The 56,644-nt window shown below is 60.1% G+C and carries 54 protein-coding genes (1 of these 54 cut by a window edge); 26 read left to right on the forward strand and 28 right to left on the reverse strand.

What is annotated here, in order from left to right; all coding sequences use genetic code 11:
- The 9 genes from ABLU96_RS07270 to ABLU96_RS07310 form a co-directional block, all read right to left on the reverse strand.
- Positions 1-850: metal ABC transporter permease (locus tag ABLU96_RS07270; protein WP_348862409.1), on the reverse strand; the 850-nt coding region annotated here is incomplete at its 3' end.
- Entirely contained in the window at positions 844-1,692 is an 849-nt protein-coding gene (gene sitC, locus ABLU96_RS07275) for an iron/manganese ABC transporter permease subunit SitC (RefSeq protein WP_014226546.1), read from the reverse strand. The genes ABLU96_RS07270 and sitC, both read right to left, overlap by 7 nt.
- The gene (locus ABLU96_RS07280) at positions 1,689-2,510 is read right to left on the reverse strand and encodes a manganese/iron ABC transporter ATP-binding protein (protein ID WP_014226545.1); all 822 of its coding nucleotides are present in this window, start codon (positions 2,508-2,510) and stop codon (positions 1,689-1,691) included. Before ABLU96_RS07280 ends, sitC begins: the two co-directional genes overlap by 4 nt.
- Entirely contained in the window at positions 2,507-3,424 is a 918-nt protein-coding gene (locus tag ABLU96_RS07285) for a metal ABC transporter substrate-binding protein (RefSeq protein WP_014226544.1), read from the reverse strand. Before ABLU96_RS07285 ends, ABLU96_RS07280 begins: the two co-directional genes overlap by 4 nt.
- 178 nt (positions 3,425-3,602) lie before the next feature.
- The gene (locus tag ABLU96_RS07290) at positions 3,603-4,565 is read right to left on the reverse strand and encodes a LacI family DNA-binding transcriptional regulator (RefSeq protein WP_004124158.1); all 963 of its coding nucleotides are present in this window, start codon (positions 4,563-4,565) and stop codon (positions 3,603-3,605) included.
- A 56-nt stretch (positions 4,566-4,621) separates the two neighbouring features.
- The gene (locus ABLU96_RS07295) at positions 4,622-5,536 is read right to left on the reverse strand and encodes an ROK family protein (protein ID WP_064406058.1); all 915 of its coding nucleotides are present in this window, start codon (positions 5,534-5,536) and stop codon (positions 4,622-4,624) included.
- 187 nt (positions 5,537-5,723) lie between these two features.
- On the reverse strand, positions 5,724-6,038 hold the full coding sequence (locus tag ABLU96_RS07300; RefSeq protein WP_014226542.1) for a PTS lactose/cellobiose transporter subunit IIA: 315 nt from the start codon (positions 6,036-6,038) through the stop codon (positions 5,724-5,726).
- A 23-nt stretch (positions 6,039-6,061) separates the two neighbouring features.
- Entirely contained in the window at positions 6,062-7,384 is a 1,323-nt protein-coding gene (locus tag ABLU96_RS07305; protein ID WP_004134311.1) for a PTS cellobiose transporter subunit IIC, read from the reverse strand.
- A 9-nt stretch (positions 7,385-7,393) separates the two neighbouring features.
- Entirely contained in the window at positions 7,394-7,708 is a 315-nt protein-coding gene (locus ABLU96_RS07310; RefSeq protein WP_004104871.1) for a PTS sugar transporter subunit IIB, read from the reverse strand.
- A gap of 174 nt (positions 7,709-7,882) precedes the next feature.
- On the opposite strand from ABLU96_RS07310, the gene ABLU96_RS07315 reads away from it, so the two are divergent.
- From ABLU96_RS07315 to ABLU96_RS07330, 4 genes are all read left to right on the forward strand, one after another.
- Entirely contained in the window at positions 7,883-9,154 is a 1,272-nt protein-coding gene (locus tag ABLU96_RS07315) for a PTS transporter subunit EIIC (protein ID WP_025106460.1), read from the forward strand.
- 223 nt (positions 9,155-9,377) lie between these two features.
- Complete coding sequence (locus tag ABLU96_RS07320) at positions 9,378-10,715, forward strand: carbohydrate porin (RefSeq protein ID WP_004853540.1); 1,338 nt, start codon at positions 9,378-9,380, stop codon at positions 10,713-10,715.
- Positions 10,716-10,730: 15 nt separating this feature from the next.
- Positions 10,731-12,923 (forward strand): CBM35 domain-containing protein, encoded by a 2,193-nt coding sequence (locus ABLU96_RS07325; protein WP_163556882.1) that lies wholly within the window; start codon positions 10,731-10,733, stop codon positions 12,921-12,923.
- A gap of 54 nt (positions 12,924-12,977) precedes the next feature.
- Complete coding sequence (locus tag ABLU96_RS07330) at positions 12,978-14,378, forward strand: glycoside hydrolase family 1 protein (protein WP_038424882.1); 1,401 nt, start codon at positions 12,978-12,980, stop codon at positions 14,376-14,378.
- Between the two features lie 189 nt (positions 14,379-14,567).
- Here the strand turns inward: ABLU96_RS07330 and ABLU96_RS07335 are convergent, their stop codons facing one another.
- The 7 genes from ABLU96_RS07335 to hypA form a co-directional block, all read right to left on the reverse strand.
- Positions 14,568-15,515 carry an alpha/beta hydrolase gene (locus ABLU96_RS07335; RefSeq protein ID WP_048260212.1) on the reverse strand — a complete coding sequence of 316 codons (948 nt, stop codon included), beginning with the start codon at positions 15,513-15,515 and terminating at the stop codon, positions 14,568-14,570.
- 117 nt (positions 15,516-15,632) lie between these two features.
- On the reverse strand, positions 15,633-17,705 hold the full coding sequence (flhA, locus tag ABLU96_RS07340) for a formate hydrogenlyase transcriptional activator FlhA (RefSeq protein ID WP_064406063.1): 2,073 nt from the start codon (positions 17,703-17,705) through the stop codon (positions 15,633-15,635).
- A 231-nt stretch (positions 17,706-17,936) separates the two neighbouring features.
- Positions 17,937-18,947 (reverse strand): hydrogenase expression/formation protein HypE, encoded by a 1,011-nt coding sequence (gene hypE / locus ABLU96_RS07345; protein WP_064406066.1) that lies wholly within the window; start codon positions 18,945-18,947, stop codon positions 17,937-17,939.
- On the reverse strand, positions 18,944-20,065 hold the full coding sequence (gene hypD, locus ABLU96_RS07350) for a hydrogenase formation protein HypD (RefSeq protein ID WP_025107274.1): 1,122 nt from the start codon (positions 20,063-20,065) through the stop codon (positions 18,944-18,946). Before hypD ends, hypE begins: the two co-directional genes overlap by 4 nt.
- Positions 20,066-20,338 (reverse strand): HypC/HybG/HupF family hydrogenase formation chaperone, encoded by a 273-nt coding sequence (locus ABLU96_RS07355; protein ID WP_004104861.1) that lies wholly within the window; start codon positions 20,336-20,338, stop codon positions 20,066-20,068.
- Positions 20,329-21,201, reverse strand: a complete 873-nt coding sequence (gene hypB, locus ABLU96_RS07360; protein ID WP_049083798.1) for a hydrogenase nickel incorporation protein HypB — start codon at positions 21,199-21,201, stop codon at positions 20,329-20,331. Before hypB ends, ABLU96_RS07355 begins: the two co-directional genes overlap by 10 nt.
- 7 nt (positions 21,202-21,208) lie before the next feature.
- The gene (gene hypA, locus ABLU96_RS07365) at positions 21,209-21,553 is read right to left on the reverse strand and encodes a hydrogenase maturation nickel metallochaperone HypA (RefSeq protein ID WP_004114752.1); all 345 of its coding nucleotides are present in this window, start codon (positions 21,551-21,553) and stop codon (positions 21,209-21,211) included.
- A gap of 208 nt (positions 21,554-21,761) precedes the next feature.
- Here hypA and hycA point away from each other — a divergent pair, with 208 nt between their 5' ends.
- From hycA to hycI, 9 genes are all read left to right on the forward strand, one after another.
- Positions 21,762-22,211, forward strand: a complete 450-nt coding sequence (gene hycA / locus ABLU96_RS07370; protein ID WP_004134329.1) for a formate hydrogenlyase regulator HycA — start codon at positions 21,762-21,764, stop codon at positions 22,209-22,211.
- A gap of 82 nt (positions 22,212-22,293) precedes the next feature.
- Positions 22,294-22,902, forward strand: a complete 609-nt coding sequence (locus ABLU96_RS07375; RefSeq protein WP_049068949.1) for a 4Fe-4S dicluster domain-containing protein — start codon at positions 22,294-22,296, stop codon at positions 22,900-22,902.
- Positions 22,899-24,725 (forward strand): formate hydrogenlyase subunit 3, encoded by a 1,827-nt coding sequence (gene hycC, locus ABLU96_RS07380; RefSeq protein ID WP_025107276.1) that lies wholly within the window; start codon positions 22,899-22,901, stop codon positions 24,723-24,725. The genes ABLU96_RS07375 and hycC overlap by 4 nt, the downstream gene beginning before the upstream one ends.
- Positions 24,726-24,727: 2 nt before the next feature.
- Entirely contained in the window at positions 24,728-25,651 is a 924-nt protein-coding gene (locus tag ABLU96_RS07385) for a respiratory chain complex I subunit 1 family protein (protein ID WP_004104852.1), read from the forward strand.
- A 17-nt stretch (positions 25,652-25,668) separates the two neighbouring features.
- Complete coding sequence (gene hycE, locus ABLU96_RS07390) at positions 25,669-27,378, forward strand: formate hydrogenlyase subunit HycE (RefSeq protein WP_014839316.1); 1,710 nt, start codon at positions 25,669-25,671, stop codon at positions 27,376-27,378.
- A 9-nt stretch (positions 27,379-27,387) separates the two neighbouring features.
- The gene (locus ABLU96_RS07395) at positions 27,388-27,930 is read left to right on the forward strand and encodes a formate hydrogenlyase complex iron-sulfur subunit (protein ID WP_025107277.1); all 543 of its coding nucleotides are present in this window, start codon (positions 27,388-27,390) and stop codon (positions 27,928-27,930) included.
- Entirely contained in the window at positions 27,930-28,697 is a 768-nt protein-coding gene (locus ABLU96_RS07400) for an NADH-quinone oxidoreductase subunit B family protein (RefSeq protein WP_032750980.1), read from the forward strand. Before ABLU96_RS07395 ends, ABLU96_RS07400 begins: the two co-directional genes overlap by 1 nt.
- Positions 28,694-29,104, forward strand: a complete 411-nt coding sequence (locus ABLU96_RS07405; RefSeq protein WP_014226530.1) for a formate hydrogenlyase maturation HycH family protein — start codon at positions 28,694-28,696, stop codon at positions 29,102-29,104. The genes ABLU96_RS07400 and ABLU96_RS07405 overlap by 4 nt, the downstream gene beginning before the upstream one ends.
- A complete protein-coding gene (gene hycI, locus ABLU96_RS07410; protein ID WP_032694626.1) occupies positions 29,097-29,582 on the forward strand; it encodes a hydrogenase maturation peptidase HycI in 486 nt (161 codons plus the stop codon). The genes ABLU96_RS07405 and hycI overlap by 8 nt, the downstream gene beginning before the upstream one ends.
- 295 nt (positions 29,583-29,877) lie before the next feature.
- Here hycI and ABLU96_RS07415 read toward each other — a convergent pair whose 3' ends face one another.
- Positions 29,878-31,302, reverse strand: a complete 1,425-nt coding sequence (locus ABLU96_RS07415) for a 6-phospho-beta-glucosidase (RefSeq protein ID WP_032694625.1) — start codon at positions 31,300-31,302, stop codon at positions 29,878-29,880.
- A 26-nt stretch (positions 31,303-31,328) separates the two neighbouring features.
- Positions 31,329-32,771 carry a PTS cellobiose/arbutin/salicin transporter subunit IIBC gene (gene ascF, locus ABLU96_RS07420; RefSeq protein ID WP_064375640.1) on the reverse strand — a complete coding sequence of 481 codons (1,443 nt, stop codon included), beginning with the start codon at positions 32,769-32,771 and terminating at the stop codon, positions 31,329-31,331.
- A 256-nt stretch (positions 32,772-33,027) separates the two neighbouring features.
- On the opposite strand from ascF, the gene ABLU96_RS07425 reads away from it, so the two are divergent.
- The 4 genes from ABLU96_RS07425 to ABLU96_RS07440 all read left to right on the forward strand — a co-directional run bounded on the left by ABLU96_RS07425 (position 33,028) and on the right by ABLU96_RS07440 (position 37,960).
- Positions 33,028-34,041, forward strand: a complete 1,014-nt coding sequence (locus ABLU96_RS07425; protein ID WP_025107280.1) for a LacI family DNA-binding transcriptional regulator — start codon at positions 33,028-33,030, stop codon at positions 34,039-34,041.
- Positions 34,042-34,175: 134 nt separating this feature from the next.
- On the forward strand, positions 34,176-34,703 hold the full coding sequence (hydN, locus tag ABLU96_RS07430; RefSeq protein WP_048260191.1) for an electron transport protein HydN: 528 nt from the start codon (positions 34,176-34,178) through the stop codon (positions 34,701-34,703).
- Positions 34,704-34,715: 12 nt separating this feature from the next.
- On the forward strand, positions 34,716-36,935 hold the full coding sequence (gene hypF, locus ABLU96_RS07435; protein ID WP_064406069.1) for a carbamoyltransferase HypF: 2,220 nt from the start codon (positions 34,716-34,718) through the stop codon (positions 36,933-36,935).
- An 11-nt stretch (positions 36,936-36,946) separates the two neighbouring features.
- The gene (locus ABLU96_RS07440; protein ID WP_025107282.1) at positions 36,947-37,960 is read left to right on the forward strand and encodes a HoxN/HupN/NixA family nickel/cobalt transporter; all 1,014 of its coding nucleotides are present in this window, start codon (positions 36,947-36,949) and stop codon (positions 37,958-37,960) included.
- A gap of 123 nt (positions 37,961-38,083) precedes the next feature.
- Here ABLU96_RS07440 and norW read toward each other — a convergent pair whose 3' ends face one another.
- Both norW and norV read right to left on the reverse strand, forming a co-directional pair.
- A complete protein-coding gene (gene norW, locus ABLU96_RS07445) occupies positions 38,084-39,217 on the reverse strand; it encodes an NADH:flavorubredoxin reductase NorW (protein WP_064406071.1) in 1,134 nt (377 codons plus the stop codon).
- Positions 39,214-40,659: an anaerobic nitric oxide reductase flavorubredoxin gene (norV, locus tag ABLU96_RS07450; protein WP_047723032.1), complete on the reverse strand. Its 1,446-nt coding sequence runs from the start codon at positions 40,657-40,659 to the stop codon at positions 39,214-39,216. The genes norW and norV overlap by 4 nt, the downstream gene beginning before the upstream one ends.
- Before the next feature lie 187 nt (positions 40,660-40,846).
- Between norV and norR the strand changes: the two genes are divergently transcribed.
- Entirely contained in the window at positions 40,847-42,391 is a 1,545-nt protein-coding gene (gene norR / locus ABLU96_RS07455) for a nitric oxide reductase transcriptional regulator NorR (RefSeq protein ID WP_014226520.1), read from the forward strand.
- On the opposite strand, the gene gutQ is transcribed toward norR, so the two are convergent.
- The 7 genes from gutQ to srlA all read right to left on the reverse strand — a co-directional run bounded on the left by gutQ (position 42,354) and on the right by srlA (position 47,354).
- The gene (gene gutQ, locus ABLU96_RS07460; RefSeq protein WP_014226519.1) at positions 42,354-43,319 is read right to left on the reverse strand and encodes an arabinose-5-phosphate isomerase GutQ; all 966 of its coding nucleotides are present in this window, start codon (positions 43,317-43,319) and stop codon (positions 42,354-42,356) included. The genes norR and gutQ overlap by 38 nt on opposite strands.
- Entirely contained in the window at positions 43,312-44,085 is a 774-nt protein-coding gene (locus ABLU96_RS07465) for a DNA-binding transcriptional repressor (protein ID WP_004104826.1), read from the reverse strand. The genes gutQ and ABLU96_RS07465 overlap by 8 nt, the downstream gene beginning before the upstream one ends.
- A 68-nt stretch (positions 44,086-44,153) precedes the next feature.
- Positions 44,154-44,513 carry a transcriptional regulator GutM gene (gutM, locus tag ABLU96_RS07470; protein WP_048260179.1) on the reverse strand — a complete coding sequence of 120 codons (360 nt, stop codon included), beginning with the start codon at positions 44,511-44,513 and terminating at the stop codon, positions 44,154-44,156.
- A gap of 130 nt (positions 44,514-44,643) precedes the next feature.
- The gene (gene srlD / locus ABLU96_RS07475; RefSeq protein ID WP_049079501.1) at positions 44,644-45,423 is read right to left on the reverse strand and encodes a sorbitol-6-phosphate dehydrogenase; all 780 of its coding nucleotides are present in this window, start codon (positions 45,421-45,423) and stop codon (positions 44,644-44,646) included.
- Positions 45,424-45,440: 17 nt separating this feature from the next.
- Positions 45,441-45,803, reverse strand: a complete 363-nt coding sequence (gene srlB, locus ABLU96_RS07480) for a PTS glucitol/sorbitol transporter subunit IIA (protein ID WP_004132227.1) — start codon at positions 45,801-45,803, stop codon at positions 45,441-45,443.
- Positions 45,804-45,816: 13 nt separating this feature from the next.
- On the reverse strand, positions 45,817-46,794 hold the full coding sequence (locus ABLU96_RS07485) for a PTS glucitol/sorbitol transporter subunit IIB (RefSeq protein WP_014226517.1): 978 nt from the start codon (positions 46,792-46,794) through the stop codon (positions 45,817-45,819).
- Positions 46,791-47,354, reverse strand: a complete 564-nt coding sequence (gene srlA / locus ABLU96_RS07490; RefSeq protein ID WP_004104818.1) for a PTS glucitol/sorbitol transporter subunit IIC — start codon at positions 47,352-47,354, stop codon at positions 46,791-46,793. Before srlA ends, ABLU96_RS07485 begins: the two co-directional genes overlap by 4 nt.
- A gap of 262 nt (positions 47,355-47,616) precedes the next feature.
- On the opposite strand from srlA, the gene mltB reads away from it, so the two are divergent.
- From mltB to ABLU96_RS07510, 4 genes are all read left to right on the forward strand, one after another.
- Positions 47,617-48,693, forward strand: coding sequence for a lytic murein transglycosylase B (gene mltB, locus ABLU96_RS07495; protein ID WP_009651581.1), 1,077 nt, complete (start codon positions 47,617-47,619; stop codon positions 48,691-48,693).
- 203 nt (positions 48,694-48,896) lie between these two features.
- A complete protein-coding gene (locus tag ABLU96_RS07500; protein WP_161506263.1) occupies positions 48,897-49,607 on the forward strand; it encodes an ATP-binding cassette domain-containing protein in 711 nt (236 codons plus the stop codon).
- Positions 49,604-50,467 carry a metal ABC transporter permease gene (locus ABLU96_RS07505; protein WP_014226515.1) on the forward strand — a complete coding sequence of 288 codons (864 nt, stop codon included), beginning with the start codon at positions 49,604-49,606 and terminating at the stop codon, positions 50,465-50,467. Before ABLU96_RS07500 ends, ABLU96_RS07505 begins: the two co-directional genes overlap by 4 nt.
- An 8-nt stretch (positions 50,468-50,475) precedes the next feature.
- Positions 50,476-51,354 (forward strand): metal ABC transporter substrate-binding protein, encoded by an 879-nt coding sequence (locus tag ABLU96_RS07510; RefSeq protein ID WP_046877499.1) that lies wholly within the window; start codon positions 50,476-50,478, stop codon positions 51,352-51,354.
- Between the two features lie 36 nt (positions 51,355-51,390).
- Here the strand turns inward: ABLU96_RS07510 and ABLU96_RS07515 are convergent, their stop codons facing one another.
- Complete coding sequence (locus tag ABLU96_RS07515; RefSeq protein WP_233932968.1) at positions 51,391-51,618, reverse strand: hypothetical protein; 228 nt, start codon at positions 51,616-51,618, stop codon at positions 51,391-51,393.
- A gap of 204 nt (positions 51,619-51,822) precedes the next feature.
- Between ABLU96_RS07515 and pncC the strand changes: the two genes are divergently transcribed.
- The 4 genes from pncC to alaS form a co-directional block, all read left to right on the forward strand.
- Entirely contained in the window at positions 51,823-52,320 is a 498-nt protein-coding gene (gene pncC, locus ABLU96_RS07520) for a nicotinamide-nucleotide amidase (protein WP_014226512.1), read from the forward strand.
- A gap of 80 nt (positions 52,321-52,400) precedes the next feature.
- Positions 52,401-53,459: a recombinase RecA gene (gene recA / locus ABLU96_RS07525; protein ID WP_004104808.1), complete on the forward strand. Its 1,059-nt coding sequence runs from the start codon at positions 52,401-52,403 to the stop codon at positions 53,457-53,459.
- A gap of 71 nt (positions 53,460-53,530) precedes the next feature.
- Positions 53,531-54,031 carry a recombination regulator RecX gene (gene recX / locus ABLU96_RS07530; protein ID WP_009651620.1) on the forward strand — a complete coding sequence of 167 codons (501 nt, stop codon included), beginning with the start codon at positions 53,531-53,533 and terminating at the stop codon, positions 54,029-54,031.
- 130 nt (positions 54,032-54,161) lie between these two features.
- Positions 54,162-56,644, forward strand: the 5' portion of a protein-coding gene (alaS, locus tag ABLU96_RS07535) for an alanine--tRNA ligase (RefSeq protein ID WP_064406073.1). 145 nt of this gene lie beyond the right edge of the window; 2,483 of the gene's 2,628 nt are visible here — the first part of the coding sequence; its start codon is at positions 54,162-54,164; its stop codon lies off the right edge, out of view.

Genomic DNA, 56,644 nt, shown 5'->3' on the forward strand with positions numbered 1-56,644 from the left:
CGCGACCCGGGGCCTCGCCGGAACGGGCCGTGGTTTGACTATCGCGAACCGACGTCCAGACAAACGCAATAACGAACAGGACGGTAAACAGCACCACAATGGTCGGCGCCGGGGCGCTGTCGAGATAAAACGACAGCCACACGCCGCCCAGCGAACAGCTTAACGCTATCGCCACCGCCAGCAGCAGGGCGCTGACAAAACGCCGCGTCAGCAGCAGAGCGATCGCCCCCGGCGCTATCAGCAGCGAAATCGACAAAATGATCCCCACCGCTTTCAGCGTCGCCACGATGGTCAGCGCAATCATGCACAGCAGCCCATAATGCAGCAGCCCGCAGCGCAATCCGCTGGCCTTCGCCTGCTGTGGATCAAAGGCGTGCAGCAGAAAATCACGCCACTTAAGCCCGATTATCAGCGCAATCGCCAGCGCGATCAGCGACGTTTGCGCAATATCGCTGGCGGAAATACCCAGCATGTCGCCAAACAGAATATGATCGAGATGGACCTCCGACTGAATCGACACGTACAGCACCAGGCCCGCGCCAAACATCCCGGAAAATACGATGCCCATGATCGTATCGCGCTTAATGCGGCTGTTATCGTCGAGATAACCGGTGGCGATGGCGCAGAACAACCCGGCGATAAACGCGCCGATGGCGAAGGGGATACCGAGAATATACGCCACCACCACGCCCGGAAAAACCGCGTGGCTCATGGCATCGCCCATCAGCGCCCAGCCCTTGAGCACCAAAAACACCGACAGCAGCGCGCAGGGGACGGCAACGATCGCCGCCACCAGCATGGCGTTGACCATAAAGGAGAACTGGAAAGGTTCAATCAGCGCGCTCAGCATGAGGCCTCCCTGGCGCGGCGACGGCTGGCGAGCAGGCCGTGCTTCGGCGCGAAAACAAAAGCGGCTAAAAACAGCAGCGTCTGGGCGACGACGATAATCCCGCCGGTCGCCCCGTCCAGATAGTAGCTCAGCCACGCGCCGAAAAAGCTGGTCAGGCTGCCAATCGCGACGGCAATCGCCAGCAGGCGCGGGAAGCGGTCGGTCAACAGCCAGGCGGTGGCCCCGGGCGTCACCACCAGGCAAATCACCAGAAACGCGCCGACGGTCTGCAGCGCCGCCACGGTACAGGCCGCCAGCAGGGTAAAGAACAGCAGCTTCAGCGCGGTGGTATTCAGGCCAATGGAACGAGCGTGGTTTTCATCGAAAAAGGTCACCATCAGGTCTTTCCACTTCAGCAGCAGAATCGCCATCGAAATAGAGCCAATCGCCGCCAGCTGGATAATATCCTCCGGGGCGATGGCCAGAATATTGCCGAGAATAATGGTCTGGATATTCACCGAAGTGGGGTTCAGCGACACCATAAACAGGCCAATACCGAAAAAAGAGGAGAAGATCAGGCCGATAATCGCGTCTTCCTTCAGCTTCGAACGCTGGTTAAGAAACAGCATGCTGCCCGCCGCCAGGCCGCCGGAAAGAAACGCCCCCAGCGCGAAGGGCAGGCCGAGCATATAAGCGCCCGCCACGCCGGGCACGATGGAGTGGGAGAGGGCGTCGCCAATCAGCGACCAGCCTTTAAGCATCAGGTAGCAGGAGAGAAACGCGCACACCCCGCCCACCAGCGCCGAGACCCACATCGCGTTCAGCATATAGTGATAACCAAACGGCTCCAGTAGCCAGCTCATCTTTCGCCTCCCGCCGCCCGACGGCTGATAAATGGCCGCTCATCGTCGGTGATAATCCGCTCTTCCGCGCCGCTCAGCACCACGTGGCGCAGCACGCCGCTAAACGCCAGTTCGAGGTTTTCGGCGGTAAAGGTGCTTTCCGTCGGGCCGCTGGCCAGCACGGTGCCTTTGACCATCACCGTGTAGTCGCAGAACTCGCTTACCGAGCCGAGGTTATGGGTGGAAACCAGCATGGTGCAGCCTTCGTCGCGCAGTTCCCGCAGCAGCTCGATGATGCGCGCTTCGGTCTGCACGTCGACGCCGGTAAAGGGTTCATCCAGCAGAATGACTTTTCCCTGCTGAGCGATAGCGCGGGCCAGAAACACGCGCTTTTTCTGCCCGCCGGAGAGTTCGCCGATCTGGCGGTGGCGGTACTCGCTCATGCCGACCCGCGCCAGGGCGGCGTCGACAATCTCATGGTCGCGCGGTTTGGCCCGCCGTAGCCAGCCCATATGGCCATAGCGCCCCATCATCACCACATCTTCCACCAGCACCGGGAAGGACCAGTCCACCTCTTCCGCCTGCGGAACGTAGGCGACGAGGTTCTGCCGCAGGGCGCGATTAACCGGCTGACCGAGAATCGCAATATCGCCTTTTCCGACGCGCACAAAGCCCATCAGCGCTTTAAACAGCGTCGATTTTCCCGAGCCGTTCACCCCGACCAGCGCCGCGATGGCGCTGCGCGGGACGCTAAAAGAAGCATCGCGCAGCGCGGTATGACCGTTGCGGTAGGTGACGCTGACATTGTTGACCGCGAGGCCCGGCAGCTCGTGACTCATGCCTGTTTCCTTAGTCCGTCGTTGATGCCCTGGACGATGGTTTGGGTGGTGACGCGCAGCAGGTCGAGATAGGTCGGTACCGGGCCATCGGCGGCGCTCAGAGAGTCGACGTACAGGACGCCGCCGTAGTGGGCGCCGGCCTCCCGGGCCACCTGACGCGCCGGTTTATCAGAGATGGTGCTTTCGCTAAAGATAGTCGGGATCCGCTCTTTCTTCATGGTGTCGATGGTTTTGCGCACCTGCTGCGGGGTGCCCTGCTGGTCGGCGTTTATCGGCCACAGATAGCGCTCCTGGAGGCCGTTATCGCGGGCCAGATAGGAGAACGCGCCCTCGCTGGTCACCAGCCAGCGCTTATCCTGCGGCAGCTTCGCCAGCTCCGCCTTCAGCGGCGCCATGGTCTGGCGGATCTTCTCTTTGTAGGCTTCGGCGTTGTGGCGATAGGCGTCGGCGTTCGCAGGATCGTATTTCACCAGCGCGTCGCGAATATTATCGACGTAGATCAGCGCATTGTCCGCCGACATCCACGCGTGCGGGTTGGGTTTGCCGTTATACGGCCCTTCGCTGATGCCCATCGGCTGAATACCGTTGCTGACCACCACTTCCGGTACGCCGTTTAAGTGCTGATAAAAGCGGGCGAACCACAGTTCAAGATTCAGGCCGTTGGCGAGGATCAGCTGCGCGCCCTGCGCGCGTTTGATATCTCCGGGGGTCGGCTGATATTCATGGATCTCGGCCCCCGGTTTGGTGATGGAGCTGACGTCGGCGGCGTCGCCCGCGACGTTTTGCGCCATATCGGCGATCACCGTGAAGGTGGTAATCACTTTAAATTTCTCTTTTGCCTGGACGGGGGCGACGGCCAGCAGCGCCAGCGTGGCGGCAAACATCAGATGCTTCAGGGGTGGCAGGTGCAGCATAAGGTCCCTCACAACGTTGCGGTTAATTAATCATCATTTATAGCCATTGCTATGTTATATAGCACAAGCTATTTATAAATGAAAATAATTCTTATTTAGATGTGAGGCGAATGATTAGCGTGCGAACCCGCGGCGGGAGAGGAAAAGACCCGGCCACGCGGAAGGCCGGACGCTGAAATCAGGAGAGATCGGCCACCGACTGGCGGGGGATCAGGCGGCCCGCCAGCGTGCGCCCTTCGGGAGAGAAGGTGGGGCGCTCGTCAATCAGGTTGCGGATACGCTGCAGGCAGTTCTCCATCAGCTGCTCCAGCGGCCAGGAGATACAGGTCAGCGGCGGATTGAGCAGCGAGGCGAGGGGAGAATCTTCCAGGCTCAGCAGCGAGACCTCCTGCGGTACGGCAACGTTGAACTCGCGCAGCAGGCGCATCGCTTCGGCGGCGTAGCGGTCCCGTTTCACGATAATCACCGAGTATTTGCTGAAGCTATTAATCAGCGTCAGCAGCGCCTGTTCAACGTTATCGTTGGCCGCCAGCATCAGCTGCCGGTTAAAAGGGATGGAGTAGTTTTGCAGGACGTTGCGATAGCCTTCGAGCATCTGGCGGCTGGCGTCATCGCTGTCGTTATCAACGAGCAGCGCGATATTGCGATGGCCCTTGCCGATCACGTAGCGGCAGGCGCTTTCGGTGGCAAAAGCGTAGTCGTAGCCCTGATTATTGACCCCGGCAATGCTGAAGCGGTCAAAGGAGATCACGTTGCGCGGCGCATCCGCCGGGACGGCGCCGAGCACCACCACCGCCACGCACTGGCGCTGTAAATCGTCGACGACCGCCGCCTGTTCCGCCGCATCCGTGACGTACTGAACAATCAGGTTTTTATTCAGCCCCTTCAGCGCTAGCGAGAGCATCGGCAGCAGGCGCGCGCCGCTGCTGTCATCGTTCGCCGGGATCACCAGCCCCACGTGATTGGATGTCTGACTGGCGAGGTTTTGCGCGGCAAAGCTCGGGCGGTAGTTAAGTTCCTCTACCGCGCGCAGCACCGCTTCCCGGCTCTCTTCGCGCACGCCCCGCGTGCCGGTCAGCACGCGGGATACCGTCGCTCGGGAGACATTCGCTAATCTTGAAACATCATCAATGGTTGGCATGGCATTTTCTGTCTGAATATTTTCGCCTAGCTTAGCATACCTGCTGAAAAAAGTGTCTACCGCCGACCGGCTTCAGCGTTGGCCAGAACCGGCAGCCAGGCCGCGCCGCGCACGCCGCTGGCGTCGCCGAAGCGGGCCTGTTTGATCTGCGTTCGGCAGCTGTCGGAAAAGAGATACGGGACAATCGCCGACGGCAGCTGCTCATAGATTTGCCCGACGTTGGAGAGCCCGCCGCCCAGTACAATCACCTGCGGATCGAGGATATTGATTACCGACGCCAGGCTACGGCCGAAAGCGTCAATAAAATGCCGCCAGTGGGCCAGCGCCTGCGGTTCGCCGTTTTGCGCGGCGGCGATAATCGCTTCCGCAGGCGCCTGCTCGCCGTAGCGGCGGGCAAAGCCGGTACCGGAGATAAAGCTTTCGATGCAGTTCTCTTTGCCGCAGTAGCAGGGCTGCGCCGGGCCGTCGCGCTCGGGGCGGTACCCCGGCAGAGGATTGTGTCCCCATTCGCCAGCGATGGCGTTAGGCCCGCTGAGCAGCCGTTGGTTCACCGCGACGCCGCCGCCGCAGCCGGTACCGATGATAACGCCGAATACGGTCGGTGCCCCCGCGCCCGCGCCGTCTACCGCCTCAGAGAGGGTGAAGCAGTCGGCATCGTTTGCCATCCATACCGGTTGACCGAGCTCCCGCATCAGGTCATGACGCAGGTCGTGGCCGTTGAGCACCAGACAGTTACAGTTTTTAATCAGGCCGCTTTGCGGGTCGATAGCCCCCGGCAGGCCGATACCGAGAGTAAACGGCCGTTCGCTCCAGTCGCGGACGGTCGCAATCAGTCCGAGCAGCTGCTGCATAAACGCCTGATAGCTCTCTTTATGCGTCGGACGGCGCTGGCGATAGACGCATTCGCCCGCCGCGTTGAGCAGGACGGCTTCCATTTTGGTGCCGCCAATGTCTAAACCCAGATGTAGCATGGTTGTCCTTAATTGTGGCCGACGGTTTCCCGGGCCGCTACGCGTGTAGTTCAGGTAGCCCGGCTAAGCGCAGCGCGAGCCGGGAAGTCAGTCAGCCAGGTGACATGAGCATTTACCGTTTTCCCGGGTTGCGGCGTAAACGCCTTACCCGGGCTACGTCATCTCCTCTCCCCGGAGAGGGGGAACCCTACGCGTGCAGCGGTCGCGAGCGGTAAATGGCGATCAGTTCGCCGATCAGCTCTTTCGCCAGAATCGAGGTCATCAGATGATCCTGAGCGTGAACCATCACCAGAGTCATTTTGGTTTTACCCTCGCCTTCGTCGGCCTCAATCAGCTGGGTCTGTACCAAATGCGCCTCGCGGGCAAAATGCGCCGCTTCTTTCATTTTTTCGTCGGCGGCGGCGAAATCACCCGCTTTAGCGCAGCTCAGCGCTTCGTAACAGAGACTACGCGACTGCCCGGCGTTGATGATGATACCCATTACCTGTTCTTCTAATTCCATGACAAACCTCTGAATAGTATGAATTATGCGGACTGCGGCGCGCTTTCGGCCTGGGCCGCCGCGTTAGCGTGCTCCTGCTCCAGCAGCTGTTTTTCGTAGGCTTTGAGGAACGGCAGATACATCACCATCGCCGTCGCCATGCAAATCAGGCACATGATCACCGGGCTAAAGCTCCAGTTCGCCGCCCACGAGGCGCCGATAGGGGCCGGCGTCGTCCACGGCGTCATCGACACCACGCGGCTCACCAGGTCCAGCTTCAGCGCAAAGTAGGCCAGGGTTGCGTTGATCATCGGCACCAGCACGAACGGCAGGAAGAACAGCGGATTCATAATGATCGGCGCGCCGAACAGAATCGGTTCGTTGATGTTAAATACGCCCGGCACCACGCCCATCCGGCCAATCGTCCGCAGATGCACCGCCTTACTGCGCAGCAGCATCAAAGCCAGCGGCAGGGTGGAGCCGACGCCGCCGATCAGCAGATAGTGATCCCAGAAGCCCTGGACATAGATATGCGGGATCGCGGTGCCTGCGGCCATCGCCGCCTGGTTGATCGACAGGTTCGCCATCCAGAACGGATTCATAATCCCGGTGACGATCAGCGCCCCGTGAATGCCGGCAAACCACAGGACCTGGCACACCAGCACCGACAGCAGAATCGCCGGTAGAGTATCGGACGCCGCCACCAGCGGTTTCACCAGCGACATGATCGCTTCCGGTATGATCATGCCCAGCTGCGCTTCGATAAACAGGTTCAGCGGATGCAGCGTCAGCACGATCGCCAGCACCGGGATCAGGATCTCAAACGAGCGCGCCACGCCCGCCGGCACTTCAGGCGGCAGACGGATCGTAATATTGTGGCGCTTGAGGAAGGCGTACAGCTCGGTAGAGTAAATCGCCACCAGAATTGCGGTGAAGATCCCCTGGCCGGAGAAGTAGGCGGTGGAGATCTGGCCATCTTTCAGCGGCGCGGCCACCAGCAGGAACGACATCAGCGACAGCATCCCGGCGGTCAGCGAGTCCAGATTGTGGTGTTTTGCCAGGCTGGCGGCGATCCCGACGGCGATAAACAGCGTCATCACCCCCATGCTGAAGTTAAACGGCAGCATCAGCGCATCGCGATGATCGAGAGAAAATTGCAGCCAGGCGCGGGCAAAGCCCCACGTTGTATCCGGGGAAAACGGCGGGAAGATAAAGACCAGCAAAAACGAGCCGACGATCATAAAGGGCAGGGCGGTAATAAAACCGTCGCGGATGGAGGTGACGTATTTTTGTTGGCCGATCGCCCCCGCCATAGGCGTGATCTTCTGTTCAATCACGGCGATCAGCTTCGCGTACAGAGAGCTCATGATCTTTCCTTAGTTTTTGTTATCGATAAGGGAAAGCGCGAAATCCAGTACGGCGCCGCCTTTCTGCATGCCGTAATCCATCATGTTGATGGGTTCCACGCGGATACCGTATTTATCAGCCTGCTTTTGCAGATCTTTCTGCATGTATTTCACCTGCGGCCCCAGCAGGACCACCTGGTAATGGCCGACCTGTTGATCGAATTCCGCGACGCCAAAGGCGTTGATCTCCACCGGCAGACCGCGCTGCTCGGCTTCGGCGATCATTTTTTTCACCAGCAGGCTGGTGGACATGCCCGCGGAACAGCACAACATTATCTTTTTCATATATCGCTCCTGATGAGATGGATGCGCCGACTATAGTCATAACGGATATAAAACGGAAAGCGCTTTCCGTTTGTGGATTTATTTATTGTGACCACGATCACCTATGGCGGGCTTTTACTTTACCCGGGAGTGCGCGATCATCCTGGCGACACCTCTATTCTTAAAGGCAGGATTATGAACATTCAGTTGATGAATGTTGCCGTCGATATCATCGAGCAGCGGCTGGCGCCGCTGGCCAACGTTCTGACGCGCAATAACCACATTACGGCGATGCGCGACAGCTTTGCGCTGGCGATGCCGTTTGTGATTGTGGGAAGTTTGCTGGTGCCGATTTTGTTTCCGCCCGTTTCCATTAACGGCGCATCGGCTTTCGGCCAGTTCTATTTCCAGCTGCGGCCCATTCTGCTGCCAACCTTTGAATTGACTATCGGGCTGGTGGCGCTGATTGTGGCCTTCGGCGCCAGCGCCAGCCTTGCCAAGCAGTACCGGCTGCCGGAGCGGCTCTGCGGGCTGACCGGCTGCCTGGCGTTTTTGCTGTTTATCGGCTTTCGCGACAACGGCGCGACCAATATTTTCCTCGGCGGAATGGGGATTTTTACCGCACTGATTTCAAGCACTTACTCTATTGAAATCGTGCGCTTTTTCTATAAGAAAGGCTGGTGCATCCGCCTGCCGGAAGAGGTGCCGGTGATGACCCGCAACGGCTTTCAGCTGCTGATCCCGCTGCTGGTGGTGATGCTCTCTATTAGCGTCATCAACGCGCTGCTGCTGCAGAGCACCGGGCGCATTTTACCGGAGCTGATTAGCGAAGCGGTGCGGCCGCTGGTGGTGGCGTCCGATACCCTAACTGCGGTATTAATTTCTTTATTTATCTGCAACCTGCTTTGGTTTGTCGGCATTCACGGCGCGCTGATTATCACCGGGATTATGAACCCGTTCTGGATGACCTATCTGTTTGAAAACCAGCAGGCGCTGGCCGCCGGTTCCGCTACGCTGCCGCATATCTACCTGCAGGGATTCTGGGATTTCTACCTGCTGATCGGCGGCATCGGCTCGACGCTGCCGCTGGTTTTTATGGCGATGCGCAGCCGTTCGCGGCAGCTGAAAAGCGTGGGGAAAATTGGCCTGCTGCCCTCGCTGTTTAACATCAATGAGCCGATATTGTTCGGCTTTCCGATTATCATGAACCCGGTTTTCCTGCTGCCGTTTCTTTTTGTACCGTTGATAAACGCCTGTATCGCCTGGTATTTAACCCATCTTGGGGTTCTCGATCGGGCGGTGGCGATGCTGCCGTGGTCGATGCCGGCGCCGCTCGGCGCGGCGTGGTCAGCCAACGGCAGCTGGAAAAACCTCTGCATGTGCCTGTTCGCTATTTTTAATGCCTGGATGCTCTATCGTCCGTTCTTCAAGGTCTATGAACGGCAGCTCGCCGACGCCGAACGCTAAGCTTTTCGCCTGCCTGCCACAGCCCGCCGCGCGCGGGCTTTTTTATTTCCGCTTAAAGATGTGATCTAAATCACGAATATTTGCCCGCTATCGTTAAATTTGTGAACTCATCCGGCAATTACGGAAAGCGCTTTCCGTTAATGGATGTACATTTCCAATTTTGATCCGTAAATTTCCTCCCGTTCTCAGGCAGTGTTAATAAAAAAATAACCAAGGATAAAAAATGATCAGGCTAAATCATTCAATACCTCTGTCTTTACTCGCCCTCGCGGTGATGAGCGACTGCGCCATCGCCGATCCGAAGTACGATTTTATGCTCCACGGCTATATCCGTTCGGGGATCCTCGCCAACGCCGACGGTAACCGCGCCGACTCCGTTGGCCTGATGCCGGACGGCAAGTGGCGTCTGGGCAACGAAGAGGACACCAAGATCGAACTGATCCCGACGGTGACGTTAACCTCGGACAGCGGCGTGGTGGCTAAAGTCCAGGCCAACATTACCCATCAGTCGAAATGCACCTCAGACTGGAACTGTCAGGATGACGACGGGCATGATGTGCAGTTCCGTGAAGGTTTTGCCGAACTGTCAAATCTCGACTTCGCCCCGGAAATGACCTTCTGGGCCGGTAAGCGCTACAGCAGCTCCAACACCTCCAGCCACCAGTTCGACTGGGAGTACATTCAGTACAACGGTACCGGCGGCGGCTTCGACAACATGGATCTCGGCTTCGCGCGCTTCGATGCCGGGGTTTACGCCTTCTCGCCGACGGATGAAACCAAAGCCTACCCGGTCGACAAAGGCGATCAGGGCTATCCGGATGACTACTCGCTCAACCTGTGGCTGAAAAAGATCGGCGGCACCGGCTTCGATCTTGAGCTAATTGGCCACCACATGAACCGCAACGAGAAGCACCCGACCTCGGCGGAGAAGGGCTACGGCGTGACCGGCGTTTACAACTTTGACGGCTTTTACGGCCTGACCGGCGGCTACTCTCGCGTGGTCTTCCAGTACGGGCGTGGCCTGGCGGCGGGAGACTCGCTGGGTAAAAACGGCTGGGGCTGGGCAAACCTCGACGATACCCAGTCCTGGCGCGTGGTGCTGGATAACATGGCCTCGCTCGGCGACTGGGAAATCTCCACGTTCGCCTACTATCAGAAAGACAAAAACTACCGCTGGTGGACGGAAGACGCCGAAGGCTGGGGGCGCACCAGCTGGGTGGCGGGGATTCGCCCGTACCAGCAGATCACCAAAAACTTCGCCATGCAGTACGAGCTGGGCTACGAATATCTCGACGATAAAAACTACAAAGGCGTGGACGGCAAAGGCAAAGGCGGCCTGACCAAAGTGACCATCGCGCCGACCCTGACCTTTGATTCCGGCTTCTGGACTCGCCCGCAGCTGCGCTTCTTCGTCACTTACGCGAAGTGGGATAAGGGGGTGTCCGACGCGCTGGACGGCAACTACGACTGGAGCACCAATACCCTTTCCGCCGGTAGCTACTCGCGCAGCGGCGACACCGATACGCTGAATTTCGGCGTGCAGGCCGAAGTCTGGTTCTAAGGAGAGATAACGATGATTAAGCCGGTGAAAAAACTGATGCTCGTCGCGCTGCTTTCGGCGCTGGGAAGCGCAGGCGCGATGGCCGCGGAGCAGTCGCACTTTGAACACTTTATTACCCGCGACGGCGCAACGTTAAAAGATGGCGACAAGGTGTTCCGCTTTGCGGGCATTCATGCGCCGGAACTGCACCGTATCGAGGACGATGCGCGCGGTACCTGCAAGGCCGACTCGCGCGGCTGGGGGCAATACTTCCGCTGGCCGACGGCGGAGGAACAGGAAAACTGGATTAAAGCGCTCGTGCAAACTGGCGCCAGGGCGCAGCGGGTATACGTGCTCTCGGTGCAGCAGACGTTTGACGAGGCCTGCGGTCGCGAAACCCATATTCTGGCCCCGGAAACCGCCGACGGCATGCCGCGCCTGAACGAAAAGGCGATGCGGGTGTACGACAACATGATCGCCGAGGCGGACAAACAGGGGCTGCGCCTGATTCTGCCGTTTATCGATCACTGGTGGTGGTGGGGCGGTCGCGAGCAGCTGGCGGCGTTCTACCACGAAAAGCCGGAGGATTTTTACCGTACCGACAGTAAAACCTTCAAGGCCTATCTGGACGTGATTCGTCAGGTTATCACCCGTACCAACAGCGTGACCGGGCGCCCTTACTATGACGAAAAAGCGATTATGGCCTGGGAGACCGGCAACGAGCTGGAGGACACCAACGCGGCGTTCCTTCAGCAGACCGCCGCGTGGATCAAAAAGTGGGCGCCGCACCAGCTGGTGGTGGATGGTACCTATAAGAAAATTAATGCGTTTGCGCTTAACGATCCCCATGTCGATATCGTCAGCAACCATTACTACACCAATGCCGATAACAACCATCCCGAACAGGTGAAAAAAGACCTGACGGCGGCAGCGGGTAAGAAAGTCTACATGGTGGGCGAATTTGGCCTGCTGGACGCGCAGCAGCTTAACGCCATTATGCAGTCGATCGTCCATAGCGAAGTCAACGGCGCGCAGGCGGCGGGCGGTTTAATCTGGGGCTTCCGCGGTCATCGTCACGACGGCGGCTTCTACTGGCACAAAGAGTCCACCGGCCACTACAGCTACCATCTGCCGGGCTTCCCGGTCGAAGGTAAGGCCAACCAGGAGATGGAGGTGGTCGACCTGGTGCGCACCGCCGCCGCGCAGATGAACGGGCAGGAGAAAGCGCCGCCGCTGCCGAAACCTGACGCGCCGACGCTGCGGCCGACGGATTCACCGTTTGCGATCAACTGGCTGGGGGCGGCGGTAGGGCGCGCCTATGATGTTGAGCGCGCTGATTCGCCATCCGGGCCGTGGAAGGTCGTGGGGCGCGACATTTCCGACGGCGTTAACGAGTGGAACCCGCAGACGATGGATCTGTTCCGCGATGACTATCGCAGTCTGCGGCTGGGGAATACGTACTATTACCGCGTCATCGCTAAAAACGAGAGCGGCAGTTCATCGCCTTCGAACGTGATTAGCGTGAAGCATACTCAGGCGAATCAGGCGCCGGTAGTGGCGCTGGCGGAGACGCTCACCACCAGCCAGGACCAGGGCGTGCAGCTCAGCGCGAGCTGGCGCGATGACGCCCTCCCGGACCGCAACGTGACGGTGAGCTGGAGCAACGGCGGCAGCGCGCAGGCCCACTTCTGCGCGACGGATAAAGCCGAAACCCGCGCCTGGTTCAGCGCTCCCGGTGAATACGCGCTGACTTTTAGCGCCGATGACGGCCTGCTCAAAAGCAGCAAAACCGTTAAGGTCACGGTGACGGAAGCCGTCGGTAAAGTCCCCGCCGACTACTGCCGTTTTGGCGGCGGGGTATTGAACGTGACCGATGGCAAGATTGCGGCGGCGAAAAGCGAAAAAGACGCGCTGGCGATTGGCGGCGACGGCTTCCTCGGGCCGTTCGCCAACGACGGGGATAAGGTCAGCTGGCAGGTTTCCGCGCCGTGGGCCGGCAAGTATCAGCTGCGGGTGACGTTCAGCGGCAAATGGGGCGGTAAGAAAAATTCGTTTATCGTCAACGACGGCGCGCCAATCGCGGTTGAATTCCCGCAGACCGATGAGCAGGGCCAGCAGCTGCTGGTGCCGGTTGAGCTGAAGGCCGGCGATAACCGCATCGACTTCGGTAAATTCGCCGGCGACTGGGGCTACATGTTTATCAAATCGATTGAAGTGGTTGCAGAGTAGTGCTTATTGGCTGCGCCCGTTGGGTGCGGCCTTTTTTAACTTACAGGAGGGGTTATGACCCGGTATCAGTTTCCGGAAGGCTTTTTATGGGGCGCGGCGGCATCCGGTCCGCAAACGGAAGGGATAAGCAACAAGCCGCACCGTTCTATTTGGGATAGCTGGTTTGCCGAACAGCCGGAACGTTTTTATCAGCAGATTGGGCCGCAAACCGTTTGCGACACCTATCATCAGTATCCCCAGGACGTGGCGTTGATGAAGCGGACCGGGTTCAACTCCTTCCGCACGTCGATTCAGTGGTCGCGGCTGATTGACGACTTCGAAACCGGCGCGCCCAATGCGGACGCGGTGCGTTTCTATCATGCCTACCTTGATGAGATGATTGAAAACGGCATCGAGCCGATGATCAACCTCTATCATTTTGACATGCCGGAAGCGCTGCAAAAGCAGTACGGCGGCTTTGAGTCGGCGCACGTGACCGATCTTTTCGCGCGTTTTGCCCGTACCGCTTTTGAGCTATTCGGTCACAAGGTGAAATACTGGATTACCTTCAACGAGCCGATTGTGCCGGTTGAGGGCGGCTACCTGTACGACTTCCACTATCCCTGCAAGAAAGACGGCAGGCTGGCGGCGCAGGTGGCGTTTAACATTATGCTGGCCCACGCCAAAGCGGTGCGCGAGTTTCGCGCGCTGGCGCTGGAAAGCGAGATTGGCGTAGTGCTGAATCTGACGCCGTCCTATACCCGCAACGACAGCGCGGAAGATCAAAAAGCGGCGTGGTATGCGGATCTGTTCTTCAACCGCAGCTTCCTCGATCCGCTGGTGAAGCATCAGTTCCCGAAAGCGCTGTGCGAAATTCTGGCCGCACACCACTGCCTGCCGGAGGTGACAAAAGCCGACGTGGAGCTGATTACCGGATCGCGCGTCGATTTTCTCGGCGTTAACTATTACGTTCCGCGCCGGGTGAAGGCGCGCGAAAGCGACTATACGCTGGACTATTTCACCCCGGAGGTCTATTTCGAAAACTACGTGAATCCGCAAGGGCGCTTTAATCCTTATCGCGATAATAATGAGATTCTGCCGCAGGCGATTTATGACATTGCCGCCAATATTCGCGATAACTACGGCAATATAAAGTGGTTCCTCGCGGAAATCGGTATTGCGATGGATATTGAGTCGGAAGGCGAACCGGGCGCAGACGGGGTTATTGACGATTCGTTCCGCATCGGCCTGATGGAAGAGCATCTGGTGCAGCTGCATCGCGCCATTGCCGACGGCGCGAACTGCTTTGGCGTGCATCAGTGGACCTTTATCGATAACTGGTCGTGGATTAACTCGTTCAAGCGCCGCTACGGTTTCTGGCGGCTCGACCTGCAAACCGGAGAGCGGCAGATAAAGCGCAACGCGCTGTGGTTTGCCGAACTGGCGACCAGCAACGGCTTCAGTTCTGATAAATAGCTCGGCAAAATCCCCCGGAGGCGGCGCTTGACGCGCCTGTCCGGGCTACCAAACCGCACGAACTTGTAGCCCGGACAGATGCGCAGCATCGCCCCCGGGAAACCGTACCTACCGGGGCTTCGAGGTCCCCGCCGTCTGTGGACAGGTAGCCCGGCTAAGGCGTCAGCCGCGAGCCGGGGATTACCGGCGCTATTTTTTCATTTCCGCCAGCGAGGCTATCCAGTTCATCGCCAGCTGCGGCCACTCGGCGGCGGGCAGGCCCCGGGTCCCGCGAATGCCAAATCCGTGTTTCCCCTCGGCGAACAGATGCAGCTCGGTCGGCACCTGCTGCGCGCGCAGGGCGTTAAACATCACCAGCGCGTTATCCACCGGCACGGAAGGATCGTCCACCGCGTGAAAAATAAAGGTCGGCGGCGTTTGCGGCGTGACGTTCTGCTCCGGTGAATAGCGGTGCTGCCGCTCTGCCGTCGGCGTTTCGCCAATCAATGCCTTGCGCGATCCGGGATGGGCAATCGCCGGATCCATGGAAATAACCGGATAGCCGAGCACCGCGAAGTCCGGCCGCGCGCTCTGCTGGTCAACCGCGTCCACGGCGGCGTAAGCCGGTTCGCTATAGCGTGTCTCCAGGCTTGCCGCCACGTGTCCCCCGGCGGAAAAGCCCATAATGCCGATTTTTTGCGGGTCGATATGCCACTCGGCGGCCCGCGCACGCAGGGTACGCAGCGCGCGCTGCGCATCGGCCAACGGCGCCTCGCTGCCTTCCGCGTGACCGTCCGCCGGCATCCGGTAGGTCATCACAAACAGGGTATAGCCCCGGGCGTTAAATACCGGGGCGAGATCGCTGCCCTCTTTATCCAATACCACTCGCTGGTAAGAGCCGCCCGGCGTCACCAGCAGCGCGATACCGTTGGGCTTCTCCGGCGCGTAAACGGTAATTGTCGGAGCGCGAACGCCGGTGACCGCACGATCGGGCAGCGATGGATCTTTGCTGCGCTCCACCAGCGATTCGCTCGCCGGGCTGTTTTTCGCGCCGGGCGCTTCACCGCCGGGCCAGACGGAAAAGGTGGGAAGAGAGGAAAATGCCGCCTGAGAAGCCAAAAGCAAAGCGATGGCGGCGGCCAGAGGTAAACGCGTCATAAGCATCTCCATTAAGGAAAAGGCTTATTTATCATTCATCAGGAACGGGTAAAGCGAGTTGTCTCACAGAACGCTGTTTCATTAAATTCAAAATGAAACAGCGTTCTGAAGATGTGCCTACTGCAGCTGGTCTTTATTAATACCCAACCGTTTCATGCGCGAAAGCAGCGTCGTGCGCTTTAATCCCAGACGCTGGGCCGCGCCCTTCGGTCCGGCGACCACGCCGTTGCTCTCTTTCAGCACCCGGACAATCAGCTGGTATTCGTCTTCCCCTTCCTCCGGCAGCACTTCCGCCGCCAGCGGCTCCGTCTCGATACTCTTTTCCGGTAAGGAGAGCTGCAGCACGCTGCCGCGGGTCAGCAGCACCGCGCGCTCAATGACGTTTTCCAGTTCGCGCACGTTACCCGGCCACTCCATGCGGCTGAGCAGGCGCAGCGTTTCCGCCGGAATGCTGTCAATGTTGCGCCCGAGACGGCGGGCAATTTTAAAGGTGAAGGCCTTCACCAGCAGGGGAATATCCTCCGGCCGCTCGCGCAGGGGAGGCAGGTGGATCGGGAAGACGTTCAGCCGATAGTAGAGATCGCTGCGAAACTCGCGATCGGCGACCATCTGCTTAAGATCGCGGTTGGTGGCGGCGATCAGGCGCACGTCGGTGTGAATCAGCTTATTGCTGCCGAGACGCTCGAACTCCTGCTCCTGCAACACGCGCAGCAGTTTCGGCTGTAGTTCAATCGGCATATCGCCCACTTCATCGAGAAACAGCGAGCTTTTGTCCGCCAGTTCGAAACGGCCGATACGCTGGGCGCTGGCGCCGGTGAAGGCGCCGCGCTCGTGGCCAAACAGGTCGCTTTCCAGCAGCCCGGCGGGCATCGCCGCGCAGTTCATTTTGACCATCCGGCGGCTATTGCGGCCGCTCAGATTATGAATAGCGCGGGCAATCAGCTCCTTACCGGTGCCGGTTTCGCCGAGGATCAGCACCGTGCTGTCGCTCTGCGCCACCATCTCCACCTGCTTGAGCACGTTGTTCATGGCCTCGCTGCGGCCGATGATTTCGCCAAACTCGCTCTCGACGTTGTTAAGCTGTTCGGTCAGGGCGAGGTTCTCATCGACCAGCCGCTCTTTCAGCCGCTGAATCTCGCGGTAGGCGAGGGCGTTGTCGATGGCGATCGAGACGCGCTCGGCGATTTGCCGCAGCAGCTTGAGGTTGGTGGTGGTGAAGACTTTCTCATCGCACTGCGCCAGCTTCAGCACCCCAAGCAGGGTATTGCCGGACATCAACGGCAGCAGGCACAGGGTCTGAATTTTGTTATCCCACATCTCGAAAAGCATTTTTTCGTACGGCGCCAGCGGGTCGTGCTGATGCAGGTTGAGCAGCAGCATCTCTTTGCTTTTGAATACCCGTTCGGTCAGGGTACCGGCTTCGTCCACTTCGCTCTGGTCGTGCACCGGGTGGCTGGCGTCGAGGTAGTGGGTGGAGTAGATATTGAGCTTGCCTTTGCGGTTGCTGCGCAGTACCACGCTGATGGCGTCGATGCGGAAGTAGCGGTGGATCTCTTTGGCCACTTCGCTGACCAGTTCGTCGATATCCAGCCGCGAGAGTACCGCGTTGGTGATCGCCACCAGGATGCGGAAGTTGTCGCGTTCCCGGCACAGCAGGTCGTAATCAACGTTGTTGCTGACCCGGCTTTGGATCTGTTCGGTCACCACGGCAACGATTTGCGTAAAGGTGTGCAGCCGCTGGTACTCTTTTTCGGTCCACGGCCGGTTGTCGTCGCGAATAAATTCGCAGCCGCCGAAAATACGCCCTTCCGCCGCCAGCGGCAGCAGGCAGTAATAGCCAAAGCTGGGGTAGAGTCCGCTTACGGCGAGCTGCGGCCAGGTTTCGGCAAAGGTGGCGCTATCGCAATGCAGCGCATCCGGGCGCGAGAGCAGGCGTCGAACCGGGCCGTTGGCGAGGACGGTTTCATCCTCGTAGCTCACCGGCTGCCCCGCGTCGTCGCAGGCGTGCCGGACCGCGCGATGGTTGCCGGGATGCCACAGAATAATCGCCGCCCGGTCGGCGAGCGCGGACTGCTGCACCAGGCCGGTCAGCGTCTCGCTCAGCGCGGCCAGATCCGGCTGCTGTAATAAAATGCGGGTGATATCAAACAGACCCTGCTGCCCAAGATCGCCCATCGGTGTATACGACATTGCTTAAGTCCAAAAGCGCCGCAAAGCGGCGCAGAAGAAAGTGATGACACAAATAATAGTCTGTTAATAAAGCGGTTGTGACCGCCATTAACCCATCCGTGGGTGCCCGCTGGTTTGGGCTGGATAATCATGCTGGCTTTTCCCGGCTCGCGCTGCGCTTAGCCGGGCTACAGGTGCGCGCAGTGTTGTAGCCCGGATAAGGCGTTAGCCGCAATCCGGGGGCCCGCACCGTTAACAAATTCTCGGCAGCGGCTCGGCGTGAGGAAGATCCAGCGTGCGCTTCACGCCGTACAGACCAACAGAGCGCACGCCCGCGCGCGGCACAACCTCGCCGATTATCGCCGCATCGCGGCCTAATGGATGAGACCGTAAATGCGCAAGTACGCTTTCCGCCGCCTCGCGGGCGACGGCGATCAGCAGCTTGCCCTCGTTGGCAAAATTAAGCGCGTCCAGCCCCAGCAGCTCGCACACGCCGCGCACGGTATCGTTCACCGGCAGCTTATTCTCGTGCAGTTCAATCCCGCAGCCGCTGGCGGCGGCGAATTCATGGGCTACCGCGTTAACGCCGCCGCGGGTGGCATCGCGCAGGGCTTTCACGCCAGCAACGTCGCGCAGCGTCTGAATCAAGGGCGTCAGCACCGCGCAGTCGCTGGACAGCGCGCCGTCAAGCCCCATCTGTTCGCGCAGGTTGAGGATCGTTGCCCCGTGATCGCCAAGCGTGCCGCTGACCAGCAGCACGTCTCCCGCGCTAATCTGCTGCGCCACCCAGCGAATACCGGTGGGGATGACGCCGATCCCGGCGGTATTGATAAACAGCTTATCCGCCGCCCCGCGCGGCACCACTTTGGTATCGCCGGTGACAATGGCGATGCCGGCCTCCCGCGCGGTCTGCGCCATGCTGTTCACCACCGCTTCGAGGGTGGCCATCTCCAGCCCCTCTTCGAGAATAAACCCGCACGAGAGATAGCGCGGCAGCGCGCCGCTCACCGCCACATCGTTGGCCGTGCCGCAGACCGCCAGCTTGCCGATGTTGCCGCCTGGGAAAAACAGCGGATCGATGACGTAGCTGTCGGTGGAGAAGGCGAGCCTGTCGCCCTGCGCGCTAAGCTGGGCGAGATCGAGACGCGCCTGATCTTCCTGCTCCGCCAGCCAGGGGTTGGCGAAAGCCTGCATAAACAGATCGCCGATCAGCTGCTGCATCGCCTGACCGCCGCTACCGTGGGCTAACTGAACGCTTTTCATGCTTCGATTTCCTGACTGCGATATTGATACCAGGCGGCGCAGGCGCCTTCCGATGAGACCATCAGCGCGCCGAACGCGCTCTGCGGGTTGCAGGTATTGCCGAATAGCGGGCACTGGTGCGGTTTGCAGCGGCCGGTCAGCACCTCGCCGCAGCGGGCGCGCGGGTCGTCGCTGACCCGCTGCGGCGCCGGGCGGAAATGTGCTTCGGCGTCGAAACGCTGATACGCGGCCGTCAGATGCACGCCGGAGTCGTTAATCACCCCCAGACCGCGCCACTCGCTATCGCCGCTAAGGCAAAACACCTCGGCGATGGCCGACTGCGCCAGCGGGTTGCCCGCATCGGGCACCACCCGGCGATACTGGTTCTCCACGTCGCTGTGCCGCGCTATTGTCTGCTCAACCAGCATCACCGCGCCTTGCAGTAGATCAAGCGGTTCGAATCCTGCCACCACTAAAGGACGATGATAGTCGCTGGCGATAAATCCGTAGGCGTCGGTGCCAATCACCATGCTGACGTGACCGGGGGCGAGAAACGCGTCGATACCGTTATCCGGCTGGTCGAGCAGGCTGCGCAGGGTTGGCAGCAGGGTGATGTGCTGGCAGAAAAAATAGAAGTTGGCGACGCCGCGCTCGCGGGCCTGGCGCAGGGTCAGGGCGGTGGCGGGCATCGTCGTTTCAAAACCAAGGCCGAAGAACACCACTTCACGCTCGGGGTGCTGCTGCGCCAGCTTCAGGGCGTCCATCGGCGAATAGACGATGCGGACGTCTGCGCCGCGCGATTTAGCCTGCAGCAGTGAACCGTTTTTTCCCGGCACGCGCATGGCGTCGCCAAAGGTGCAGAAAATCACCCCCGGACGGCTGGCGATATCGATACAGGCGTCGATGCGCCCCATCGGCAGCACGCATACCGGGCAGCCGGGGCCGTGAATAAACTCGATATTTTCCGGCAGCAGCTGATCGAGGCCAAATTTAAAAATGGCGTGGGTATGACCGCCGCACACTTCCATAATGCGCAGCGGACGTTCGGCGGTATGCGGCAGCAGGCGCGCGCGCTGCCGGAGGAGTTCCACCAGCTGCATCACCTGTTCCGGGGCGCGGTATTCATCGACATAGCGCATTTACCGCTCCTCGCCGTACAGCAGCGCGCCGACGTCCGGCTCGACTTCAAACATATTTTGCAGCGCCTCGAGGGTGTCGCGGGCTTCGGCTTCGTTAATCACGCTCATGGCGAAACCCACGTGGACCAGCACCCACTGGCCGAGACGCGGCTGGCCGCGATCGTCAACCGCGCCCACCAGGGTCAGGTCGACTTCGCGCTGAATGCCGCACACTTCGACCTTCGCCAGATTGCCGTCAATGGCGCAGATTTGTCCGGGAATGCCTATGCACATTGTTGCGTCTCCAGCCAGCTAAGCCACTGGCCCATGCCTTCGCCGCTGGTGGCGGAAAGCAGGATGATGTCAATATCCGGGTTCACCTCGCGGGCGCAGGCCAGACACTTTTCTACGTCAAAGTTGAGATACGGCAGCAGGTCGACCTTGTTAAGCAGCATCAGGCTGGCGGCGGCGAACATATGCGGATACTTCAGCGGCTTGTCTTCGCCTTCGGTTACCGACAGCACCGCCACTTTATGACGTTCGCCGAGGTCAAAGCTCGCCGGACACACCAGGTTACCGACGTTTTCGATAAACAGAATGCCGTGGTCCGCCAGCGGCAGGCGCGGCGCGGCGTCGGCGATCATCTGCGCGTCGAGATGGCAGCCTTTGCCGGTGTTGACCTGAATCGCTGGGGTGCCGGTGGCGCGGATGCGCGCGGCGTCGTTCACCGTTTGCTGATCGCCTTCAATCACCGCGCAGGCGGTTTTCTCTTTCAGCCGCAGCAGGGTTTCCGTCAGCAGGGTGGTTTTGCCGGAGCCGGGGCTGGAGACCAGATTCAGCACCAGCTGGTTTTTAGCGGCGAAGCGCGCGCGGTTGCGGGCGGCCAGACGGTTGTTTTTATCCAGCACGTCGATTTCCACTTCCAGCATCCGCCGCTGGCTCTGGCCGGGCGCATGGGTACCCGCCTCGCCGTGACCGTAGTGCAGGTCGCCAGCCTCCGAGCGGGTGGGGGAAAAGTTATCGGTTTTCACGCCGGTAATGTTCATCATCTGGCGCGGGGCGGGCGCGAAGGGTGCGCTGCGAAACGCCGAATGCGGGTTATGCTCGTCGCCTTCTATATAAAGGTTGCCTTCACCGCAGCCGCAGGTTGTACACATAATCTTATTACTCCACTTCTAGTCGCTGAATCTGTAAGCCGTCATCCGCCACGATTTGCAGCCGGTCGCTCTGACACTGCGGGCAGCGGCGCACGTGCTGGGAGATGAGATGCACGTACTGCTGGCAGGATTCACACCAGCATTCAGCCTGTTGTTCGGCGATATGCAGCTCGCAGCCCTCCGCCAGCGTGCCGCGGCACACCAGCTCAAAGCAGAAGGTCAGCGCGCTGGCCTCCACGCAGGAAAACGCCCCGACCTTCAGCCACACGCCGGTCACCCGACGCGCGCCGGCCTGCAGCGCCTGCTGTTCGATAATTTCCAGCGCCCGCTGGCTAAGAGTGATTTCGTGCATGGTGCCTCCGTATCGCGATGGCCCTTTAATGCAATAACGATGCCAGGTCATAGGTAATGTCACGAAAATGTCGATGACACGCTGCAGACGTCGTCATCGACATGTCTTTCCGCCCCCCGGAATTTTATAAACATGTTTAAAATCAATTAATTAAATTTTGGCATGAAAAGTGCTTAACCGGTGCATCTCATACAACGGGGGATCCGGGATGACTATTTGGGAATTAAGTGAAAAGGCGGACTACATCGCCGATCGTCACCGTCAGCATCAGGAGCAGTGGCACACCTACTGCAACTCCTTGGTACAGGGGATAACCCTGTCGAAAGCGCGTCTGCATCACGCCATGAGCTGCGCGCCGGATAAAGAACTGTGCTTCGTACTGTTTGGCCATTTTCAGGTCTACGTTGCGCTGGCGGAAGGGTTTAACAGCCACACCATCGAGTATTACGTGGAAACTAAAAACGGCGACGACAGACGTCTGATTGCCCAGGCCACGCTGGGCTCAGACGGCACCATTGATGGCCGGATTAGCAACCGCGATCGCGAGCAGGTTCTGGAGCACTATCTGGCGACTATCGCCAGCGTTTACGACCGTCTCTACGAGGCTATCGAACAAGACCAGCCGGTGGATTTAAGCCACCTGACGCTGGCCCGTTAATCGTCAGGTGTCGACAAGTGTCGAAGCTGACACCTGCGCAACCTGTTTTCGTCAAAAATGACTTTCACCTGAGGATGACCCGGTGAACCGTTTTGTAATTGCTGACTCCACCGTCTGTATCGGCTGTCGCACCTGCGAAGCCGCCTGCGCTGAGACTCACCGCCAGCAGGGCCTGCAGGCCATGCCCCGGCTGCATTTAATGCGCAATGAAAAAGAATCTGCGCCGCAGATGTGCCACCACTGTGAAGATGCGCCCTGCGCCGCCGTCTGCCCGGTTAACGCCATTAATCGCGTCGATGGCGCGGTGCAGCTCAATGAGAGCCTGTGCGTAAGCTGCAAGCTGTGCGGCATCGCCTGTCCGTTCGGCGCCATTGAGTTTTCCGGCAGCCGTCCGCTGGATATGCCGGCTAACGCCAATACGCCCCTGGCCCCCGCCGCGCCGCCGGCGCCGGCCCGCGTCAGCTCGCTGCTCGACTGGGTGCCGGGCGTGCGCGCCATCGCCGTCAAATGCGACCTGTGCCACTTCGATGAGGAAGGCCCGGCGTGCGTACGCACCTGCCCGACCAAAGCGCTGCTGCTGGTGGATATCCGCGATATCGCCCAGGCCAGCAAGCGTAAGCGGCAGCTGACTTTTAATACCGATCTCGGCGATCTGTCGCTGTTCCAGGCGCAACAAGGGGACGTGAAATGAGTGTGATTTCCTTAGTGAATCAGGCGGTGGCCTGGTACGCCGCCAGCGCGGTGCTGGCGTTTCTGTTCGCCCTGCGCAAACCGCTGAGCGGGGCGATCGCCGGGATTGGCGGCGCGGTCGCCAGCGCGATGCTGGTGCTGGCGGGCGGAACGGCGCTGCTGATGCCGGAGCGCGTTAGCGGCGGCATGCTGCAGATGCTGCATTTGACCCTGCGCGTGGGCGGCGTCAACGCGCTGTGGCTGCTGGCGATCGGCCTGTCGGCGCTGCCGATTTCACTGTTCAATATCGCCTGGCATCGTCACCCGCAGGTGAAAGCCAACGGCCTGCTGGTGAATCTGCTGCTGGCCGCCGCCGTCTGCGCCGTGGTGGTGACAAACTTCGGCGCGCTGGTGGTGATGGCGGAGATTATGGCCCTTTGCGCCGCGTTTCTTACCGGCTGCGCGCAGTCCGGCAAGCTGTGGTTTGCGCTGGGTCGCCTCGGTACGTTGCTGATGGCGTGGAGCTGCTGGCTGGTCTGGTCGTCCTACGGCACCCTTGAGCTGGCGCAGATTACCCAGCTGGCGATGGCGGCGCCGCAGAACGCGCTGCTGTGGCTGCCGGGCCTGGTCGGCTTTGCGCTGCTGGCCGGAGTTATTCCGCTGCACGGCTGGGCGCCGCAGGCCCACGCCGGCGCCAGCGCGCCGGCCGCCGCGCTGTTTTCCACGGTGGTGATGAAGGTCGGTCTCTACGGCATCCTGACGGTCTCGCTGGCCGGCAGCGTACCGCCGCTGTGGTGGGGCGTGATGCTGCTGGTGTTGGGCATGATCACCGCCTTCGTCGGCGGGCTGTACGCCCTGATGGAGCACAATATTCAGCGCCTGCTGGCGTACCACACCCTGGAAAACATCGGCATTATCCTGCTCGGCCTCGGGGCGTTCGTCACCGGCGTGGCGACCCATAACCCGACCCTGATGGTACTGGGCTTTATTGGCGGCATGTATCACCTGATCAACCATAGCCTGTTTAAAACCACCCTGTTCCTCGGCGCGGGGGCGGTGTGGTTCCGCACCGGCCATCGCGATATCGAAAAGCTCGGCGGGATCGGCAAGAAAATGCCGCTGATTTCGCTCGCGATGCTGGTGGGCCTGATGGCGATGGCCGCGCTGCCGCCGCTGAACGGCTTTGCCGGGGAGTGGGTTATCTATCAGTCCTTCTTTAAGCTGAGCACCGGCGACGCGTTTGTTGGCCGCCTGCTCGGGCCACTGCTGGCGGTGGGCCTGGCGATTACCGGCGCGCTGGCGGTGATGTGTATGGCGAAAGTCTACGGCGTCACCTTCCTCGGCGCGCCGCGAAGCAAAGAGGCGGAAAACGCCACCTGCGCGCCGGGGCTGATGACCTTTAGCGTGGTGCTGGCCGCCGTCTGCTGCGTGATTGGCGGGGTTGCCGCACCGTGGCTGCTGCCGCTGGTGAGCGGGGCGTTTCCGGTGCAGGCGGAGGTCTCCAGCGCGGTGTCCCAGCCGATGATCGCCATTCTGCTGATTGCCTGCCCGCTCCTGCCGCTGCTGCTGATGATCTTCTTCAAGGGCGATCGCCTGCCGGCGCGCTCCCGCGGCGCGGCCTGGGTCTGCGGCTACGACCATGAAAAATCCATGGTGGTGACCGCCCACGGTTTCGCCATGCCGGTGAAAGAAGCCTTTGCGCCGATTCTGAAACTGCGCCACTGGCTGAACCCGGTGCGCCTGGTGCCCGGCTGGCAGAACGCTTCCGCGCCTGCGCTATTTCGCGGCGTGGCGCTGGTGGAGCTGGCGGTACTGGTGGTGATTGTGATTTCCCGAGGAGCCTGAGAATGAGCGTATTAATTGCATTGTTGCAGGCGCTGGTGCTGTTCGCCGTCGCGCCGCTGTTGTCCGGGGTGACCCGCGTCGCCCGCGCGCGTCTGCATAATCGCCGCGGTCCGGGCGTGCTGCAGGAGTACCGGGACATTCTGAAACTGCTGGGCCGCCAGAGCGTTGGCCCGGATGCCTCCGGCTGGGTCTTCCGCCTGACGCCGTACGTGATGGTCGGCGTGATGCTGACCATCGCCACCGCGCTGCCGGTGGTGACCGTTGATTCGCCGATGGCGGGGCTGGGCGACCTGATCACCCTGATCTACCTGTTCGCTATCGCCCGCTTCTTCTTTGCTATTTCCGGCCTTGATACCGGCAGCCCGTTTACCGCTATCGGGGCGAGCCGCGAAGCGATGCTCGGCGTGCTGGTGGAGCCCATCCTGCTGCTCGGCCTGTGGGTCGCGGCGCAGGTCGCGGGGTCCACCCATATCAGCAGTATCACCGACACCATTTATCACTGGCCTGTCGCCCGCACTCTTCCGCTGATTCTGGCGCTGTGCGCCTGCGCCTTCGCCACCTTTATCGAAATGGGCAAGCTGCCGTTCGACCTGGCGGAAGCGGAGCAGGAGCTGCAGGAAGGCCCGCTCTCGGAATACAGCGGCAGCGGCTTCGGCGTGCTGAAGTGGGGCATCAGCCTCAAGCAGCTGGTGGTCCTGCAGATGTTCGTCGGCGTATTTATCCCGTGGGGACAGATGACCAGCTTTAGCGTCGGCGGTCTGCTGCTGGCGCTGGTGGTTGCCGTCGTCAAGCTGGTGCTCGGCGTGCTGGTGATTGCGCTGTTCGAAAACAGCATGGCGCGTCTGCGCTTTTGCGCCACCTCCCGCGTCACCTGGGCCGGGTTTGGTTTTGCCTTTTTAGCCTTCGTCTCCTTGCTGGTGGCGTGATTTAAGAGAGTTTGAGCATGTCTGAAGAAAAAATCGGTCAACACTATCTCGCCGCGCTGCATCAGGCCTTTCCGGGCGTGGTGCTGGATGAAGCCTGGCAGACCAAAGACCAGTTGACGGTCACGGTGAAGGTCAACTATCTGCCGGAAGTGGTCGAGTTCCTGTACTACAAGCAGGGCGGCTGGCTGTCGGTGCTGTTCGGCAACGATGAACGCAAGCTGAACGGCCACTACGCCGTCTACTACGTGCTGTCGATGGAGCAGGGCACGAAGTGCTGGATCACTGTGCGCGTGGAAGTGGACGCCAATAAACCCGAGTATCCGTCGGTGACGCCGCGGGTGCCGGCGGCGGTATGGGGCGAGCGCGAAGTGCGCGACATGTACGGCCTGGTGCCGGTCGGCCTGCCGGACGAACGCCGGCTGGTGCTGCCGGACGACTGGCCGGATGAACTCTATCCGCTGCGTAAAGACAGCATGGACTACCGCCAGCGTCCGGCGCCGACCACCGACGCCGAAACCTACGAGTTTATCAACGAGCTGGGCAGCAAGAAAAACAACGTGGTGCCGATTGGCCCGCTGCACGTCACCTCCGACGAACCGGGCCACTTCCGCCTGTTCGTTGACGGCGAGAATATTATCGACGCCGACTACCGCCTGTTCTACGTTCATCGCGGGATGGAAAAGCTGGCGGAAACCCGGATGGGCTACAACGAAGTCACCTTCCTGTCGGACCGCGTGTGCGGTATCTGCGGTTTCGCCCACAGCACCGCCTACACCACTTCGGTGGAGAACGCGATGGGGATCGTGGTGCCGGAGCGCGCGCAGATGATCCGCGCCATTCTGCTGGAGGTGGAGCGCCTGCACTCGCACCTGCTGAACCTCGGCCTCGCCTGCCACTTTACCGGCTTCGACTCCGGGTTTATGCAGTTCTTCCGCGTGCGCGAAACCTCGATGAAGATGGCGGAAATTCTTACCGGGGCGCGTAAAACCTACGGTCTGAACCTGATTGGCGGCATTCGTCGCGATCTGCTGAAAGAGGACATGATCCAGACCCGCCAGCTGGCGCAGCAGATGCGCCGCGACGTGCAGGAGCTGGTGGATATGCTGCTCAGCACGCCGAATATGGAGCAGCGTACCGTGGGCATCGGTCGTCTCGACCCGCAAATCGCCCGCGACTTCAGCAACGTTGGCCCGATGGTGCGCGCCAGCGGCCACGCCCGCGATACCCGCGCCGATCACCCGTTTGTCGGCTACGGCCTGCTGCCGATGGAAGTGCACAGCGAACAGGGCTGCGACGTCATCTCGCGCCTGAAGGTGCGCATCAACGAGGTCTACACCGCGCTGAACATGATCGACTTTGGCCTCGATAACCTGCCGGGCGGCCCGCTGATGGTCGAAGGGTTCACTTATATTCCGCACCGCTTCGCGCTGGGCTTCTCGGAAGCGCCGCGCGGAGATGATATCCACTGGAGCATGACCGGCGACAACCAGAAGCTGTACCGCTGGCGCTGCCGGGCGGCGACCTACGCCAACTGGCCGACCCTGCGCTATATGCTGCGCGGCAATACCGTCTCCGACGCGCCGCTGATTATCGGCAGCCTCGACCCGTGCTACTCCTGCACCGACCGCATGACCGTGGTTGACGTGCGCAAGAAGAAAAGCAAAGTGGTGCCGTACAAAGAGCTGGAGCGCTACAGCATCGAGCGTAAGAACTCGCCGCTGAAATAAGGAATCGCCATGTTTACCTTTATTAAAAAAGTCATCAAAACCGGCACCGCGACGCACTCATACCCGCTGGAGCCGATGCCGGTGGATAAAAACTTCCGCGGCAAACCGGAGCATAACCCGCAGCAGTGCATCGGCTGCGCCGCCTGCGTTAACGCCTGTCCGTCGAACGCCCTGACGGTGGAGACCGATCTGGCCACCAACCAGCTGGCGTGGCAGTTCAACCTCGGACGCTGCATTTTCTGCGGACGCTGCGAAGAGGTTTGCCCGACGGCGGCGATTAGGCTCTCTCAGGAGTACGAGCTGGCGGTGTGGAAAAAAGAGGATTTCCTCCAGCAGTCGCGTTTTGCCATCTGCCACTGTCGGGTATGCGCACGGCCGTTCGCCGTACAGAAAGAGATCGACTACGCCATCGCGCTGCTCAAACACAACGGCGACAGCCGCGCCGAGCTGCATCGCGAAAGCTTTGAGACCTGCCCGGAGTGTAAACGCCAGAAGTGCCTGGTGCCGTCCGACCGTATTGAACTGACTCGCCATATGAGAGAGGCCAGCTGATGAGCAACTTATTAGGCCCGCGCGATGAAAACGGCATTCCGGTGCCGATGACGGTGGATGAGTCCATCGCCAGCATGAAGGCATCGCTGCTGAAGAAAATTAAGCGTTCCGCCTACGTCTACAGGGTGGACTGCGGCGGCTGCAACGGCTGCGAGATCGAGATTTTCGCTACCCTGTCGCCGCTGTTCGACGCCGAGCGTTTTGGGATCAAAGTGGTGCCGTCGCCGCGTCACGCCGATATTCTGCTGTTTACCGGGGCGGTAACCCGGGCGATGCGTTCTCCCGCGCTGCGCGCGTGGCAGTCCGCGCCGGACCCGAAAATCTGTATCTCCTACGGTGCCTGCGGCAACAGCGGCGGCATCTTCCACGACCTCTACTGCGTATGGGGCGGCACCGATAAAATCGTGCCGGTGGATGTCTATATTCCCGGCTGCCCGCCGACCCCCGCCGCGACGCTGTACGGCTTCGCGATGGCGCTGGGCCTGCTGGAACAGAAAATCCATGCTCGTCTGCCGGGCGAACAGGACGAACGGCCGACCGAGCTTCTGCACCCGGATATGGTACAGCCGCTGCGGGTGCGCATCGACCGCGAAGCGCGCCGGCTGGCGGGCTATCGCTACGGTCGCCAGATAGCCGACGACTATATGCGCCTGCTGGGGCAGGGCGATAGCCAGGTGGTGCGCTGGCTGGAGGCGGAAAAAGATCCGCGCCTGACCGAGATCGTCACCCATCTGAACCAGGTGGTCGAGGGAGCGCGTATCCGATGAGCGAGACGGTGGTGTTCAGTCAGCTGAGCCGTAAATTTATTGATGAGAACGATGCGACGCCCGACCAGGCGCAGCAGGTGGTCTATTACAGCCTGGCAATTGGCCACCACCTCGGCGTCATCGACTGCCTTGAGGCGGCTCTGAGCTGTCCGTGGCAGGCGTATCTGGCGTGGATTGCGACCCTCGAAGAGGGCAGCACCGCGCGGCGCAAAATGGAAGGCGTGCCGAAGTACGGCGAGATTGTTATTGACAGCAATCATGTGACGATGCTGGCCAACGCTTTTGATAAAGCGCAGGCCCGGCAGACCCCCGAGCAGCAGGCGTGGAGCAAAACGCTGCTCAGCATGCTGCATGATATTCACCAGGAAAGCGCCATCTACCTGATGGTGAGGAGACTCCGTGACTGACGTTTTACTCTGTGTCGGCAATAGTATGATGGGCGACGACGGCGCAGGTCCGCTGCTGGCGGAGATGTGCGCGGCTAATCCCGTCGGCGAATGGGTGGTGATTGACGGCGGCAGCGCGCCGGAGAACGATATCGTCGCCATTCGCGAGCTGCGCCCCGAGCGCCTGCTGATCGTCGATGCCACCGATATGGGCCTGAATCCCGGCGAGATCCGCATCGTCGATCCGGACGATATCGCCGAGATGTTTATGATGACCACCCACAATATGCCGCTCAACTATCTGATCGATCAGCTAAAAGAGGATATCGGCGAGGTGATTTTCTTAGGCATTCAGCCGGATATCGTCGGCTTTTATTACCCGATGACCCAGCCGATTAAGGACGCGGTCGAGGTGGTGTACGCGCGGCTTGATGGCTGGCAGGGGAATGGCGGTTTTGCGGCACTTGAAGCCGCAGAGGAGCCGGCGTTCCCCGGCTAAGCGCAGCGCGAGCCGGAAGTTCGGCCTGGGGGAGCAAGCGTACTTTTTTCCCGGGTCGCGGCGTAAACGCCTTACCCGGGCTACCGGTTCGCGGGCGTTGATGAACCTGTAGCCGGAAGTTCGGCCAGGGGGAGCAAGTGTGCTTTTTCCCGGGTCGCGGCGTAAACGCCTTACCCGGGCTACCGGTCTGCGGGCGTTGATGAACCTGTAGCCCGGCTAAGCGTAGCGCAAGCCGGGAAAATTTCCGTGTTGCAGGTGTTTGTTAAGCTGAAGCTCCCTCAGTCCGCGGGGCACACTACGCCAAATCTTCCCCATTGCTGGCAATCACCTTCTTATACCACCAGAACGACTTTTTGCGTTTTCGCGCCAGCGTGCCGCGTCCGGCATCGTCGCGGTCGACGTAGACAAAGCCGTAGCGCTTGCTCATCTCGCCGGTGGAGGCGGACACCAGATCGATACAGCCCCAGCTGGTGTAGCCCATCACCGGAATGCCGTCCTCGATGGCGTCACCCATCGCTTTAATATGCTCGCGCAGATAGCTGATGCGGTAGTCGTCGTTAATCTCGCCGTTAGCGTCAATCTCATCCCGCGCGCCGAGACCGTTTTCCACGAGGAACAGCGGTTTCTGGTAGCGGTCATACATCATATTCATGGTGATGCGCAGGCCGAGCGGGTCGATGCCCCAGCCCCATTCGCTGGCCTGAATATGCGGGTTCTTCAGCGATTTAACGATATTGGCGGCGCTGGTGTTGCCGGCGTTCATCTCCGCCGACGCGCAGCGTGAAGCGTAGTAGCTGAAGGAGACGAAATCGACGGTATGGCGCAGGATCTCATCATCGCCCGCTTCTTTGGCGATGGTCACGCCTTTCTCGCGGAATACCCGCGCCGCCCATACCGGATACGCGCCGCGCGCCTGGACATCGATAAAGAACAGGTTCTCGCGATCTTTCTCCAGCGCCATCCACACGTCTTCCGGCTTACAGGAGTAGGGGTAGAAGTTGCCGCCCGCCAGCATACAGCCGACCTGATTTTGCGGATTCACCTCGTGGGCGATTTTGGTCGCTAAGGCGCTGGCGACCAGTTCGTGATGGGCGGCCTGGTATTTCACCTGCTCCTGATTTTCCCCCTCTTCAAACACCAGACCGGCGCCGGAGAACGGGCTATGCAGCATGATGTTGATTTCATTGAAGGTAAGCCAGTATTTCACCAAGCCATCAAAGGCTTCAAAGCAGGTGCGGGCGTAGCGGGTGAAGAACTCCACCATTTTTCGATTGCGCCAGGAGCCGTACTCGGTGACCAGGTGCATCGGCACGTCGAAATGGCACAGCGTCACCAGCGGCTCGATGCGGTGCTTTTTGCACTCCTCGAACAGCGAGCGATAAAAGGCGATCCCTTCCGGGTTCGGTTCCAGCTCATCGCCCTCAGGAAACAGACGGCTCCAGGCGATAGAGGTGCGGAAGACGCTAAAGCCCATCTCCGCCATCAGGGCGATATCTTCTTTATAACGATGATAAAAATCGATCGCCTCGTGGCTCGGGTAGAACTCATCGTCGCGCAGCGCGAAGCGTTTCTCCTGCCCCAGCTTGACCGCCAGGCGGTGCGCGCCGTGGGGAATCATATCGACGGTGGTCAGCCCTTTGCCACCCTCCAGATATGCCCCTTCGGACTGGTTGGCGGCCAGTGCGCCGCCCCATAAAAATCCCTGTGGAAAAGTCGCCATGCGTTACCTCGTTAACAAAATGGTGTTCAGGCGTGAGAAGCCTGGGTGCCGGCCTGGCGCTGTCTGGCGTCGGCGGCGGCTTCTTCTTGCGGAATATCTTCAAAGCCAAGCATTAGCGTCAGGACAAACGACAGCACTACCGCCAGCGCCATGACGCCGAAGACCCAGACGATGGTCATCGGATTGGCCGGGTCGAAAAACTGGACGCTGGTAAACAACCCCGGCGCCGCCATTGAGTGGCTGGCGAGCCCGGCAATACCGGCCACCGCGCCGCAGATAAAGCCGCTGATCAGGCTGGCGATCAGCGGTCGCTTCAGCCGCACCGCCACGCCGTACAGCGCCGGTTCGGAAATCCCCGCCAGAATCGCGGAAGCCGCGGCCGCCAGCGCCGTCTGGCGCAGCTCCGGGTTTTTGGTTTTCCACGCCACCGCCAGCGACGAACCGCCCAGCGACAGATTAGCGCCGATTTCCGACGGCATTACCATGCCCTCTTTGCCGGTTTCGGCGATGGTCTGAATGATAGTCGGGGTAAAGACCCGGTGCATCCCGGTCATTACCAGCAGCGGCCACAGGGCGCCCATGATCGCCACCGACAGCCAGCCGAGATAGCTGTGGATCGTATAGACCAGCGCGGAAATGGCGCTACCGATCCAGATGCCGAGCGGGCCAATCAGCAGAATCGACAGCGGAGCGGCGATCAGCACGATCAGCATCGGTTTAAGGAAGTTTTTTGTCACCGCCGGGGTGATACGGTCGACCCAGCGTTCGATATAGGAGAGGCACCAGGTCATCACCAGCGCCGGGATCACGGTATAGGTGTATTTCACCGCCGTCACCGGAATAAAGGCGAACTCCACGTGCTCGCCCTGGGCGGCTTTGGCCATCAGCTCGATAAAGCTCGGGTGTACCAGCACCCCGGCAATCGCAATCGCCAGCGACATATTGGTTTTGAACTTCACCGCCGCGGAGGCCGCAACCATCAGCGGCAGGAAGAAGAACGCGCCGTCGCCGATAACCGTCAGAATAGTCAGCGTTGTCGCGCCTTTGGGCAGCACGCCGGTCATCTCGAGGATCATTGCCAGCAGCTTAACCATCGATCCGCCGATAATCGCCGGGATCAGCGGCGACATGGTGCCGATCAGCGCGTCGAGGATCCCGGCGCCGATGCGTTTCAGGGTAATGGGCGGTTTCCCCTGCGGTTCGGCGGGGCGTAGATCCCCCGGCAGCAGCGCGACCACTTCGCGATACGCCTGGGAGACGGTATTGCCCACGATCACCTGGCACTGGTTATCGCTACGCACGACGCCGAGCACGCCTTTCAGCCCTTTGAGGGTGGCGCTGTCGACCCGCTCGTTGTCTTTGACCACGAAACGCAGGCGGGTCATGCAGTGGGTGACGGCGGCAACGTTATCTGCGCCGCCAATTGCCGCGATAATCTGCTGCGCCAGAGCTGCATAATTTTTAGACATCGGATTTTATCCTGTTTATCAATGGGGTACTGGCTTGTCACCGCGCCGGAAAGCGGAGCGGCATCATGCATACATAGGAAACCGGTTCCACAAAATCATGATTAGTTTCATGAATGCATACAAGAAATAAAAAAATAAGATCTTGATTTTGTGATTTTGATCGCTGTGTGCGCATCAGCGCGGGCGACGCGCAAATGCTGAAAAAGCGCAGCGCGTGCAGTACACTGCGGGCAACATTGGCAACAGGAATAACCACATGGCAACGATGCTGGAGGTAGCGAAGCGCGCGGGGGTGTCAAAGGCCACCGTTTCGCGGGTGCTGTCGGGGAACGGCTATGTCAGCCAGGAGACCAAAGATCGCGTCTTCCAGGCGGTGGCCGAAAGCGGCTACCGGCCGAATCTGCTGGCGCGCAACCTGGCGACGAAAAAGACCCAGACCCTCGGGCTGGTGGTGACCAACACCCTTTATCACGGCGTCTATTTCAGCGAACTGCTTTACCACGTGGCGCGGATGACCGAAGACAAAGGGCGGCAGCTGATCCTCGCCGACGGCAAGCACAGCGCGGAGGAGGAGCGCGAGGCGATTCAGTATCTGCTCGATCTGCGCTGCGATGCGATTATTATCTATCCGCGCTTTCTCAGCGTTGATGAGATGGATGAGATTATCGAAAATCATGAGCGGCCGATCATGGTGCTCAACCGCCGCCTGCGCCGCAACGCCAGCCACTGCGTCTGGTCCGATCAAAAGGCCTCGGCGATGATGGCGGTGGAAAAGCTTATCGCGCTGGGCCATCGGGAAATCGCGTTTATTACCGGTTCGCTGGATTCGCCAACCGGCGTAGAGCGTCTCTCGGGCTATAAAGACGCGTTGGCCCGCGGCGGCATTGCCCTGAATGACTCTCTGATCGTCGAAGGCCGCTGGACGCCGGAAACCGGCGCGGCGGGAGTCGAGACGCTGCGCCAGCGCCGCGTCGGCTATAGCGCGCTGGTGGCGAGCAACGACGATATGGCGGTTGGCGCGATGAAGCAGTTGCACCAGCTCGGCGTCAAGGTTCCGGAGCAGGTTTCGGTGGTGGGCTTTGACGATATCGCGCTGGCGCCGTTTATGGTGCCGGCGCTCTCCAGCGTCAAAGTCCCGGTGACGGAGATGATCAAAGAGAGCATCAACCGGCTGATCTTTATGCTCGACGGCGGCGATTTTAAATTTCAGCAAACCTTTTCCGGCGAGCTGATTGAACGCGACTCGATGGTTCCCGGCCCGCACGCCTGACGTCGTCAGCTGTCATCGTCACAACTGACGATGACAGTATCTTCCGTATTTATCTTCTTTAATATCAGTAAGATAAAAGTTGGAACGCATTATGCATACTCCGGCGCGTAACCTTCTTACAGCTGGAGAAATGGATGAACCGTTTCATTATCGCCGACGCGAGCAAATGCATCGGCTGCCGCACCTGTGAAGTGGCCTGCGTGGTCTCTCATCAGGAAAATCAGGACTGCGCCGCGCTGACGCCAAAAAGCTTTTTACCGCGTATTCACGTGATCAAAGGCGTTAATGTGTCGACGGCCACCGCCTGCCGTCAGTGCGAGGACGCCCCGTGCGCCAACGTCTGTCCGAACGGCGCGATCGGCCGCGATCAGGGCTTCGTCCACGTGATGCAGGAGCGCTGCATCGGCTGCAAAACCTGCGTGGTGGCCTGTCCCTACGGCGCCATGGAAGTGGTGGTGCGCCCGGTTATCCGCCACAGCGGCGCGGGGCTGAACGTGATGGCGGAAAAAGCCGAAGCCAACAAATGCGACCTTTGCCACCACCGTGAGGAAGGCCCGGCCTGTATGGATGCCTGTCCGACCCACGCGCTGATTTGCGTCGACCGCAACAAGCTCGAACAGATGAATATCGAAAAACGCCGCCGCACCGCGCTGGCCTGGTAAGCCGGTCGCGCAATGAACGGGGTGCAAATCCGCATTCGCGGTAAAGTGCAGGGGGTGGGATTCCGCCCCTTCGTCTGGCAGCTGGCGCAGCAGCTGGGGCTGCGCGGCGACGTGTGCAACGACGGCGACGGCGTGCTGGTGCGCCTTGTCGGCGATGATGCGCCATTTCTCGCCGCGTTAACCCGGCGCTGCCCGCCGCTGGCGCGTATCGACAGCGCGGCAGCGGCGCCTTTTGTCTGGGCCGCGCCGCCGCCGGGCTTTACCATCCGCCAAAGCGGGGCCGGAAGCATGCGCACGCAGATTGTGCCCGATGCCGCTACCTGCCCGGCATGCCTGGCGGAGATGAACAACCCGCGGGAGCGCCGCTACCGCTATCCGTTTATCAACTGCACCCACTGCGGGCCGCGCTTTACCATTATTCGCGCTATGCCCTACGACCGCCCGCTGACCTCTATGTCGCCGTTTCCTCTTTGCCCCGCCTGCGCGACGGAATATGGCGATCCCGCCGATCGCCGCTTTCACGCGCAGCCGGTAGCCTGCGCCGAGTGCGGGCCGCAGCTGGAGTGGCGCGGCCCGCAGGAGCATTTATTTGGCGAGGCCGCCTTAGATGCGACGATTGCTCGCCTGCTGGCGGGCGATATTGTGGCGGTGAAGGGGCTGGGCGGTTTCCATCTGCTGTGCGACGCCGGAAACCGCGAGGCCGTGGCGAAGCTGCGGGCGCGCAAGCATCGCCCGGCGAAACCGCTGGCGGTGATGCTGGCGACAACGGCGGGGCTCGATGAACCGGCGCTGACGCTGCTGACCTCTCCCGCCGCGCCGATCGTGCTGCTGGAGAAAACGCAGGTGGCCGGCCTGTGCGACCAGATTGCGCCAGGGCTTGCGGAAGTAGGGGGGATGCTGCCGTCTAATCCACTGCAGCATTTACTTTCGCAGGCGCTGGCGCGCCCATTAGTGATGACCTCCGGCAACCTCAGCGGCCGCCCGCCGGCGTTAACCAACGCCGAGGCGCTGGCGGATTTAGCCGGAATTGCCGACGGATTTCTGCTGCATAATCGCGAGATTGTGCAGCGGATGGATGATTCCGTGGTGCGGCAAAGCGGCGAGATGCTGCGCCGTGCCCGTGGCTACGTGCCTGACGCGCTGGCGCTGCCGCCGGGTTTCCACGACGTACCGCCGCTGCTGGCTCTCGGCGCGGATATGAAAAATACGTTCTGCCTGCTGCGCGGCGATGAAGCGGTGCTCAGCCAGCATTTTGGCGATCTCGATGAGGAGGGCGTCGAGGCGCAGTGGCGGCAGGCGCTGCGTCTGATGCAGGAGATTTACGCTTTTACCCCCCAGCGGGTGGTTGCCGACGCCCATCCCGGCTACCGCGCTTCGCGGTGGGCGGCGTCGCTGGCGCTTCCGGTGGACCGCGTGTTGCATCATCATGCCCACGCGGCCGCCTGCCTGGCCGAGCACCGCTGGCCGCGGGAGGGCGGCGACGTGATTGCCCTGACCCTCGACGGTATCGGGATGGGGGAAAACGGCGAACTGTGGGGCGGCGAGTGCCTGCGGGTCAACTATCGCGAGTGCGAGCATCTCGGCGGTCTGCCGGCGGTGGCGCTGCCTGGCGGCGACCTCGCGGCGCGTCAGCCGTGGCGCAATCTGCTCGCCCACTGCCTGGCCTTCGTCCCCGAGTGGCAGAATTATGCCGACACCGCCGCGCTGCGCCAGCAAAGCTGGCCGCTGCTGGCGCGGGCAATCGAGCGCGGTATTAATGCGCCGCAGGCATCGTCGTGCGGCCGTCTGTTTGACGCCGTCGCCTGCGCGCTGGGCTGCGCTCCGCTAACCCTGAGCTATGAGGGGGAAGCGGCGTGCCGTCTGGAGGCGCTGGCGGCGACCTGCGAAGGAGTTGAGCATCCGGCGACGCTACCGTGGCGCGATGGAAAACTGGATCTGGCGACGTTCTGGCAGCAGTGGCTGAGCTGGCAGGCGAGCCCGGCGCAAAAAGCGTGGGCCTTTCATGATGCGCTGGCCCGCGGGCTGGCGGCCATGATGCGCGATTGCGCGAACGCGCGGAATATTCACACGCTGGCCTTCGGCGGCGGGGTACTGCACAACCGCCTGCTGACGGCGCGATTGACCTTTTATCTGGCCGATTTTACTCTGCTCTTTCCGCAGCAGCTGCCCGCAGGCGATGGCGCGATTGCCCTCGGCCAGGCGGTTATCGCTGCGGCCCGCCTACAGGCTTAAAGGACACCGATATGATAGTGACGATTTTGCGTCAGCAGCCGCGCGCAGCGGCGCTGGTGCTGGCATTGATTGCCGCCAATTTGCTGGCCTGGGGCTGGGCGTTTACGGCGTTCGGCGGCAGCGGCGCGCTGATGGCCGCCAGCCTGCTGGCCTGGGGTTATGGTCTGCGCCACGCGGTGGACGCCGACCATATCGCGGCCATCGACAACGTGACCCGCAAAATGATGCAGCAGGGGAAGCGGCCTTTTGCCGTTGGCGCGTGGTTCTCGCTGGGGCATTCGTCGATTGTGGTGCTGGCTTCGGCGGCGATTGCCGCGACCGCCACCGCGTTTGGCCAGCAGATGAGCTGGTTTCACGAGACCGGCAGCGTTATCGGCACCGCCGTGTCGGCGCTGTTCCTGCTGGTGATGGCCTTTATCAACCTGGTTATTTTGCGCAGCGTCTGGCGCAGCTTTCGGGCGTGGAAGCAGGGCGAAAAGGTGAGCGATGAGGTCATGACCGGCGGCGGCATGATGAGCTGGTTGTTCGGTAAAACCTTCCGCCTGATTAGCCGCAGCTGGCAGATGTATCTGGTGGGCTTTCTGTTTGGCCTCGGCTTTGATACGGCGACGGAAATCGGCGTGCTGGGGATCTCCGCCGCCAGCGCGTCGAGCGGGGTGTCAATTTGGTCGATTATGGTTTTTCCGGCGCTGTTCGCCAGCGGGATGGCGCTGGTGGATACGCTCGATAACGTGCTGATGGTCGGCGCCTACGGCTGGGCGTTCAGCAAGCCGCAGCGCAAGCTCTATTACAATATGACCATTACCGGCACCTCGGTGGTGGTGGCGCTGTTTATCGGCGGTCTGGAAGCGCTGGGGCTGTTGATGGATAAGTTCTCTCTGAGCGGCGGCCTCTGGCGCTGGGTTGGCGCATTGAACGACCATCTCGGCGACGCCGGTTTTGTGGTGGTCGGGCTGTTCGTGGCCTGCTGGGTGCTGTCGGTGCTCAACTACCGCTGGCGCGGGTACGATAACCTGGCGCGGTAGGTTGGGCATTTCCCCGGCTCGCGCTGCGCTTAGCCGGGCTACCAAACCCGAGCGCCTCGCAAGTTGGGTAGCCCGGGTAAGGCGTTTACGCCGCGACCCGGGAATAACATTATTTCATCGAGGTTAACTCACCAGCTGCTTGAGCAGGGCAAAAGCATCTTTCATGCGATCCTCGCTGACCACAAAAGCGCGCAGCTGGTTCTCGGCGTCAACGCCTTTCGCGACCAGGCCGTCTTTGGCGGCAACGATATTCCACGTCAGATCCTCGCGCCGGGTATCGCCCGCCAGGTGCAGCGGTAAATCCGGCGTTTTGACCTTCACCAGCATCGGCGGCAGCTTCAGTTCTCCCTGCTGGGCCAGCAGATTTTTACTCAGGCACATGGCGCTTAGCAGAATCGGCTGCAGAAAAGGCAGGACCATGCCGTTGATTTCCGCGCAGTCGCCGAGGGCGTAAATCGCCGGATGGCTGGTTTGCAGCTGACTGTTCACCACCACGCCGCGGTGAGTTTTCAACCCCGCATGCCGCGCCAGCGCCGTTTCCGGGCGTAAACCGGCGGCGGCCACCACCGCATCCACCGTCACCGTACGCTGGCGGTCAAGGGTGACGCGAATCCCGTCGGCGCTCTGCGCCAGGCTTTCCAGCTGGGACTTCAGCATCAGATGCACGCCCATGTCGGTCAGACGATGCTGCAGTCGGCTGCTGGCCTCGGGCGGCATCAGGGCCGACAGTACGCTGGCGGAGTTATCCACCACCGTCACCGCTTTGCCGGCGCGGCAGAAATCCATCGCCAGCTCGCAGCCAATCAGCCCGCCGCCAACGATCAACACCCTTTTTGCATCGCGCAGATGGCTTTGCGCCGCACCGTATTCCCGCTGGCTGTTCAGGGTCAGCATCAGCTCGCGGCCCGGCACCGGTGGGATAAACGGCGTCGCGCCGGTGGCCAGCACCAGTTTGTCATAGCGCCACTCGCGGTCCTGGCTCTTCACCAGGTGCTGCTCGGCGTCGATATCGCTGACCCAGGTATGCGGAAACAGGCGCAGATTGTACTGCTCGGCAAACTCGCCCGCCGTTTGCAGGGTCAGGTCGTCGGCGTTCTGCCCGCGGCTGACCACATGGCTGAGATCCGGTTTGTTGTACTCATCCATGCTGTCGGCGGCGATCAGGGTCAGCGGGATATTCGGGTCCTGCTTGCGAATATTTTTCACCAGCTGACGGGCCGCGAAGCCCGAGCCGATGATGACGATGCCATCACTCATTTTGCCTCCGATGCCAGAACGTCAAACACATCTTTACCCAGTGAACACTCAGGGCAGAGGAAGTTATCCGGGACTTCGCTCCACGGCGTACCCGGCTGGACGTCCTGGTTCGGTTCGCCCTGTTCGGGGTCGTAAATCCACTGGCAAACGCTGCACTGCATTTTCGGGCCGAGATCGGCTGCCGCTGGCGCTGCGCAGGGCGTTGCCTCAGGCGCGGCGTGTTTGGCCTGGCTCGCCGGCAGCGGGGAGAGGGCCCACTGGCGGGCGATTTCGCGGCCGTGCTCGCGGCACACTTCCAGCGCGTCGAGATCCGGGCGCCATTTGGCCTTCAGGCTCAGGGACATTTCAAAGCCCGCATCCTGTAAACGCGTGGACAGGCGGTCAACCGCGCCGCCGCTCCAGCCGTGGGAGCCGAAGGCGCTGGCGCGCTTGTTACGGAAACGCAGGCCGGTCATCTCCTCCACCAGCCCGGCGATTTTCGGCATCATCACGTTATTCATGGTTGAGGTGCCGACCAGCACGCCCTTCGAGCGGAACACGTTGGTCAGGATTTCATTTTTATCGCTGCGGGCGACATTGAAAATTTTCACCGCCACCCGCGGATCCACGTCGGTAATGCCCTGGGCTATCGCGTCGGCCATCATGCGGGTGTTGTTGGACATGGTGTCGTAGAAAATCGTGATGCGGTCTTCCTGATAATCCGCCGCCCACTCGAGATATTTTTCGACGATCTGCGTCGGGTTATCGCGCCAGACCACGCCGTGGGAGGTCGCAATCATATCCACCGGCAGGTTAAAGCCGAGGATTTCGGTAATTTTCGGCGTCACCAGGCGGCTGAACGGGGTCAGAATATTGGCATAGTAGCGCTGGCACTGCTCATAAAGCTCAACCTGGTCAACTTCATCATTAAACAGATGTTCATCGCAGTAGTGCTGGCCGAAGGCGTCGTTGCTGAACAGCACCGCGTCGCCGGTCATATAGGTCATCATGCTATCCGGCCAGTGCAGCATCGGGGTTTCGACGAAAATCAGCTGCTTGCCGTTGCCGATATCCAGGCTGTCGCCGGTTTTCACCACCTTAAAATTCCACTCCGGGTGATGATGGTGTCCGGTGATGGAGTCGATGGCGTTGGCGGTACAGTAAATCGGGGTGTCCGGGATCTGGGTCATCAGCTCGGTCAGCGCGCCGGCATGGTCCTCCTCAGCATGGTTGATAATGATGTAATCAATATCGGCGAGGTCGATTTCACCGCGCAGGTTCTGCACGAATTCACGGCTGAATTTATGATCGACGGTATCGATCAGCACATTTTTTTCTTCCCGGATGAGATAGCTGTTGTAGCTGCTGCCGCGCAGCGTTTTGTATTCAGTCCCGTGGAAATCACGCACTTCCCAGTCGCGTTGGCCAACCCAATGAATGTTATTTTTAACCAGAATAGACATAGCAACCTCAATTAATTCAGCAGTGTTCAAATAAGATGTTTTGCTTATATCAAGTTGCGTGCCAACTTTTTAATTAATTGAATTTAAAGTGTTTTAAGTTTTTTATTAAATCTGTTGATGTCAAATTGACAATGGTTAAAATAGTCGATATGACTACGTTTGGTGTCAAAATGACTATGAGGCGACAATGAGTTTCTCCGTCGAGGCCCTGGCGAAAATCGCCATTGATTTACAAAGCGATCTCGGCCATGCCGACCGTTTTTCGCGTTTGATTACCACCCTGCGGCAGATACTCGGCTGCGATGCTTCGGCGCTGCTGCGCTACGAGGCGCACCAGTTTGTGCCGCTGGCGATTGATGGCCTGGCCCAGGACGTGCTTGGCCGACGCTTTGCCCTTGAAGGCCACCCGCGGCTGGAGGCGATTGCCCGGGCGGGGGACGTGGTGCGCTTCCCGGCGGATAGCGACCTGCCGGACCCTTACGATGGCCTGATCCCCGGACAGGAGAGCCTGAAGGTGCACGCCTGCGTCGGCCTGCCGCTCTTTGCCGGGCAAACCCTGATCGGCGCGCTCACCCTCGACGGCATGGATGCGGACCGTTTTGACAGCTTCAGCGACGAGGAGCTGCGCCTGATTGCCGCCCTGGTGGCCGGGGCGCTCAATAACGCGCTGCTGATCGCCCGGCTGGAGAATCAAAACGTGCTGCCGGAGCAGGCTATCGTGTATCCGGCAGCCGAACGTCAGGAGATGATTGGCCTGTCGGCGCCGATGCTGCAGCTGAAAAAAGAGATCGATATCGTCGCGGCTTCTGACTTAAACGTGCTGATTAGCGGCGAGACCGGCACCGGCAAAGAGCTGGTGGCGAAAGCGGTGCATCAGGGGTCGCCGCGGGCGGCCAATCCGCTGGTCTATCTCAACTGCGCGGCCCTGCCGGAGAGCGTGGCGGAGAGCGAGCTGTTTGGCCACGTCAAAGGGGCGTTTACCGGGGCGATCAGCAACCGCAGCGGTAAATTTGAAATGGCGGACAACGGGACGCTGTTCCTCGATGAAATTGGCGAGCTTTCGCTGGCGCTCCAGGCCAAGCTGCTGCGGGTGCTGCAGTATGGCGATATTCAGCGCGTCGGCGACGATCGCAGCCTGCGGGTTGATGTGCGGGTGCTGGCGGCCACCAACCGCGACCTGCGTCAGGAGGTGGTGGAGGGGCGCTTTCGCGCCGACCTGTATCATCGCCTGAGCGTGTTTCCGCTGTCGGTTCCGGCGCTGCGCGAGCGGGAAAGTGATGTAGTGCTGCTGGCCGGCTATTTTTGCGAACAGTGCCGTTTGCGTATGGGGCTGGCGCAGGTGATTTTAAGCGAAGCGACGCGGGCCAGGCTGCTCGCCTGGTCATGGCCGGGCAACGTACGCGAACTGGAGCACGCGATTCATCGGGCGGTGGTGCTGGCGCGGGCGACGCAGGCGGGTAATGATATCGTGCTGGAGCCGCAGCATTTTCAGCTGGCCGGGGAAGCGCCAGCCTTGCCGACCGTCAGCCCGCAGCCGGCGGCGGAAGCGGTGAGCCTGCGCGAGGCGACGGAGGCGTTCCAGCGCGAAGCGATCGCCAGCGCGCTGGCGGCTAATGGCCGCAGCTGGGCCGCCGCCGCCCGCGCGCTGGGGCTCGACGTCGCCAACCTGCACCGGCTGGCGAAACGTCTGGGGCTTAAAGGATCCCGGCCTGATAAAAGTTCTGCAGGTTAATCGCGCCGACCAGCTGGCCGCTTTCATCCACCACCGGAGCGGCGCTGATTTTATGCTTCATCAGGCGCTCTTTGGCTTCTATCGCGCGGCTTTCCGCTTGCAGAGTGACGCCGTTGCGGGTCATCGCCTGGCTGACGATATCCTGTAAGCTGCCGCCGCCCACCAGCCAGCGGCGCAGGTCGCCGTCGGTAAAGACGCCCTGCACGTGATTGCGCTCATCGCAGACCGCCACCAGCCCCAGGCCGGTGCGGCTGAGTTCGAGCATCGCGTCCATGACGCTGGTGTCGTTGGCGACGCGCGGCACGTCGCCGTCGCGGCGCATCAGATGGTGAACTTTGTTCAGCAGCCGCGCGCCCAGCGCGCCGGCCGGGTGCGAACGGGCGAAATCTTCTTCGTTAAAGCCGCGGGCCTGCATGACCGCCATGGCCAGCGCGTCGCCGAGCATCAGGGTATTGACGGTGCTGGAGGTGGGCGCGAGGTGCATCGGACAGGCTTCACGCTCTACGGCAATATCAAGCACCGCTTTGGCCGCCAGCGCCAGCGGTGAAGTGGATTTACCGGTCATCGCCAGTAGCGGAATAGATTTTTCCTCCAGGCGCGGAACGATAAGATCCAGCTCTTTAGCGCTGCCGGAGTAAGAGATAAACAGCATCACGTCGCGGCTGTCGAGCATGCCGAGGTCGCCGTGCAGCGCTTCCGCCGGGTGAACAAAAAATGCCGGGGTGCCGGTGCTGGCGAAGGTGGCGGCCAGCTTTTTACCAATATGACCCGATTTACCGATACCGGAGACGACCAGTTTGCCCTCGCAGTGGATAATGGTTTCCGCCGCGCGGATGAAGTCGTCGCCCAGGCGTTCAGGCAGGCGGCTCGCCTCCTGAAGCTCCAGCATCAGGGTCTGGCGTCCGGCTTCTAACAGAAAGTTACTCATGATGTTCTCCAGTAATAATGACTTCGATGCCTTTGTCTTCCAGCGCCCGCTTAAATTCCGGGCTGATATCGGCATCGGTAATCAGTTTGTCTACGCTCTCCAGGCCGCAGACGATATTGGGACTTTTGCGGCCAAACTTCGACGAGTCGGCCATCAGGATAACTTCGCGGGCGGCATTGCACATCGCTTTGCTGACCGTATAAACCTCATTAAAGGTGGTGACGCCGGCGATTAAATCAATGCCGTCGGTGCCCATAAACAGTCGATCGAAGCTGAAGTGTTCGAAGGCGTTTTCCGCCAGCTGGCCGTGAAAGGAGGCCGATTTTTTGCGGAACGTGCCGCCCGGCATCAGGATGGTTTGTTCGTTATCCAGTTCGGAGAGGGCGTTGACGATATGCAGGCTGTTGGTCATCACGGTAATGTTATTGAAGCGGCTGAGCATCGGCACCATTTGCAGCACCGTACTGCCGGCGTCAAGAATGATCGAGTCGCCATCGTGAATAAAGCTGACCGCGGCTTCGGCAATCCGCTCTTTTTTATGGGTGTTGATCAGCGTTTTGTGGTCGATGGGCGGATCGGCCTCGTCTTTATTTAACACCACGCCGCCGTAAGTGCGGATAACGGTACCGGCATTCTCAAGGATCACCAGATCCTTACGGATGGTGGTGCCGGTGGTGTCGAAGTGTTGCGCCAGCTCTTCGACCGAGCATTTGCCCTGCGATTGCAGGTGCTCGAGAATGGCTGCCTGGCGCTGACGTGGTTTCATAGGCGTTGTATCCTGCGTTTAAAGTTTCGAAATGATAATTTCGCAAGATATTAACGTTCACAACGAAATTATCCATGTTTCGGATTAAGCGCTAATGATAGTGCATTCTGACAGAGCGGATCATTGGGAAAGATCACATCAGGCTGCAATTCCTTAAGATGCTTACCGGTGAGGGCGGGAATTTTTTGCGGCCTGGCGAAGACGGTGAGGCCTTTCATTAACAGCGTATCGCGGATGCGGTCGTCTTCGTCGACGGCAATGGCGACGACGGCCCGCGGCTTGAACCGCCCCGAGGAGCGGCCGACGCCGACGCGTCCCTGCTGGCACAGCCGATCGAATGCGCGATTGAACTGCCTGATCTGCCAGCCGCCAAAGGCGAGCTGGGTTATCCAGGCGATGGCGGCGATAGTGATAAGTGCGGTAACCATAAAAGTCTCCTTAAGGCGTGTGCGATATTTCCCCGGAGGGCGGCGAGTTGCGCCTTACCCGGGCTACGGATCGGTGCGGGGTGCCGGTTTTGTAGCCCGGATAAGCGCAGCGCAATCCGGGACCTCTGGTTTAAAACATCACCTGCCCGCCGGTGACGTTGATAGACTGCCCGGTGCAGTATGAAGCCTGCGGACTGGCGTAAAACATCAGCACGTTAAGTACGTCCTGGTAATCGCAGCCGCGCTTCAGCGGGACTTTGTCGATGTAATACTGCTCGACCTGCTCCTCCGGGATCCCCAGCTTGGTGGCGTACTGCGGCAGCAGAGACTGGAACATCGGCGACTTCAGCAGGTTGCCGAGCATCAGGGAGTGCACGGTAATCCCGTACTCCGCGAGGTCCAGCGCCAGCGACTGCGTCAGCCCCACGCCGCCAAACTTCGCCGCGCTATAGCCGGAGTTATGCTTGCTGCCCACTTTGCCGGATTTAGAGTTGATCTGAATGATGCGACCTTTAATGCCGTCGCGGATCATCAGGCGGGAAAACTCGCGGGCGCAGAGGAAGTAGCCCACCAGATTCACCTGCAGCGAACGGTCGAAATCCCCCAGCGCGAAGTCGCTGATAAACGCCGCTTTAGCGATCCCGGCGCTATAGACCAGCAGGTCGACGCGGGAAAATATTTCGTCTACCCCGCGGGCTAGGGCGACCACGCTGGCTTCGCTGGTGGCGTCCGCGCCGAAGCCCCACGCCGTTCCTTCGCCATATTCCGCGTTAATTGACTGCGCGACGCGGGACGCTTTATCGCTTTGAATATCGACCACCGCCACGCGATAGCCTTCCGCGGCAAGCCCGCGACACAGAAACTCCCCTAAGGTTTGTCCCCCACCGATGACAACAGCAACCTGATTCATAATTTTCTCCTTACAACTTAAGCAACAAATTTCAGTACGCAGCCGGCGGCGATGCCTTCCGGCACTGGCCCCGCCACGTGTACGGTTCCGGGGAATTCCGCTTCGCGGTGGCCGTCAAAGCGCAGCGTGATATGGCCCAGCTCGCGCAGGTTCTGCTCGGCGACGTCGCCGACGGCGGTGACCGGGTAGCGCAGCTCGCCGAGCTGCAGCTCAGCGCCCGGCACCAGCGCGCCGGAGAGCTCGCCGTGGTTGTGAATAAAGCAGTACTCTTCGATATCGGCCGGGGCGCCTTCGCGGAAGGTGATCAGCATCTGCTCGTCCAGCGCCATCGCCGCGCTGGCGCCGATATGCGTAATGGTGGTCTGGTAAATCACGGTCATCTTCAGGCACCTCTTATTGGTAAATAAATCCGGAAACGAACCAGGCGATCAGCACCGTTGGCGCGCCGGTCAGGAAGCGGCTCACCAGTACCGACGGTACGCCGACGCGCACGGTGTCCTGGCGCGCTTCCGCCAGCGACAGGCCAACCGGGATAAAGTCGCAGGCGGCCTGGGCGTTAATGGCGAACAGCGCGGGCAGGGCGAGATGCGGCGGAATATTGCCAAGGCCAATCTGCACGCCAATCAGCACGCCGATAACCTGGGCGATGACCGCGCCGGGGCCGAGAAACGGCGACAGCAGCGGGAAAGAGCAGATCAGCGCCAGGGTGACGAGGCCCAGTGGATGGCTGGCGAGCGGCGCCAGGCCGTGGGCAATCCAGTCGCCGATGCCGGAGGCCATGATGATGCCGATCAGCGCCGCGACGAAGGCCATAAACGGCAGAATGGTTTTCAGCACCGTATCGATGGTGTCGCGCCCGGCCTGGAACAGCACCGCCACGACCGAGCCCATCCCCATACCAACTTTGGCCAGCAGGCCGTCGCTCTGCTCGGTTATTTTCTTGCTGGTGTCATAGTCGCGGGCCGCCGGCTGGGCAGGCGCGGCCTGCGGGGCCGGGGAGGGACCCTCTTCCAGCGCGAAAATGTTCTCTTCTTTGACGCCGGAAACGTAAATGTCTTCGACGATGTACTGCGCCAGCGGACCCGATTTGCCGGTCGCGTGGATATTAATGGTCGGGATGCGGCGCTTCGGGTAGATACCGCAGCGCAGGGTGCCGCCGCAGTCGATAATCGCCACGCCGATTTCCGCTTCCGGCGGTTCGCCCTCTTTGAAGCCATCGACCGCCTGCCAGCCGGTGAGGCGGGCAATTTTATCGACGATCGCCGGGCGGGTGCCCGCGGTGATATAGACAATCTTTTTACCGGCAACGGCGTCCAGTTCGAGCGGGCCGCCCCAGCCGCCGGCGCCTTTTTCAATGCGAATACGGGTCATGATGTCGCTCCTGACAGATGCACTTTCTGCTCAAGCTGGATGGCCATTTTTTTCTCAAAAATCGACGTGGTCAGGTCGGTCACCCAGCCGCGGAAGAAGTTCGTCACCAGGCCCACCAGCAGATAGCTCACCGCCAGCGGCCCTAACGGCAGACCGAGGGTGGTTAGCCCGTTGGCGATCCCCAGATAGACGAACAGTTCGCCGGGGTTGATGTGCGGAAACAGGCCGTTCATTGAGTGGCAGCTGTAGGAGGCCGCCGCGTAGTAGCTCGGTTTGTATTTCTCGGGCATAAAGCGCCCAAGGCTCAGGGTCATCGGGTTACAGAAAACGAAGGTGCCGATGCAGGGCAGCAGCAGGTAGCGGGAGATCGGATTACCGGCGCAGCGCTGCGCCAGCTTTTCGATCCGCTGCTGACCAATAAAGTTGATCAGCGCGTTCATGATCACCAGCAGACTGATCAGCAAAGGCAGGATCCCGGTGACCATACCGGTGAACACCTCGCCTCCCTTCTGAAACAGGCCGATAAACCATTCGGCGCCGTGGGTAACGACTTCAATCATTGTTCTCTCCTTCAGCGTGTTATTTTTCTTGCTAACTGGCAGCTAATTTTAATCATTTTAAAAGGTTTGAAATTGTTATATTGATCGCAAAATGAAAGATAAATATTTTATTTTGAAAGATTGTGGCTGAAGTGAACGAAGGATCCGACGGGGCGAGAGGAAAAAGGGCGATAAAAAAGAATTTACATCGCCGCCGCTTCCTTGTGAGCGGGCGCATGCTTTACCATAATTACCCCTTGCCGATTTGTTAAATGGATGTCCCATGTTGAAGCGTCGTTCCCTGGCTTTACTCCCCCTGTGCGTTCTCCTCGCTGCCTGCAGCAGCAAACCTCAAACTCCTGCGGAAAAGGAAATGGCGGGCGGTACGGGCGGTTTTTTACTCGAGCCGCAGCATAACGTGATGGAGATGAGCGGCGATTTCGCCAATAACCCGGCGGCGGAACAGTTCATTGATAAAATGGTGAGCAAGCACGGCTTCGACCGACAGCAGCTGCATCAAATTCTCTCGCAGGCCAAACGCCTGGACTACGTGCTGCGTCTGATGGACCGTCAGGCGCCCACCGGACTGCCGCCGTCAGGGCCAAACGGCGCCTGGCTGCGCTACAAAAAGCAGTTTATTACCCCGGATAACGTGCAGAACGGTGTGGCGTTCTGGAACCAGTATCAGGATGCGCTCAACCGCGCGTACCAGGTATACGGCGTGCCGCCGGAGATTATCGTCGGGATTATTGGCGTCGAGACCCGCTGGGGGCGGGTGATGGGGAAAACCCGCATCCTTGATGCGCTGGCGACGCTGTCGTTTAACTATCCGCGCCGCGCAGAATACTTCTCCAGCGAGCTGGAAACGTTCCTGCTGATGGCGCGCAGCGAACAGGATGACCCGCTCGATCTGAAAGGCTCCTTCGCCGGCGCGATGGGCTACGGTCAGTTTATGCCCTCTTCTTACAGGCAGTACGCGGTGGACTTTAACGGCGACGGGCATATCAACCTGTGGGATCCGGTCGATGCGATCGGCAGCGTAGCGAACTACTTCAAGCAGCACGGCTGGGTGAGCGGCGATCTGGTTGCGGTACAGGCGCTGGGCCAGGCGCCTGGGCTGAACAATGGGTTCAAAACCAAATACAGCGTCTCGCAGCTGGCGGCGGCGGGACTTACCCCGACTCAGCCGCTGGGTAACCACCAGCAGGCGAGCCTGCTGCGTCTGGATATCGGCACAGGCTACCAGTACTGGTACGGTCTGCCGAACTTCTACACCATTACCCGCTATAACCACAGCACCCATTACGCGATGGCCGTCTGGCAGCTCGGTCTGGCGGTTTCTCAGGCCCGGATGCAGTAATCCCGTCTTCTGTGCTCCTCTCCGTCCGGAGAGGAGTCTGTAACATTTTGCAGCATTTCCTTTTGTTGACGCCAATTTACATTCCGCGCTTCTTTTAATATTGTTATGTTATAACGTTTTATTGAGGCATAAACATTGACTTCCTTATTGATGACTTCAGGCATCGCCCGGCTGGCGATGGCCGGCGTGCTGCTGGCCGCCCTGTGGCTGGCAACCTGGTGGGCGGTATCGCTGCCATGATAGAGCTCGATCATCTGGTGGCTGGCTATGAAGGGCTGGCGATCGCGCCGTCCCTTAGCGGCACGATTGCAACGGGGAGTATGACGGCTATCGTCGGCCTGAACGGCTGCGGGAAATCGACGCTGTTAAAGACGCTGGCCGGATTTATCCCGCCGGTCAGCGGCCGCCTGAACTGGCGCGACGGACGGCCGGTTATCGGCTGGCTGGCGCAGCGGCATGCGCTGGAGTCGCAGTTTCCGCTCACGGTGCAGGATGTCGTCAGCCAGGGGGCCTGGCCGCAGGTATCGTTGCTGCGCGGGCTCGGGGGGGAGGTGCGCCAGCGTATCGTCGCAGCCATAGCGCGGGTGGGGCTGCTAGCGATGGCGAAAACGCCGATTGAGGCGCTCTCCGGCGGCCAGTTTCAGCGCATGCTCTTCGCGAGGGTGATGGTGCAGCGCGCGCCGCTGGTGATGCTCGACGAACCGTTTACCGGCATCGACGAAGCCACCTGCCGTGAGCTGATGGCGCTGATCCTGGAAATGCATCAGCAGGGGCAGACGATTCTGGCGGTGCTGCACGATAACCAGCGGGTCGCCGACTATTTCCCGGAAACGATGCTGCTGACGCCGCAGCGCGCCCGCTGGGGCAGTACGCCTGATGTGCTGCCCGCCTTTCACTCCGCGAGGCTGGCATGATCTGGCACACCTTCATTCAGCCCTTTATCGAGTTTGGCTTTATGCGCCGCGCGCTGGTGGTGTGCCTGGCGCTCTCCCTGAGCACGACCATGCTCGGCGTCTTCCTACTTTTACGCCGCATGAGCCTGATGGGCGATGCGCTCTCGCATGCGATTTTGCCCGGCGTGGCGGTGGGCTACCTGCTTAACGGGATGTCGCTGCTGGCGATGACCGTCGGGGGTTTTATTGCCGGCATTGCGGTGGCGCTGGTGGCGGGGTGGGTCAGCCGACGCACGCTTTTAAAAGAGGATGCCAGCTTTGCCGGATTTTATCTCGGCTCCCTGGCGCTGGGCGTCACGCTGGTCTCGCTGCGCGGCTCTAACGTCGACCTGCTGCATCTGCTGTTCGGCTCAATTCTGGCGGTAGACCGCGATTCGGCGCTGTTTGTGACCGGCGTTGCCAGCCTGACGCTGATTTGCATCGCCCTGTTTTATCGCGGCCTGGTCAGCGAAGCCTTCGACAGCGTCTGGCTTCAGGTGAACGCGCGAAGAGTGCCTGCGCTGCTGCATGGCCTGTTCCTCGCCCTGCTGGTGCTCAATCTGGTGGCCGGGTTTCAGGTGCTCGGCACGCTGATGGCGGTGGGAGTCATGATGCTGCCCGCGGTCGCGGCGCGCTGCTGGGCGCGGACGCTGCCGGGCATTCTGCTGCTGGCGGCGCTGATGGGCGGTTTTTGCGCGTGGATGGGGCTGAGCCTGTCGTGGGCGGCGAATTTGCCTGCCGGGCCCGCCATTGTGCTGACCGCCAGCGGCCTCTTTTTTGTATCGGTGTTTTTTGGCTCGCGCAGCCGGCTGGTTGTCGGCTGGCGTAAATTAATGGGGTAAGGACAATGATGAAACGTACCGGGATATGGCTGGCGCTGGCGCTGGGTCTGGCATCGCACGGGGTGATGGCGAAAACGCTAAACGTGGTGAGCAGTTTTTCCGTGTTGGGCGATATGGTGCAGCAGATTGGCGGCGAACATGTGCATGTGGATACGCTAGTGGGGCCGGACGGCGATCCGCATACCTTCGAGCCCTCGCCGAAAGAGAGCGCGCTGCTGAACAACGCCGATGTGGTGGTGGTCAACGGCCTGGGGCTGGAGGGCTGGCTGGACCGGCTGATTAAAGCATCCGGGTTCAAAGGCGAGCTGGTGGTGGCTTCCCGCGGAGTCAAAACCCACACGCTTGAAGAAGATGGCGCAACGGTAACCGATCCGCATGCGTGGAACAGCGCCGCGAACGGTGCGCTGTACGCGCAGAATATCCTCAACGGCCTGGTGAAAGCCGACCCGGAAGATAAGTTGGCGCTGGAGGCTTCCGGCAAACGCTATATCAGCCAGCTTAACGAGATCGATCGCTGGGCTAAAAGCCAGTTCACCGCCATTCCACAGGCAAAGCGTAAGGTTCTGACCAGCCATGATGCTTTCGGCTATTTTGGCCGCGCCTATGGCGTGACCTTCCTCGCGCCACAGGGGCTATCTTCGGAAAGTGAGGCCAGCGCGGCGCAGGTGGCGGCATTAATTCGACAAATTAAAGCCGACGAGGTGCATACCTGGTTTATGGAAAATCAGCTGGATCCAAGACTGGTTAAACAGATTGCCAGCGCGACGGGCGCGCAGCCGGGAGGAGAGCTCTACCCTGAAGCCCTCTCTCAACCGGGCGGCGTGGCGGACAGCTACGTGAAAATGCTGCGTCACAACGTGGAGCTGATCGCGGCGAGTATGAAATAAATAAAAACCGGCCCGCGATGGGCCGGTTATCCGCCGCTATGGTTCTGCGAGTATCTGCTTGATTTTCTTGTTCAATGTGAATCCACTGGCAATACAGCCCACGCCCAGCAGGATCTGTACGCCTTCGAACAGCGGGTTGAATGAGCGGGTGAAAATATGCGGTAGCGCGGTTAGCAGCGAAACTGTGCCGCATACAAACAGGCACAGGCGCACCTGGCGAATTTTTTTCACGTTCTGCTCTGAGGTAAGCGTTGCTTTGGCCATTCCTGGTAACCTCTCATTTAACTCTTCCTTATATGTGCGGTGAATTGTGACACCGGCGCCCCCGGGCGGCTATCCGAAAATGCAGCGTTGGCTATAGCCGATGTTTTTCGCCAGCCGACTCGTAAATTCGTTACCTCGTCCCCATATCTTCGTTGAAAGTGCTATCTTTGATGGCCTCTTTGTACAGCTTACGTGGGGCGACGAATGACAGATTCGGAATTAATGCAGCTGAGCGAGCAGGTGGGGATGGCGCTGAAAGCGCGCGGTGCGACGGTGACCACGGCGGAGTCCTGCACCGGCGGCTGGGTCGCCAAAACCCTTACCGATATCGCCGGCAGTTCGGCATGGTTTGAGCGCGGTTTCGTCACTTACAGCAATGAAGCGAAATCGCAGATGATTGGCGTCAGCGAAGCGACGCTGCTTAGCCATGGAGCGGTGAGTGAACCGGTGGTGGTGGAGATGGCCATCGGCGCGCTGCGTGCGGCTCGCGCGGACTATGCCATTTCGGTCAGCGGCATCGCCGGGCCGGACGGCGGCAGCGCGGAAAAGCCGGTGGGAACCGTCTGGTTTGGCGTGGCCAGCGCCAGCGGACAGGGCGTAACCCGGCGCGAATGCTTTGCCGGAGACCGCGAGTCGGTACGCCGCCAGGCCACGGCCTACGCGCTAAATCTCCTCTGGCAACAATTTCTACAAAATACTTGATACTGTATGACTATACAGTATAATTGCTTCAACAGAACAGAATTCACTACCCGGTTACACCCGGCATGAGAGGAGTAATAATGGCTATCGACGAAAACAAACAGAAAGCGTTGGCGGCAGCACTGGGCCAGATCGAAAAACAATTCGGTAAAGGCTCCATCATGCGCCTGGGTGAAGACCGTTCCATGGATGTGGAAACTATCTCCACCGGCTCGCTTTCCCTTGATATCGCCCTGGGCGCAGGCGGCCTGCCGATGGGCCGTATCGTCGAGATCTACGGGCCTGAATCTTCCGGTAAAACCACGCTGACGCTGCAGGTTATCGCCGCCGCGCAGCGCGAAGGCAAAACCTGTGCGTTTATCGATGCGGAACACGCGCTGGACCCGGTTTACGCACGCAAGCTGGGCGTCGATATCGACAACCTGCTGTGCTCCCAGCCGGATACCGGCGAACAGGCTCTGGAAATCTGTGACGCGCTGGCGCGTTCCGGTGCGGTAGACGTTATCGTCGTTGACTCCGTTGCGGCGCTGACGCCGAAAGCGGAAATCGAAGGCGAAATCGGCGACTCTCACATGGGCCTCGCGGCGCGTATGATGAGCCAGGCGATGCGTAAACTGGCGGGCAACCTGAAGCAGTCCAACACCCTGCTCATCTTCATCAACCAGATTCGTATGAAAATTGGCGTGATGTTCGGTAACCCGGAAACCACCACCGGCGGTAACGCGCTGAAGTTCTACGCCTCCGTGCGTCTGGATATCCGTCGTATCGGTGCGGTGAAAGAGGGCGACAACGTTGTCGGCAGCGAAACCCGCGTTAAAGTGGTGAAAAACAAAATCGCCGCGCCGTTTAAACAGGCTGAATTCCAGATCCTCTACGGCGAAGGGATTAACTTCTTCGGTGAGCTGGTCGATCTCGGCGTGAAAGAGAAGCTGATTGAGAAAGCCGGCGCATGGTACAGCTATAACGGTGATAAAATCGGTCAGGGTAAAGCGAACGCCATCTCCTGGCTGAAAGAGAACCCGGCTGCGGCAAAAGAGATCGAGAAGAAAGTTCGTGAACTGCTGCTGAGCAATCAGGACTCCACGCCAGACTTCGCGGTTGATGGCAACAGCGAAGCGGAAACCGAGCAAGATTTCTGATATCGTCTGAACAGACTAACAAGGGGCCGCTTATGCGGCCCTTTTGCTTTTTTTGATTAGCGAGGCTGACCGTGACTGAAACTTCATCCCGCCGCTCTGACTACGCCAGGCTGCTGGATCGCGCGATTCGCATTCTGGCAATGCGCGACCACAGCGAACAGGAGCTAAGGCGAAAGCTGGCTGCACCGGTCATGAGCAAAAACGGCCCTGAAGCGTTAGATGTGACGCCGGAAGAGGTCGATAAAGTCGTTGAATGGTGCATTGAGAACCGCTATCTGGACGACGAACGCTTTGTCCGTCAGTTCATTGCCAGCCGCAGCCGCAAGGGGTACGGCCCGGCTCGCGTCCGCCAGGAGCTAAAGCAGAAGGGGATCTCCCGCGAGACGACAGAGGCAGCCATGCGCGAGTGCGAAATCGACTGGGCGCGGCTTGCCAAAGAGCAGGCGCAGCGAAAATATGGCGAACCCCTGCCCAGCGTATTTGCAGAAAAAGTCAAAATTCAGCGCTTTTTGCTCTACCGCGGCTATCTGATGGAGGATATTCAGGAAATCTGGCGAAATTTTGCAGATTGACCCATCCGGGATTTTACTTCCCCGTGAAGAAAACTTATCTTATTCCCACTTTATTTTCGTGAGTAGCCTGCCGGTCGATACTGGGTAGTGGCTGCCAGCGACATTTCGTTAGCTTGATTTCAGGATAATTATGAGCAAGAGCACCGCTGAGATCCGTCAGGCGTTTCTCGACTTTTTCCATAGTAAAGGACATCAGGTAGTTGCGAGCAGCTCCCTGGTGCCGCATAACGACCCGACCCTGCTGTTTACCAACGCCGGGATGAACCAGTTCAAGGATGTTTTCCTTGGTCTCGACAAACGTAATTATTCGCGCGCGACCACCGCGCAGCGTTGCGTTCGTGCGGGTGGTAAGCACAACGATCTGGAAAACGTCGGCTACACCGCGCGTCACCACACCTTCTTTGAAATGCTGGGTAACTTCAGCTTCGGCGATTACTTCAAGCAGGATGCCATCAAATACGCATGGGAACTGCTGACCGGTGAAAACTGGTTCGCCCTGCCGAAAGAAAAACTGTGGGTGACCGTCTACGAAACCGACGATGAAGCGTTCGATATCTGGGCAAATGAAGTTGGCGTACCGCGCGAGCGTATTATCCGCATCGGCGACAACAAAGGCGCGCCGTTTGCTTCCGATAACTTCTGGCAGATGGGTGACACCGGGCCGTGCGGTCCATGCACCGAAATCTTCTTCGACCATGGCGACCATATCTGGGGTGGCCCTCCGGGAACGCCGGAAGAAGACGGCGATCGCTATATTGAGATCTGGAATATCGTCTTCATGCAGTTCAACCGTCAGGCTGACGGAACCATGGAGCCGCTGCCGAAGCCGTCCGTAGATACCGGTATGGGCCTCGAGCGTATTGCCGCCGTGCTGCAGCACGTCAACTCCAACTACGATATCGACCTGTTCCGCGATCTGATTAAGAGCGTGGCGAAGGTTACCGGCGCGACCGATCTCTCGAACAAGTCGCTGCGCGTTATCGCTGACCACATTCGTTCCTGCGCGTTCCTGATTGCCGATGGCGTTATCCCGTCGAATGAAAACCGCGGCTACGTGCTGCGCCGCATCATTCGTCGCGCAATTCGCCATGGCAACATGCTGGGCGCGAAGGAGACCTTCTTCTGGAAACTGGTTGCCCCGCTGATTGACGTGATGGGTTCCGCCGGCGAAGAGCTGAAACAGCAGCAGGCTCAGGTTGAGCAGGTGCTGAAGACCGAAGAAGAGCAGTTTGCCCGTACGCTGGAGCGCGGACTGGCGCTGCTGGATGAAGAGCTGGCTAAACTGCAGGGCGACACGCTGGACGGCGAAACCGCTTTCCGCCTGTACGACACCTACGGCTTCCCGGTTGACCTGACCGCGGACGTTTGCCGCGAACGCAACATCAAGGTTGACGAAGCCGGCTTTGAAGCCGCGATGGAAGAGCAGCGCCGTCGCGCGCGCGAATCCAGCGGCTTTGGCGCGGACTACAATGCGATGATCCGCGTCGACGGCGCCTCTGAGTTTAAAGGCTATGACAGCCTGGAACTGAATGGCAAAGTCACCGCGCTGTTTATCGATGGTAAAGCGGTTGACGCGGTGAACGCCGGTCAGGAAGCGGTTGTTATCCTCGACCAGACGCCGTTCTACGCCGAATCCGGCGGCCAGGTGGGTGACAAAGGCGAACTGAAGGGCGCCGGTTTCTCCTTCCAGGTCAGCGACGCGCAGAAGTACGGTCAGGCAATTGGCCATATTGGTAAACTGACCAGCGGTTCGCTCAAAGTCGGCGACGCCGTGCAGGCCGATGTCGATCAGGCTCGCCGCCAGCGTATCCGCCTGAACCACTCCGCGACGCACCTGATGCACGCGGCGCTGCGCCAGGTTCTCGGTACGCACGTTGCGCAGAAAGGCTCTCTGGTCAACGACAAAGCATTGCGCTTCGACTTCTCGCATTTTGAAGCGATGAAGCCGGAGGAGATCCGTGCGGTAGAAGATCTGGTGAACGCGCAAATTCGTCGCAACCTGCCGATCGAAACCAATGTCATGGATATTGACGCTGCGCGTGAGTCCGGCGCGATGGCGCTGTTTGGCGAGAAGTATGACGATCGCGTTCGCGTGCTGAGCATGGGCGATTTTTCCACCGAGCTGTGCGGCGGTACGCACGCCTCGCGCACCGGTGATATCGGCCTGTTCCGCATTACCTCTGAATCCGGTACCGCCGCGGGCGTGCGCCGTATCGAAGCGGTGACCGGGGAAGGCGCGATGGCGATGCTGCACGCGCAGAGCGATCTGCTGGGCGATATTGCACAGCTGCTGAAAGGGGATACCTACAGCCTTGGTGACAAAGTCCGCGCCGCGTTAGAACGCAGCCGTCAGCTGGAAAAAGAGCTGCAGCAGCTGAAAGAGCAGGCTGCCGTGCAGGAGAGCGCAAATCTCTCCAGCAAAGCGGAAGAGATTAACGGCGTTAAGCTGCTGGTCAGCGAGCTGGCCGGCGTTGAGCCGAAAATGCTGCGTACTATGGTTGACGATCTGAAAAATCAGCTGGGTTCAACGATTGTCGTGTTGGCCACGGTCGCAGAAGGTAAGGTTTCTCTGATTGCAGGTGTGTCTAAGGATGTGACAGACCGCGTGAAAGC

This window comes from Klebsiella sp. CN_Kp106 (genome assembly GCF_040064575.1).
Lineage (GTDB): Bacteria > Pseudomonadota > Gammaproteobacteria > Enterobacterales > Enterobacteriaceae > Klebsiella > Klebsiella michiganensis.

Bases quoted from the DNA above. Each gene is read 5' to 3' on its own strand.
- ABLU96_RS07515 (WP_233932968.1), bottom strand. From the start codon at position 51,618: ATGGCCAAAGCAACGCTTACCTCAGAGCAGAACGTGAAAAAAATTCGC.
- ABLU96_RS07465 (WP_004104826.1), bottom strand. From the start codon at position 44,085: ATGAAACCACGTCAGCGCCAGGCAGCCATTCTCGAGCACCTGCAATCG.
- recA (WP_004104808.1), top strand. From the start codon at position 52,401: ATGGCTATCGACGAAAACAAACAGAAAGCGTTGGCGGCAGCACTGGGC.
- ABLU96_RS07315 (WP_025106460.1), top strand. From the start codon at position 7,883: ATGAACATTCAGTTGATGAATGTTGCCGTCGATATCATCGAGCAGCGG.
- ABLU96_RS07415 (WP_032694625.1), bottom strand. From the start codon at position 31,302: ATGGCGACTTTTCCACAGGGATTTTTATGGGGCGGCGCACTGGCCGCC.
- hypE (WP_064406066.1), bottom strand. From the start codon at position 18,947: ATGAAAAGCGTTCAGTTAGCCCACGGTAGCGGCGGTCAGGCGATGCAG.
- ABLU96_RS07300 (WP_014226542.1), bottom strand. From the start codon at position 6,038: ATGGAATTAGAAGAACAGGTAATGGGTATCATCATCAACGCCGGGCAG.
- ABLU96_RS07395 (WP_025107277.1), top strand. From the start codon at position 27,388: ATGTTTACCTTTATTAAAAAAGTCATCAAAACCGGCACCGCGACGCAC.
- gutM (WP_048260179.1), bottom strand. From the start codon at position 44,513: ATGGTTACCGCACTTATCACTATCGCCGCCATCGCCTGGATAACCCAG.
- mltB (WP_009651581.1), top strand. From the start codon at position 47,617: ATGTTGAAGCGTCGTTCCCTGGCTTTACTCCCCCTGTGCGTTCTCCTC.
- srlA (WP_004104818.1), bottom strand. From the start codon at position 47,354: ATGATTGAAGTCGTTACCCACGGCGCCGAATGGTTTATCGGCCTGTTT.
- ABLU96_RS07335 (WP_048260212.1), bottom strand. From the start codon at position 15,515: ATGACGCGTTTACCTCTGGCCGCCGCCATCGCTTTGCTTTTGGCTTCT.
- ABLU96_RS07355 (WP_004104861.1), bottom strand. From the start codon at position 20,338: ATGTGCATAGGCATTCCCGGACAAATCTGCGCCATTGACGGCAATCTG.
- norV (WP_047723032.1), bottom strand. From the start codon at position 40,659: ATGTCTATTCTGGTTAAAAATAACATTCATTGGGTTGGCCAACGCGAC.
- sitC (WP_014226546.1), bottom strand. From the start codon at position 1,692: ATGAGCTGGCTACTGGAGCCGTTTGGTTATCACTATATGCTGAACGCG.
- ABLU96_RS07330 (WP_038424882.1), top strand. From the start codon at position 12,978: ATGACCCGGTATCAGTTTCCGGAAGGCTTTTTATGGGGCGCGGCGGCA.
- ABLU96_RS07285 (WP_014226544.1), bottom strand. From the start codon at position 3,424: ATGCTGCACCTGCCACCCCTGAAGCATCTGATGTTTGCCGCCACGCTG.
- ABLU96_RS07290 (WP_004124158.1), bottom strand. From the start codon at position 4,565: ATGCCAACCATTGATGATGTTTCAAGATTAGCGAATGTCTCCCGAGCG.
- hycA (WP_004134329.1), top strand. From the start codon at position 21,762: ATGACTATTTGGGAATTAAGTGAAAAGGCGGACTACATCGCCGATCGT.
- hypD (WP_025107274.1), bottom strand. From the start codon at position 20,065: ATGCGCTATGTCGATGAATACCGCGCCCCGGAACAGGTGATGCAGCTG.
- ABLU96_RS07305 (WP_004134311.1), bottom strand. From the start codon at position 7,384: ATGAGCTCTCTGTACGCGAAGCTGATCGCCGTGATTGAACAGAAGATC.
- ABLU96_RS07505 (WP_014226515.1), top strand. From the start codon at position 49,604: ATGATCTGGCACACCTTCATTCAGCCCTTTATCGAGTTTGGCTTTATG.
- ascF (WP_064375640.1), bottom strand. From the start codon at position 32,771: ATGTCTAAAAATTATGCAGCTCTGGCGCAGCAGATTATCGCGGCAATT.
- ABLU96_RS07440 (WP_025107282.1), top strand. From the start codon at position 36,947: ATGATAGTGACGATTTTGCGTCAGCAGCCGCGCGCAGCGGCGCTGGTG.
- ABLU96_RS07280 (WP_014226545.1), bottom strand. From the start codon at position 2,510: ATGAGTCACGAGCTGCCGGGCCTCGCGGTCAACAATGTCAGCGTCACC.
- norR (WP_014226520.1), top strand. From the start codon at position 40,847: ATGAGTTTCTCCGTCGAGGCCCTGGCGAAAATCGCCATTGATTTACAA.
- hydN (WP_048260191.1), top strand. From the start codon at position 34,176: ATGAACCGTTTCATTATCGCCGACGCGAGCAAATGCATCGGCTGCCGC.
- ABLU96_RS07385 (WP_004104852.1), top strand. From the start codon at position 24,728: ATGAGCGTATTAATTGCATTGTTGCAGGCGCTGGTGCTGTTCGCCGTC.
- hypA (WP_004114752.1), bottom strand. From the start codon at position 21,553: ATGCACGAAATCACTCTTAGCCAGCGGGCGCTGGAAATTATCGAACAG.
- ABLU96_RS07310 (WP_004104871.1), bottom strand. From the start codon at position 7,708: ATGAAAAAGATAATGTTGTGCTGTTCCGCGGGCATGTCCACCAGCCTG.
- ABLU96_RS07400 (WP_032750980.1), top strand. From the start codon at position 27,930: ATGAGCAACTTATTAGGCCCGCGCGATGAAAACGGCATTCCGGTGCCG.
- norW (WP_064406071.1), bottom strand. From the start codon at position 39,217: ATGAGTGATGGCATCGTCATCATCGGCTCGGGCTTCGCGGCCCGTCAG.
- pncC (WP_014226512.1), top strand. From the start codon at position 51,823: ATGACAGATTCGGAATTAATGCAGCTGAGCGAGCAGGTGGGGATGGCG.
- ABLU96_RS07510 (WP_046877499.1), top strand. From the start codon at position 50,476: ATGAAACGTACCGGGATATGGCTGGCGCTGGCGCTGGGTCTGGCATCG.
- srlB (WP_004132227.1), bottom strand. From the start codon at position 45,803: ATGACCGTGATTTACCAGACCACCATTACGCATATCGGCGCCAGCGCG.
- gutQ (WP_014226519.1), bottom strand. From the start codon at position 43,319: ATGAGTAACTTTCTGTTAGAAGCCGGACGCCAGACCCTGATGCTGGAG.
- ABLU96_RS07320 (WP_004853540.1), top strand. From the start codon at position 9,378: ATGATCAGGCTAAATCATTCAATACCTCTGTCTTTACTCGCCCTCGCG.
- ABLU96_RS07405 (WP_014226530.1), top strand. From the start codon at position 28,694: ATGAGCGAGACGGTGGTGTTCAGTCAGCTGAGCCGTAAATTTATTGAT.
- ABLU96_RS07295 (WP_064406058.1), bottom strand. From the start codon at position 5,536: ATGCTACATCTGGGTTTAGACATTGGCGGCACCAAAATGGAAGCCGTC.
- flhA (WP_064406063.1), bottom strand. From the start codon at position 17,705: ATGTCGTATACACCGATGGGCGATCTTGGGCAGCAGGGTCTGTTTGAT.
- hycC (WP_025107276.1), top strand. From the start codon at position 22,899: ATGAGTGTGATTTCCTTAGTGAATCAGGCGGTGGCCTGGTACGCCGCC.
- hypF (WP_064406069.1), top strand. From the start codon at position 34,716: ATGAACGGGGTGCAAATCCGCATTCGCGGTAAAGTGCAGGGGGTGGGA.
- ABLU96_RS07425 (WP_025107280.1), top strand. From the start codon at position 33,028: ATGGCAACGATGCTGGAGGTAGCGAAGCGCGCGGGGGTGTCAAAGGCC.
- hypB (WP_049083798.1), bottom strand. From the start codon at position 21,201: ATGTGTACAACCTGCGGCTGCGGTGAAGGCAACCTTTATATAGAAGGC.
- hycE (WP_014839316.1), top strand. From the start codon at position 25,669: ATGTCTGAAGAAAAAATCGGTCAACACTATCTCGCCGCGCTGCATCAG.
- srlD (WP_049079501.1), bottom strand. From the start codon at position 45,423: ATGAATCAGGTTGCTGTTGTCATCGGTGGGGGACAAACCTTAGGGGAG.
- ABLU96_RS07485 (WP_014226517.1), bottom strand. From the start codon at position 46,794: ATGACCCGTATTCGCATTGAAAAAGGCGCCGGCGGCTGGGGCGGCCCG.